The 55926-nt window shown below is 44.3% G+C and carries 51 protein-coding genes and 1 riboswitch (1 of these 52 cut by a window edge); of the genes, 30 read left to right on the forward strand and 21 right to left on the reverse strand.

The window, feature by feature from the left end:
- The 5 genes in view from CA600_RS07760 to CA600_RS07780 are tightly spaced (at most 18 nt apart) and all read left to right on the forward strand, a layout consistent with a single transcriptional unit that may run on beyond the window.
- Positions 1-491, forward strand: the 3' portion of a protein-coding gene (locus CA600_RS07760) for an ABC transporter ATP-binding protein (protein WP_094869664.1). The gene continues 418 nt to the left of window position 1, outside the view; only the last 491 of its 909 coding nucleotides appear in the window; the start codon falls outside the window, past its left edge; the stop codon is at positions 489-491.
- A 2-nt stretch (positions 492-493) separates the two neighbouring features.
- The gene (locus CA600_RS07765) at positions 494-1228 is read left to right on the forward strand and encodes an ABC transporter permease (protein ID WP_094869711.1); all 735 of its coding nucleotides are present in this window, start codon (positions 494-496) and stop codon (positions 1226-1228) included.
- A gap of 4 nt (positions 1229-1232) precedes the next feature.
- Complete coding sequence (locus tag CA600_RS07770) at positions 1233-2387, forward strand: sensor histidine kinase (RefSeq protein ID WP_143812121.1); 1155 nt, start codon at positions 1233-1235, stop codon at positions 2385-2387.
- A complete protein-coding gene (locus CA600_RS07775; protein WP_042184310.1) occupies positions 2384-2986 on the forward strand; it encodes a response regulator transcription factor in 603 nt (200 codons plus the stop codon). The genes CA600_RS07770 and CA600_RS07775 overlap by 4 nt, the downstream gene beginning before the upstream one ends.
- An 18-nt stretch (positions 2987-3004) precedes the next feature.
- Positions 3005-3706 carry a histidine phosphatase family protein gene (locus CA600_RS07780; protein ID WP_094869665.1) on the forward strand — a complete coding sequence of 234 codons (702 nt, stop codon included), beginning with the start codon at positions 3005-3007 and terminating at the stop codon, positions 3704-3706.
- 104 nt (positions 3707-3810) lie between these two features.
- Here the strand turns inward: CA600_RS07780 and infC are convergent, their stop codons facing one another.
- Positions 3811-4329 carry a translation initiation factor IF-3 gene (gene infC / locus CA600_RS07785; RefSeq protein WP_094869666.1) on the reverse strand — a complete coding sequence of 173 codons (519 nt, stop codon included), beginning with the start codon at positions 4327-4329 and terminating at the stop codon, positions 3811-3813.
- 171 nt (positions 4330-4500) lie between these two features.
- On the opposite strand from infC, the gene CA600_RS07790 reads away from it, so the two are divergent.
- Positions 4501-6057: a sigma-70 family RNA polymerase sigma factor gene (locus CA600_RS07790; protein ID WP_094869667.1), complete on the forward strand. Its 1557-nt coding sequence runs from the start codon at positions 4501-4503 to the stop codon at positions 6055-6057.
- A gap of 342 nt (positions 6058-6399) precedes the next feature.
- On the opposite strand, the gene CA600_RS07795 is transcribed toward CA600_RS07790, so the two are convergent.
- Positions 6400-7293, reverse strand: coding sequence for a helix-turn-helix transcriptional regulator (locus tag CA600_RS07795; RefSeq protein WP_094869668.1), 894 nt, complete (start codon positions 7291-7293; stop codon positions 6400-6402).
- A gap of 145 nt (positions 7294-7438) precedes the next feature.
- On the opposite strand from CA600_RS07795, the gene CA600_RS07800 reads away from it, so the two are divergent.
- From CA600_RS07800 to CA600_RS07810, 3 genes are all read left to right on the forward strand, one after another.
- Positions 7439-9691, forward strand: coding sequence for a glycoside hydrolase family 127 protein (locus CA600_RS07800; RefSeq protein WP_094869669.1), 2253 nt, complete (start codon positions 7439-7441; stop codon positions 9689-9691).
- Positions 9692-9999: 308 nt separating this feature from the next.
- Positions 10000-11715, forward strand: coding sequence for an ABC transporter ATP-binding protein (locus CA600_RS07805; protein ID WP_094869670.1), 1716 nt, complete (start codon positions 10000-10002; stop codon positions 11713-11715).
- A gap of 33 nt (positions 11716-11748) precedes the next feature.
- Complete coding sequence (locus CA600_RS07810; protein WP_094869671.1) at positions 11749-12231, forward strand: NUDIX hydrolase; 483 nt, start codon at positions 11749-11751, stop codon at positions 12229-12231.
- A gap of 42 nt (positions 12232-12273) precedes the next feature.
- Here the strand turns inward: CA600_RS07810 and CA600_RS07815 are convergent, their stop codons facing one another.
- Entirely contained in the window at positions 12274-12849 is a 576-nt protein-coding gene (locus tag CA600_RS07815) for a TetR/AcrR family transcriptional regulator (RefSeq protein ID WP_094869672.1), read from the reverse strand.
- Positions 12850-13036: 187 nt separating this feature from the next.
- Between CA600_RS07815 and CA600_RS07820 the strand changes: the two genes are divergently transcribed.
- Positions 13037-14269 (forward strand): MFS transporter, encoded by a 1233-nt coding sequence (locus tag CA600_RS07820; RefSeq protein WP_256989780.1) that lies wholly within the window; start codon positions 13037-13039, stop codon positions 14267-14269.
- Between the two features lie 80 nt (positions 14270-14349).
- Here the strand turns inward: CA600_RS07820 and CA600_RS07825 are convergent, their stop codons facing one another.
- On the reverse strand, positions 14350-15246 hold the full coding sequence (locus CA600_RS07825; protein ID WP_094869673.1) for a LysR family transcriptional regulator: 897 nt from the start codon (positions 15244-15246) through the stop codon (positions 14350-14352).
- 404 nt (positions 15247-15650) lie between these two features.
- On the opposite strand from CA600_RS07825, the gene CA600_RS07830 reads away from it, so the two are divergent.
- Both CA600_RS07830 and CA600_RS07835 read left to right on the forward strand, forming a co-directional pair.
- Complete coding sequence (locus CA600_RS07830) at positions 15651-16322, forward strand: O-methyltransferase (protein ID WP_094869674.1); 672 nt, start codon at positions 15651-15653, stop codon at positions 16320-16322.
- 69 nt (positions 16323-16391) lie between these two features.
- Positions 16392-16937, forward strand: coding sequence for a GNAT family N-acetyltransferase (locus tag CA600_RS07835; RefSeq protein ID WP_094869675.1), 546 nt, complete (start codon positions 16392-16394; stop codon positions 16935-16937).
- 59 nt (positions 16938-16996) lie between these two features.
- Here the strand turns inward: CA600_RS07835 and CA600_RS07840 are convergent, their stop codons facing one another.
- The 5 genes from CA600_RS07840 to CA600_RS07860 form a co-directional block, all read right to left on the reverse strand.
- The gene (locus CA600_RS07840; protein WP_094869676.1) at positions 16997-18943 is read right to left on the reverse strand and encodes an ABC transporter permease; all 1947 of its coding nucleotides are present in this window, start codon (positions 18941-18943) and stop codon (positions 16997-16999) included.
- The gene (locus CA600_RS07845; RefSeq protein WP_094869677.1) at positions 18933-19694 is read right to left on the reverse strand and encodes an ABC transporter ATP-binding protein; all 762 of its coding nucleotides are present in this window, start codon (positions 19692-19694) and stop codon (positions 18933-18935) included. The genes CA600_RS07840 and CA600_RS07845 overlap by 11 nt, the downstream gene beginning before the upstream one ends.
- 114 nt (positions 19695-19808) lie before the next feature.
- Positions 19809-20813 carry a sensor histidine kinase gene (locus tag CA600_RS07850; RefSeq protein WP_094869678.1) on the reverse strand — a complete coding sequence of 335 codons (1005 nt, stop codon included), beginning with the start codon at positions 20811-20813 and terminating at the stop codon, positions 19809-19811.
- The gene (locus tag CA600_RS07855) at positions 20810-21499 is read right to left on the reverse strand and encodes a response regulator transcription factor (protein WP_094869713.1); all 690 of its coding nucleotides are present in this window, start codon (positions 21497-21499) and stop codon (positions 20810-20812) included. The genes CA600_RS07850 and CA600_RS07855 overlap by 4 nt, the downstream gene beginning before the upstream one ends.
- A 26-nt stretch (positions 21500-21525) precedes the next feature.
- Positions 21526-22416 (reverse strand): TetR/AcrR family transcriptional regulator, encoded by an 891-nt coding sequence (locus CA600_RS07860; protein ID WP_256989781.1) that lies wholly within the window; start codon positions 22414-22416, stop codon positions 21526-21528.
- Positions 22417-22608: 192 nt separating this feature from the next.
- Between CA600_RS07860 and CA600_RS07865 the strand changes: the two genes are divergently transcribed.
- Complete coding sequence (locus tag CA600_RS07865; protein ID WP_094869679.1) at positions 22609-24132, forward strand: DHA2 family efflux MFS transporter permease subunit; 1524 nt, start codon at positions 22609-22611, stop codon at positions 24130-24132.
- 68 nt (positions 24133-24200) lie between these two features.
- On the opposite strand, the gene CA600_RS07870 is transcribed toward CA600_RS07865, so the two are convergent.
- Positions 24201-25244 carry a YncE family protein gene (locus tag CA600_RS07870; protein ID WP_094869680.1) on the reverse strand — a complete coding sequence of 348 codons (1044 nt, stop codon included), beginning with the start codon at positions 25242-25244 and terminating at the stop codon, positions 24201-24203.
- A 185-nt stretch (positions 25245-25429) separates the two neighbouring features.
- On the opposite strand from CA600_RS07870, the gene CA600_RS07875 reads away from it, so the two are divergent.
- From CA600_RS07875 to CA600_RS07905, 7 genes are all read left to right on the forward strand, one after another.
- Positions 25430-26311, forward strand: a complete 882-nt coding sequence (locus tag CA600_RS07875) for a nucleotidyltransferase domain-containing protein (RefSeq protein WP_179281565.1) — start codon at positions 25430-25432, stop codon at positions 26309-26311.
- A 77-nt stretch (positions 26312-26388) separates the two neighbouring features.
- Entirely contained in the window at positions 26389-27138 is a 750-nt protein-coding gene (locus CA600_RS07880; protein WP_094869682.1) for a WecB/TagA/CpsF family glycosyltransferase, read from the forward strand.
- Positions 27139-27377: 239 nt separating this feature from the next.
- The gene (locus CA600_RS07885; protein ID WP_094869683.1) at positions 27378-28052 is read left to right on the forward strand and encodes a helix-turn-helix transcriptional regulator; all 675 of its coding nucleotides are present in this window, start codon (positions 27378-27380) and stop codon (positions 28050-28052) included.
- Between the two features lie 36 nt (positions 28053-28088).
- The gene (locus CA600_RS07890; RefSeq protein WP_094869684.1) at positions 28089-29261 is read left to right on the forward strand and encodes a MalY/PatB family protein; all 1173 of its coding nucleotides are present in this window, start codon (positions 28089-28091) and stop codon (positions 29259-29261) included.
- An 84-nt stretch (positions 29262-29345) separates the two neighbouring features.
- Positions 29346-30833, forward strand: a complete 1488-nt coding sequence (gene nhaC, locus CA600_RS07895) for a Na+/H+ antiporter NhaC (RefSeq protein ID WP_094869685.1) — start codon at positions 29346-29348, stop codon at positions 30831-30833.
- A 14-nt stretch (positions 30834-30847) separates the two neighbouring features.
- The gene (locus CA600_RS07900; RefSeq protein WP_373455877.1) at positions 30848-31237 is read left to right on the forward strand and encodes a RidA family protein; all 390 of its coding nucleotides are present in this window, start codon (positions 30848-30850) and stop codon (positions 31235-31237) included.
- Between the two features lie 216 nt (positions 31238-31453).
- On the forward strand, positions 31454-33004 hold the full coding sequence (locus CA600_RS07905) for a flavocytochrome c (protein ID WP_094869686.1): 1551 nt from the start codon (positions 31454-31456) through the stop codon (positions 33002-33004).
- 113 nt (positions 33005-33117) lie between these two features.
- Here the strand turns inward: CA600_RS07905 and CA600_RS07910 are convergent, their stop codons facing one another.
- The 6 genes from CA600_RS07910 to CA600_RS07935 form a co-directional block, all read right to left on the reverse strand.
- The gene (locus CA600_RS07910) at positions 33118-33960 is read right to left on the reverse strand and encodes an ABC transporter ATP-binding protein (protein ID WP_094869687.1); all 843 of its coding nucleotides are present in this window, start codon (positions 33958-33960) and stop codon (positions 33118-33120) included.
- Between the two features lie 16 nt (positions 33961-33976).
- Positions 33977-34738 carry an ABC transporter permease gene (locus CA600_RS07915; RefSeq protein WP_076300092.1) on the reverse strand — a complete coding sequence of 254 codons (762 nt, stop codon included), beginning with the start codon at positions 34736-34738 and terminating at the stop codon, positions 33977-33979.
- Positions 34735-35028, reverse strand: a complete 294-nt coding sequence (locus CA600_RS07920) for a thiamine-binding protein (RefSeq protein WP_036682688.1) — start codon at positions 35026-35028, stop codon at positions 34735-34737. Before CA600_RS07920 ends, CA600_RS07915 begins: the two co-directional genes overlap by 4 nt.
- A 113-nt stretch (positions 35029-35141) precedes the next feature.
- Positions 35142-36191, reverse strand: coding sequence for an ABC transporter substrate-binding protein (locus CA600_RS07925; protein WP_179281566.1), 1050 nt, complete (start codon positions 36189-36191; stop codon positions 35142-35144).
- Positions 36192-36351: 160 nt separating this feature from the next.
- Positions 36352-36462: riboswitch (TPP riboswitch) on the reverse strand.
- Between the two features lie 154 nt (positions 36463-36616).
- Complete coding sequence (locus CA600_RS07930) at positions 36617-38071, reverse strand: hypothetical protein (RefSeq protein ID WP_094869688.1); 1455 nt, start codon at positions 38069-38071, stop codon at positions 36617-36619.
- An 80-nt stretch (positions 38072-38151) separates the two neighbouring features.
- Entirely contained in the window at positions 38152-39366 is a 1215-nt protein-coding gene (locus tag CA600_RS07935; RefSeq protein ID WP_094869689.1) for an MFS transporter, read from the reverse strand.
- A 161-nt stretch (positions 39367-39527) separates the two neighbouring features.
- Between CA600_RS07935 and CA600_RS07940 the strand changes: the two genes are divergently transcribed.
- The 7 genes from CA600_RS07940 (at position 39528) to CA600_RS07970 (ending at position 45099) form a co-directional block, all read left to right on the forward strand.
- Positions 39528-39947: a pyridoxamine 5'-phosphate oxidase family protein gene (locus tag CA600_RS07940; RefSeq protein WP_094869690.1), complete on the forward strand. Its 420-nt coding sequence runs from the start codon at positions 39528-39530 to the stop codon at positions 39945-39947.
- Between the two features lie 149 nt (positions 39948-40096).
- Entirely contained in the window at positions 40097-40771 is a 675-nt protein-coding gene (locus tag CA600_RS07945) for a response regulator transcription factor (protein WP_094869691.1), read from the forward strand.
- The gene (locus tag CA600_RS07950) at positions 40768-42192 is read left to right on the forward strand and encodes a HAMP domain-containing sensor histidine kinase (protein ID WP_094869692.1); all 1425 of its coding nucleotides are present in this window, start codon (positions 40768-40770) and stop codon (positions 42190-42192) included. The genes CA600_RS07945 and CA600_RS07950 overlap by 4 nt, the downstream gene beginning before the upstream one ends.
- Before the next feature lie 70 nt (positions 42193-42262).
- Positions 42263-43174, forward strand: coding sequence for an ABC transporter ATP-binding protein (locus CA600_RS07955; protein WP_094869693.1), 912 nt, complete (start codon positions 42263-42265; stop codon positions 43172-43174).
- Positions 43171-43887, forward strand: a complete 717-nt coding sequence (locus tag CA600_RS07960; protein ID WP_094869694.1) for an ABC transporter permease — start codon at positions 43171-43173, stop codon at positions 43885-43887. The genes CA600_RS07955 and CA600_RS07960 overlap by 4 nt, the downstream gene beginning before the upstream one ends.
- 2 nt (positions 43888-43889) lie before the next feature.
- Positions 43890-44624, forward strand: coding sequence for an ABC transporter permease (locus CA600_RS07965; RefSeq protein WP_094869695.1), 735 nt, complete (start codon positions 43890-43892; stop codon positions 44622-44624).
- 109 nt (positions 44625-44733) lie between these two features.
- Entirely contained in the window at positions 44734-45099 is a 366-nt protein-coding gene (locus tag CA600_RS07970) for an ArsR/SmtB family transcription factor (RefSeq protein ID WP_094869696.1), read from the forward strand.
- A gap of 108 nt (positions 45100-45207) precedes the next feature.
- Here the strand turns inward: CA600_RS07970 and CA600_RS07975 are convergent, their stop codons facing one another.
- Positions 45208-45969 carry a CPBP family intramembrane glutamic endopeptidase gene (locus CA600_RS07975; RefSeq protein ID WP_094869697.1) on the reverse strand — a complete coding sequence of 254 codons (762 nt, stop codon included), beginning with the start codon at positions 45967-45969 and terminating at the stop codon, positions 45208-45210.
- Between the two features lie 232 nt (positions 45970-46201).
- Here CA600_RS07975 and CA600_RS07980 point away from each other — a divergent pair, with 232 nt between their 5' ends.
- Positions 46202-48448, forward strand: coding sequence for a heavy metal translocating P-type ATPase (locus tag CA600_RS07980; protein ID WP_094869698.1), 2247 nt, complete (start codon positions 46202-46204; stop codon positions 48446-48448).
- A 70-nt stretch (positions 48449-48518) separates the two neighbouring features.
- On the opposite strand, the gene CA600_RS07985 is transcribed toward CA600_RS07980, so the two are convergent.
- The 3 genes from CA600_RS07985 to CA600_RS07995 form a co-directional block, all read right to left on the reverse strand.
- On the reverse strand, positions 48519-49481 hold the full coding sequence (locus CA600_RS07985) for an L-lactate dehydrogenase (protein ID WP_094869699.1): 963 nt from the start codon (positions 49479-49481) through the stop codon (positions 48519-48521).
- Positions 49482-49652: 171 nt separating this feature from the next.
- Positions 49653-50153: a CcdC family protein gene (locus tag CA600_RS07990; RefSeq protein ID WP_094869700.1), complete on the reverse strand. Its 501-nt coding sequence runs from the start codon at positions 50151-50153 to the stop codon at positions 49653-49655.
- A 233-nt stretch (positions 50154-50386) separates the two neighbouring features.
- Entirely contained in the window at positions 50387-50647 is a 261-nt protein-coding gene (locus CA600_RS07995; RefSeq protein WP_094869701.1) for a GlsB/YeaQ/YmgE family stress response membrane protein, read from the reverse strand.
- A 250-nt stretch (positions 50648-50897) separates the two neighbouring features.
- Here CA600_RS07995 and CA600_RS08000 point away from each other — a divergent pair, with 250 nt between their 5' ends.
- Entirely contained in the window at positions 50898-51947 is a 1050-nt protein-coding gene (locus CA600_RS08000; protein WP_094869702.1) for a lactonase family protein, read from the forward strand.
- Positions 51948-52075: 128 nt separating this feature from the next.
- Here CA600_RS08000 and CA600_RS08005 read toward each other — a convergent pair whose 3' ends face one another.
- Positions 52076-54343, reverse strand: a complete 2268-nt coding sequence (locus CA600_RS08005; protein WP_094869703.1) for a poly(ethylene terephthalate) hydrolase family protein — start codon at positions 54341-54343, stop codon at positions 52076-52078.
- 384 nt (positions 54344-54727) lie between these two features.
- Between CA600_RS08005 and CA600_RS08010 the strand changes: the two genes are divergently transcribed.
- Positions 54728-55855, forward strand: a complete 1128-nt coding sequence (locus CA600_RS08010) for a sulfate ABC transporter substrate-binding protein (RefSeq protein ID WP_094869717.1) — start codon at positions 54728-54730, stop codon at positions 55853-55855.
- Positions 55856-55926: the final 71 nt, after the last annotated feature.

The raw sequence follows: 55926 nt of genomic DNA on the forward strand, positions 1-55926 counted from the left end.
TCGCCCTGGCCCTGGCAGGTGACCCAGAGCTGATCTTTTTCGACGAGCCTACGGTTGGACTTGATATTACTTCCCGGCGGCGTTTCTGGGATACGGTTCGTGGACTTGCGGAGCAGGGTAAGACGATAATGTTCACGACACATTACTTACAGGAAGCTGAAGATATTGCGGATCGTATTCTGTTGTTTAGCAAAGGCCATTTAGTTGCAGACGGAAGTCCAGATGAGATTAAATCGCGGATTGTAAAGCGTTCGGTGTCCTTTTTGCCAATAGGTGATCGATCTAAATTACGCAGGAGCCTGCTGGAACTAACCGCTATTGAAGATTGTTATGAAAAGGAAGGTCGAATTCATGTGACGACAGACGATACGGATGAAGCGCTGCGAGCGATTTTTGTTAATGGGCTTCCCGTGAAGGATGTTCGGATCGATCAGGGACGTTTGGATGATGCTTTTGAACAATTGACCATGAACCAAGAGGAGGCTATCTAATGATGAGATTAATTACTGTACAGTGTAAAGCCGAGATGCTGCGGATCATCCGTAATCCTTATTACGTGTTCTGGTCCTTGCTCATGCCCATTATGTTCTACTTCATCTTCACCCGCGTGGTTAATACAGGTAACGATGACCCGACTTGGCGCGCTCACTACTTAATGTCGATGGCAACCTTTAGTGTAATGGGCTCAGCGATTATGACGCTTGGCATCCGTTTAGTACAAGAGCGAACACAAGGCTGGACCACCTTTATTCGGATTACCCCGCTACCGGGTTCTGTTTATTTCTTCGGAAAAATGTTCGGGCAAACGATGATGCATCTGTTTTCGGTCATTTGTATTTTTATCGCAGGATATTTAATCAACAGTGTCTCCTTATCTGCGGGTCAATGGGTGCTTAGTGGGCTATGGATTTTGATCGGTTCCCTTCCATTTTTGGCGATTGGTACGCTTGTGGGTGCTATGAAACGGGTGGATACAGCTAGTGGAGTCAGCAACGTGATTTATATGGCGCTTGCTGTAGCGGGGGGCATGTGGATGCCGATTGAGATTTTGCCGCAATTAATGCAGAAGATTGGTCATTGGTTACCTTCCTACAACTATGGAAATGGGGCATGGGAGATTGTGCGTGGCTCAGCTCCGCATTGGAGTAATGTCTTGATTTTGCTCGGGTATTTGGTAGTTTTTATGTTACTATCGGTTTATATCCGAAAAAAACAGGAAGCGGTGTGAATGAATGGCTGAGCGTGCGCAGTTCCGGTTATTTCCACAAAAACAAGGGTTTTTCCCTTATGTATGGGCTGTTTATCTGGTTTTGCCCATCCTGAATTTGCGTGGGGAGACTGGATTGAAGCTCATTCTAGGCGGGTTGATGATAGCGGTGTTTGCCATCAGCTATCGCCAGCTGTATTGGGTTCGGGGTGGAGTCTTTAATGTCTGGCTAATGATTCAAATGGTGATCATCGTGGTGCTTAGTTTGTTTTATACGCCCTTTAATCTTTATATGGGCTTTTTCACCGCAAATTTTATAGCTTACTATACGGAGAATAAAGGGTTCAAAATTGCATTTACTTCTTTTGTGGTCATGGTACTTTCTGTGCTGGTCTTAGTGGGTCGTGAGATGGAGTGGGGAAGCATGATATTTTTAGCTCCATTTATCATTATTATGTTGATTAGCCCATTCGGAGTGAGATCCATGAATCGGAATCAGAAGCTGGAGAAAGAGCTGGATCAAGCCAATGAGGTGATTAAAGAGCTGGTGAAGCGTGAGGAACGGATGCGAATCGCTCGTGATTTACATGATACGCTCGGGCATACGTTGTCCTTGATTACATTAAAAAGCCAACTCGTAGAGAAGCTGGTGACCAAAAATACGGAGCGAGCCCAAGAGGAGGCGCGGGAAATTCAGCGTACTTCGCGGGCTGCGCTCCGTCAGGTGCGTGAGCTAGTGTCGGAAATGCGTGCGATCTCAGTAGCAGAAGAACTGGCAGAAACCGGGGAAATGCTGCGCACGGCGGAGATTGCCCTGGAAGTGGAAGGGGATATCTCGCTAGAGGGAGTATCCGATCTGACGCAAAATATTCTCAGCCTTTGCATCAAAGAAGCGGTGACTAACATTGTGAAGCATAGTAGAGCAGATAAATGCTTTATCGGGGTGGAAAAGACCGCCGGAAAAGTTCGAGTTACCGTTAAAGATAACGGAATTGGCCTCCAGAACGGTGAGAGATGTAATGGTGAGCTTAGTGATGGAAATGGTATGAAGGGGATGGCGGAACGACTATCCCTGATTGATGGCTCTCTGTCGCTAAGCTCAGAAGAAGGTCAGGGAACTACGCTGATCGTTATGATCCCTCTAATCGTTAAGGAAGCAACAGGAGGTGAGAGTGCATGATAACCATCGTTATAGCGGAGGATCAACGTCTGCTTCGGGGAGCGATGGCATCCCTGCTGGATCTTGAGGATGATATCGAAGTCGTCGGAGAGGCCTGTGATGGAGCTGAGGCGTTAGCTTTAATCGACAGGCTTCAGCCGGACGTATGTCTCATGGATATTGAAATGCCGTTCAAGAGCGGGCTGGAGGTTGCAGAAATATTGCGGAGTAAAGGCTGTCCGACTCGAATTATCATCTTGACTACCTTTGCCCGTCCGGGCTATTTCGAGCGTGGAGTGAAGGCTGGTATACAAGGGTATTTGTTGAAGGACGAGCCTGTAGATAAGCTGGCCGAATCTATTCGACGTGTCATGGCTGGACATCGGGAGGTATCCCCCGAGTTAGTTTTTGGTAGCTTGCGGGAAGAAAATCCACTAACAGCACGGGAGCGAGAGATTTTAAAGCTGGCTGGTGAAGGGCAAACGGCGGCGGAAATCGCGTTTTCGCTACACCTTTCTTATGGAACTGTTCGCAATTATATTTCTGAAATACTCAATAAGCTGGAAGTGAAAAGTCGAATTGAGGCGGTACGACTGGCAGAGGAAAAAGGTTGGATTTGAGGGGAGCAGGGCATTATTATGCAAATATTTCTGATTCGTCATGGTGATCCGGACTATTCCATAGATGGTCTAACAGAATTCGGGCATCAGGAAGCAGCAGCACTAGGAAAACGCATGGCATCTATAGGTCTGGATGAATTATATGCTTCACCACTGGGTAGGGCACAGACAACAGCCAGTTATGTGGCCAAAGAGACGGGACTTGTCATTCATACAGAGCCTTGGACCCACGAACTGGATTGGACAGAGATTATGTTGGATGGACAATTGGCATCTATTTGGGATAGCCCCGGAGAACATATTAGCGAACTATCGAGTGGAAAAAGAGTATGGTCTGATGAAACAGATCATTGGTTGAAGCAAGAGGAATACAGATTGCGGTTTAGCGAATTACAAACGGCTTCAGATCAATTCTTGCTTCGACACCATTATAGAAGAGAAGATGGCCTTTATCGTATCCTTGAGCCGTCTACCAAGAAGATTGGAGTAGTATGCCACGGTGGCTTTGGTCTCGCATGGCTAGCTCATTTATTACAAATTCCGTTAGCCTTGACTTGGTCCGTATTCTGGCTTGCGCCAAGCTCGGTAACGACGATCTTGTTTGAAGAGCGCAGCAAGCACTTTGCGGTTCCTCGATGTATTGGACTAGGAGACGTTTCCCATCTTTATGCTGGCGGCATGAGCTATCGCCCACGGGGATTAATGGGCAATCATGTTTAAGGTGAATGATGAAGAGCGAGTAAGGATATTTCTTAATGAGTGAAAGCCATCCCTGAGAGGATGGCTTTTTTGCTGGATTTTATATGATCGGAATAGGTGACTTTTCAACGTGGATTTAGTTTCACCTGTGAACCTTTACCACCTGTCTGAATGCCAGTATCCTTCGTTCCGACTTCCTTCAGGTCAGTTACTAGTCGCTCCAAAACGGATTTGGAAGCAGCGGCTTCTTTGGCGCCGGATGCCTTCACAACTAATTGCACTGGCTTGCCGGAGCGAAGATGCTTGTCTGCCTGACGGAGCTTCGTATCGTAATCATGCTCCTCAATATGAGCAGTGAAGCGTAGTTCTTTGACCTTCTCTTTGCTGCCACCTTTTGCAGCTGGGCCACCACTAGCCTTGCGTGCTGAGGCTGCCTCCTTCTGCGCGGCCGCTTTTGCTTTGCCCTTTGCAGTTAGGCTACAGGGCGGCGGGCTGCTCATTAGCGAGGTACAAACTAGATCTGCACCTGCAGCGCGAGCCATTGCTAATGCCTCTTCTCTAGATACAATGCCCAGCTTCTCACCTCTAAGTCCAGTTAGGACTACTTCGGATGCTCTTATTTGTTCATTGATTAATACTGCCACTTCTATGAATCCTCCCCTGATAACTAAAGATAAAGCTATCATATATGGAACTAGCTTGAGGTTCAAATGTGAAGAGTAGGATTTGTGTGAAAAACATTGACCTAAATCCGTAACTTTTGGGAACTTCGTGGGCACTTGTATATAATACGGAAGAAGGGAGCGAGCGAAGGTATGCTTCAGTATATTGAAGAAGCGAGACGAGGAGACCGTCAAGCTTTTGAACAGATCGTTAGGCATTTTACACCAATGGCGAATGCAGTTGCGTATGAAAAGCTCCACGATTATCAATTAGCGGAGGATGCTGTGCAGGAAGCCTTCACAGAAGCCTTCCTGAATTTGAATAAATTACGGACAGTAGAGGCATTTCCGGGCTGGTTTAAAGCGATTGTTACAAGGCAATGTTATCGAATCTTGCGAAGAAAGCAGCATCCTGCATTACCCTACGATGAAGCTGTGCAATCGACAGAATCTTCATGTAGTGTGGCGGACATTATTGAGAAAAAAGAAGCGCGGCGTCTGCTTCACGAGTCTATAGCTGCATTGACATCCAATATGCGGATTGCCGTTCAATTATATTATTTTCAGGGATATTCCCTTCAAGAGATTGCTGACTTTCTGGGAACCTCAGTCCCGGTATTGAAGAAACGACTCTTTGATGCTCGCCGCAAGCTTAAAGGTGCGCTACCTGTTGCGGATGTCCTCTCCGTGTTCAATCATTTGTACGAAGGAGGAAAAGGTGTGCTTCATATTGTAAACGGAGATGTAGTGGGAGATAAGCTGCGTCAGGGAATTGTGCAAGGGGATGTATTAGTATGGAGAGAGGTCTACTCTCATGGGCCGGTCTTTTTAGAGCCTGCGGAACAGAATAACCGCTTAGTAAGAGCGCATTATTTAGAACAAACGATGGGGATTCCGCAGAAGGAATTTATACAGAGCAGTAAGGAACAGGAAAAGATCTTAGCTGATTTTCATAAATATGATGAAGTTGTATTATGGTTCGAGCATGATCTATTCGATCAGACGATGCTGTGCTATTTGCTCCATTGGTTCTCGAAGCAGAAGAAGGGATCCACGAAGCTGAGTTTATTGTGCATTGGAGAATATCCCGGCATTGAGCTGTTTCGAGGACTTGGACAACTGTCTGTAGAGCAAATGGAGACTTTATCAGGAACGTGGAAGTTAATCGGCGACAAGGAGCTAGAGTTAGGCCAATCACTCTGGGAAGCCTATGTATCACCTAATCCAGAAACGCTGCAACAACGTTTAACCACAGATACGTCCACTTTGCCATTTGCACATGACGCCTTCATAGCGCATTTATCTCGGTTCCCATCAACCAATAATGGACTTGGTATCGTAGAACAGATGACTCTGGAGATGATTCATGCTGGAATGAACTCCCCTTACGAGTTGTTCAAAAATGTGGGGGATAAGTTACATATCTTAGGTATGGGCGACTTGCAATATTGGCATATTCTAAGACAGATGGCACAACGCCCGTACCCATTGCTGCAAACCTATGGGTTCAATGATTTTCCTGGTTATAACGATCCAGTAATGCCATTCATAGACTGCGAGCTTGCATTAACCGAGCTAGGCAAAAGTGTATGGGCTGGAAATGAAGACTGGGTTCAGAAAAAAGGAATCGATGAATGGTATGGAGGGGTGCATCTGCAAGGATCGACTCCACGCTGGCGATGGAATTTTTCTTCGCAAACGATTCAATGATATAAAGATTGTAAGTTAGAGAAGGGGCTGTCTCAAAAGTAGTGAATGCTACTTAGAGGCAGCTTCTTTTCTTGAGAATAATTAGGGGGAAAATCCCTGAAAAATACTGATTTTTGCTTTAAATGAATGGAATTAGGGAATTTATCCCTAAAATCGGGGTAATATCTATACTTTTCAACAAATCGGTCGAATTTTAGGGAGATATTCCCTAATCACTAGACAAATGAACAGAATATCAGATTTTTTAGGGAGAAATTCCCTGATTATCTATCAGAGGCTCCGCGGACGGAGTGTTGTTTCAAACTCTTTTCAAAACGTTGAAGCCTGCCGCAGTTTTTTACTTTAGTCATTATTCATAAACGTCTTATGATAGGCGTTACGATATTGGGTTGGTGTCATATTTTCGTATTTGCGGAAGAGGCGCATGAAATATTTATCGTCGGTGAACCCCGTCTCTATCGCGATTTCCCTCACGCTGAGGGCGGTTCTGGTTAGCAGCTCCTTCGCTTTAGTCACACGTACGGAATGAATATACTCCAAAGGCCCCATCGAGGTGTGTTGTTTAAATAGACGAGCTAAATAATCCTTGTTGTAATTGAATTTCTCCGCGATGATGGCCACCGTAAGAGGCTCTCCTGCATGAATCCTTGTCCACTCGGCTATTTTGACAAAGGTGACATCTTGCTGCGGACGGATTAGCTTACTGGCGAACGGCTGAAGCGCATGCTCAGACAGCTCAATTAAGAGTGAGGTTAACAAATAATTAACACTGGAATAGGTCAAATATCCTGAGTTAGCTACATGGAGGATTTGATTTGCCAGAATATGAATCCTGTCACTGTGCTCGATTTTTATGAACTGCGGCAGATATAGATCATGTACAGACCATAAGCGCTGTGTACGCGACAAGATTTCTCCTGCTTCAGGCTTCATTTCCTCCTCACTCAGCAATACCCCCTCGTGGGTCAGCTCGAAATGAAACCAATAAAATTTAACCCCAGGCCATGATTCTCTATAGCCGACATGCGTGCAATTAGGCATGAGCAGTAGAGCTTCGTCAGGTCCTACTTCAAAGCGTTTATTTTCCTCACTTAAATACACCGTTTCATTCACGCCTATGATTAGCTCGTAATTGCCCATTGCACGTTCTACATGTTTCCATGGTGTTTCTGAGATGAATTCTCCTGCCGCCGTAAAATGAACAGGTACATCTGCATTTATTTTCAAATAGGTCATGCGGTCCTCCTAGCCATCAATAAGTCGGATTTGTCCACTGTTTGTATGGCTGATCTACCGACAAATCAACGTTCGGGTGTTATCTTATGGATACAAATATACACTTGTCATATCACCCTGACAAGATTGCGAGGGAGCGATTTCATTGAAGACGCAAGCTTTTGCTTTGCAGAATGTACGCATTGAGTCAGGTCCGCTTCTCCATGCGATGGAATTAAATACGGATTATTTACTCATGCTGGAGGCTGATCGTCTTCTGTCGCGTTTTCGTGAATATGCTGGCTTAGAGCCTAAGGCTGCTCACTATGAAGGCTGGGAATCTCAAGGCATTAGCGGCCATACACTAGGTCATTATCTATCTGGCTGTGCGTTAATGTATGCCTCAACAGGGAATGAAGAGCTGTTTAAACGCGTGAATTATGTAGTAGATGAACTAGAGCTGTGTCAGGCTGCGCATGGTAATGGCTTCATTTCCGGCATTCCTCGTGGCAAAGAGTTATTTGAGGAAGTGAAGGCAGGCGATATTCGCTCACAGGGCTTTGACCTTAACGGGGGTTGGGTGCCGCTATATACGATGCATAAGCTGTTTGCAGGTCTCCGCGACGCTTATCGCTTGGCCGGCAATCAGAAGGCGCTCGTTATTGAAACGAAGCTGGGGCTGTGGCTTGAAGATATTTTCGCAGGGCTCAGTAAAGATCAGATCCAAGAGGTGCTGCGTTGTGAGTTTGGCGGTATGAATGAAGCGCTGACGGATTTGGCAGAGGATTCCGGGGATGAACGTTTCCTTGCTTTAGCCGAAAGCTTTTACCATGGAGAAGTCCTTAATGATCTTGCCGAAGAAAAAGACACATTAGCAGGAAGACACGCCAATACTCAGATTCCGAAGATTATTGGTGCGGCAAGACAGTATGAGGTAACGGGACAGAAGCATTATGCAGGCCTCTCTCGCTTCTTCTGGGATCGGGTCGTTAATCATCATTCATACGTGATCGGCGGCAACAGCTATAATGAGCATTTTGGCGAACCGGATAAGCTGAACGATCGATTGGGAGAGGGTTCATGTGAGACGTGTAATACCTACAACATGCTGAAGCTGACCAAGCATATGTTCCAGTGGGATGCTTATGCGGTATATGCGGATTACAACGAACGTGCAATGTATAACCATATCCTAGCTTCTCAGGAGCCGGTAGATGGACGTGTGTGTTATTTTGTATCTCTCGAAATGGGTGGACATAAGTCGTTCAACTCCCAGTTTGAGAGCTTTACATGCTGTGTAGGCTCAGGAATGGAAAGTCATTCTATGTATGGATCAGCGCTATACTTCCATAGTGAGGATGAGCTGTATGTTAATCAGTACGTGCCTTCAACGGTGACTTGGAAAGAGCAGGGTGTCCGTCTGACGCAGGAGACCAAATTCCCAGAAGAGGGACAAGGTGTATTGCGGATCAGCGCAGTGCAGCCCAGGAAGTTCGCATTGAAGCTAAGATACCCGTACTGGGCTGAGCAAGGAATGAGCGTTAGCGTAAATGGTGAAGTCGTGCCTGTGAATGTAGGTAAATCCAGCTACCTAGCTTTGGATAGAGTATGGCAGGATGGAGACGTTGTCGCATATGATATTCCGATGTCGGTAAGAATCGAAGCGATGCCGGATAACCCGAATCGTATAACGTTCCTTTACGGCCCCCTTGTGCTGGCAGGCGATTTCGGGCCAATAGATGCGGAGCTGAATCGTGACCGCGCGCTTGCTTCCGTATTAATCGGTGATCGCGAGACGCTAACAGACAGCCTCATTCAGTCAAATGTGAGCAAAAATGTGTTCCGGATGAAAGGTTTAGGATATGCAGGAGACCATGAGCTTCGTCCATTCTACCCTATGCATGATCATCGTTATTCCGTGTATTGGGATTTGTTCACGTCAGAGGAGTGGAAGCTGGTGGAGGCTGAATATCGCGAGGCTGTTGAGAACAATCTAGTACTTGAACAGCTAACCGTAGATTCGGTGCAACCTGCTGAAATGCAGCCGGAACGAGACCATAATTTCAAAGGGGAGCATGTAGGCTTAGGCAAAATCTACAACCGCAAGTATCGCGATAGCTGGATCAATGGCTGGTTCTCTTTCACAATGGAAGTCTTGCCAGAGGAGCAAGTGGATCTGGTGGTAACGTACTTGAAGTCCAACGATACTTCGGTGGCCTTCGATATTACGGCAGATGGTGAACGGCTTGGACTAGGTGTCCTTGAGTCTGAAGAGATGAACAAGCTGGTGACGATTCGTTACGAGCTTCCGCAGTTGGTCACGGGTGGTGCATCAGCTACTACAATCAAGTTTGCTTCGCATGAAGGACATAAGGTGGGCCAAGTGGCCGGACTACGTATCGTTAAACGTAATTCTTGAATAATAAAGCTTCGAGAATTATAATAGGAGCAATTCTTTTAATTGAGGTGAAATGGATGTCGTTCCGTATCGTTCGAAGTAACTAGTTATCGGGCTGGGTGAAACGCGTACCAGCTATCAAGGGAGAAGTCTATCCTTTTGATCCATGAACTAGAGCTTTGAACGGTGCCATAGGCAGCTATTTCTATAAAGCCAGGCACTTAACCTATTTAACTTAGAGAACCGTGTATTTGTGAATGGTTTTTTACAGTGGGATGGTGGGGGTTGCCTGGCTTTTTTGCATTCAATTGAAAGAGGAGGAGAACGTGATGTTAAAAAAGAGTCTAGCCCACCTAAAGTGGTGGATTTGCGGTTATATTTTATTGGGTTTTACGATTCAGCTGCTGAGTAGTTTAGGGATTGTTGTGTTTCAAAAAATATTAGACAAGGCCACGATGATGGGCAGCTTTGGTGAAATATTGAATTTGATTATGATGTATGGGGTTTTGCTGGCTGGGGTGGTAATTCTAAATTATGTAGATGAATACCCTAGCGTGTATTTATCGAACAGTATAACGGAGCGATTAAAGATACTTGCACTATCTAAAATATCCAAAATCGACTATCAAGCCTATCAGGATATCGGCACAGGGCAGATGATTAAAGTGATCGAGAATGGAGCGGCGGCTGGGAACAGCATGATTTTCTCCTTTTTCCTTAAAACATTACATGAGTTATTGCCCACGCTGCTGTTCAGTCTCATCTTTATCAGCTTCTATGATTTAAGGATCATGGTAGTCATTGCAGCGGGCTACGTGGTCGTCTTTTTGATAACGAATCTGCTGTTGAAATTTCTGTATGCGATGAAGGCAACCATTCTACAGGAACAAGAAAAGATGTCCAGATTCTCTATCCGTGGATTTATGGAATTGGTCGTCTTCCGGACGAACAAAAGATATGAGAAAGAGATCGATAAATTAAGCCAGACCGCACGCACTATCATTCACAAAAATGCTCAGCTACAAATGATCCATGAAGCTTTTTTCGCGATATTTGAGTTGTTTGTCACGATTATTAAAGTTGTTGTCCTGATTTACGGTGTAAAAAGCATTGTCGCAGGTGAGACATCACTTGGTATTGTGGTCGCTTTGTTTATGTTTATTGATAAGATTTATTCGCCGATTGCTATCTTCAATGTCCTCTTTGTAGATTACAGACTGAATAGAGTGACCTACAAAAGATTCGAGGAATTTATTCATGCCCCAGAAGATAAGAATCTAGAACGAGGAGAAGTTATCACTGAGATCCAAGGTAATATTGAATTTAGGGATGTATCTTTTGATTATGGACAAGTGAAGATCTTGAATCATCTATCCTTTTCGATTGCGAGAGGAACGTCGGTTGCTATTGTCGGATTAAGTGGGGGCGGGAAATCAACCCTGATTAAGTTAATCGTAGGCTTATTAAAAAAGGACGAAGGTGAACTCTTATTGGATGGTAAAGATATCGATGAGATCCATCTGGATAGCTACTATGATCATATCTCTTACTTATCACAAGACACGCCGATTTTTGACGCTACGATTAGGGACAATATTATATTTGATGAGCATTCCTTATCCGATGAAGTGTTGTATGAAATTTTGGAGAAGGTTCATCTGCAGGAAAAGGTAAGCCAATTACCGGATCGTCTAGATACATTGGTAGGTGAAAAAGGCGTCAAATTATCAGGCGGGGAAAGACAGCGATTAGCTTTTGCCAGAATCATTGCTCAGAAAAGAAACATTCTAATTCTGGATGAGCCAGTGTCAGCACTTGATAATATTACGGAGCAAAGCCTTATGGAGACGATTTTGCAGGAATTTCAGGACAAAACCATCATTATTGTTGCACACCGGCTAAATTTTATAAAAGATGTTGATAAGATACTGGTAGTGGATCAAGGTTCGGTCGTGGGTGAAGGGAAGTTTGATGATTTGATAGCGCATTGTGAAGCTTTTAAAGCGTTGTGGAATAGAAAAATATCGTTTACAAATGCTGATTAAATTGTTAACCTCTTCTAAAAAGAGGTGCAGTCTATGGCATGGCCAACACATATTGTAGCAGCAGGTGGATTCGCAGAAAATGAACAAGGAGATATCCTTTTAGTAAAGACGCATGATGGTGGATGGGTATTCCCTGGTGGACAAGTAGAGGTCGGAGAGAACCTGGTGGATGCATTAATTCGAGAGATTAAAGAGGAAAGTGGAATAGATGTCACGGTATCTCAATTGATTGGTGTGTATTCGAATACAGGCATTCATAAATGGTATGACGGTGTAACAGATGTTCCTACTAAGGTCATGTTTGATTTTATCTGCAAGCCCGTGGGTGGGGAATTATGTACCTCGGAGGAAACCTCTGAAGTGATGTGGGTGGCAAAAGAGAAAGTGCTTGATTGGATTACACAACCGGCTATTCGTACCCGCTATCAAGCTTATTTGGATTACGATGGGAATACGAGGTATATGGATTATGTAACTGGGGACACGTTTGAAGTTAATTTGGATCGAACGGTGTAAAATAAAAGTGATAGGCCATCCTGCAAAGGATGGCTTTTTTGATTATGCTTTGATGCCCTCAAAGGCAGAGGTGATCAAATATTTCACAAAAGCTTCGTCTAGCTCATCCCCTGTGACTAGAAGCCGATAAAATATCGGTCCATAGAGCAGATCAATCGTGATCCCAATATCCAGCTCCGTTTTTAATTGGCCTCGGGTCACCCCGCGCTCCAACAACTGTCGCGCCTCTTGGCGGCGGGGAGCGAAGAACCTCGCACGATAGGCCTCAGCAAGGCCAGCATCGAATTGTCCCTCACCGATCAATTCGGTAATTACTTTTCCTTCTCGGCTGCGAAAAAAATTAGCCAGATTCGTGGCATGGATCATAATATCGTCCCTGACCGAACCGGTGTCCGGCACTGGCAATCTTGCGGATGCTGCAGTGAGGTAGCCGTCCATGACGACAGCTGCTTTGTTAGGCCACCATTTATAAATGGTCGCTTTACTTACCTTGGCCCGTTCCGCAATTTTCTCTACGGTCACCGCACCAAATCCAGTCTCCAGCAGTAGATCATACGATGCTGCCAGAATAGAAGCCTCCGCTTCGTTATTGCGCGGCCGTCCTCTTTTTTTATCCATAAGAGATCCCTCCCGACTAATCTATCCTTTATTTTACTTGCGATCAAAAAAAGATACTGTACGTTCATTATACAAAATATTTTAAGAAGTAGCCAATCACCTATTTACAAAACTGAACGTTCAGTATATATTTAAACCAATTAGTAAACGTTACGTACAGTATTTAATATCGAAGGGTGGAGATCTTATGAATCAAGGTAATCAAATGAATCCTGTTAGTTCAGTAAATCCGGCAAAGGAACATTCGGAAGGAAAAACGATCCCTGGATGGATTACATTGTTACTGGCGGCCTCCTGCGGACTTATTGTGGCTAATCTGTATTACGCCCAAACCCTGATCGGACAGATTGCCCAAGCTACGCAGCTTTCTTCTGGGGCAGCAGGTCTGATTGTAACTTTGACTCAGGTAGGATACGTTCTTGGACTTTTGTTCATAGTACCGCTTAGCGATATTATTGAAAATCGCCGCCTGACTGTGGCGTCACTGGCTGTGGTGGTGGTGTCACTGGTAGCAGCCACACTAGCTCCGAATGCTGCAATCTTTCTGGGAGCGTCTCTGTTCATTGGCCTCGGTTCCGTAGCTGCCCAGATTCTTGTGCCGTATGCGTCTTTTCTGGCTGCTGAAGAGCAGCGCGGCCGGGTGGTCGGTAATGTAATGAGTGGGCTGCTGCTCGGCATTATGTTCGCCCGGCCACTGGCTAGCTTTGTCTCTGGATTGTGGGGCTGGCATGCGATTTATGCCATATCGGCAGTAGTGATTGCCTTATTAACACTTCTATTGTCCCGTGTGCTGCCGCAGCGCCAGCCTGTGCCTACAATGAATTATGGTGGATTGATCCGTTCGCTAGGTACTTTACTGAAGAATACGCCAGTGCTGCGCCGCCGGGCAATATATCAGGCTAGCCTGTTTGGCGCTTTCAGCCTGTTTTGGACGACAGTCTCTTTGCATCTGTCCGATACGTATCATTTAAGTCAGCAAGGCATTGCCTTGTTTGCACTGGCTGGAGTAGCCGGGGCTATCGCTTCTCCCATCGCCGGGAGATTAGCCGACCGCGGCTGGACCCGGTCGCTGACCGGTCTTGCGTTTGTGCTGGCAGCTGTGGCTTTTCTTCTAGCTTACTTGTTTCAGGAGGATTCGAGAGTAACCCTTGGATTGCTGGTCGCAGCGGCCATCATGCTGGATATGGGGGTATCGGGTAATCTAGTGCTTGGACAAAGGGCGATTTATTCCCTTGGGAACGAGGCGAGAGGACGTTTGAACGGATTATTTATGGCGATATTTTTTGTAGGAGGAGCCGTTGGTTCTTCACTGGGGGGCTGGGCATATGCGTACGGCGGCTGGAGTCTGACCAGCTTGATCGGGCTGGCTCTGCCGATCTTAGCCTTCCTGTACTATTTAACGGAGAAGAAGCAAGCGTAAGAGGTTCAAATAAAGGCATTACAAGGACTGCTCTCCAGGCTGAATATATTCAGCCTAGAGAGCAGTCTTTTTTGGAATTCCTAAACGGTATAAGGATTTTGGCGAATCATTTGAATAAGGTTTGCCGCCGAGGCGGATAACGGTTCATTTTTTCGCGTACAAATCGCAATGCTATTCTTCAGATGTATGCCTTCAACATAAACTCGGCATAACTCTCCCCGTTCAACATCTTCGCGAACAACGAGTGAAGAGACGAAGTTGGCGCCATACCCGGCGATAACGGCTTGGATCGCTTCATGAAGTCCGTTAAATTGCAAAGAGATTGTGGGAGCTGGCGTATTATATGTACGGCATAACGATAATAATCGCTCTCTCGTCGAACTCCCTTCCTCACGCATGACAAAAGGCTCCTTCATCATTTCGGATAAAGAAATCTGCTTATTCGCATAGGGGTGATGGGGTGCGACCACAAACCATAACTCATCCTGAAATAACTCCTCTGTCCGGATCGTATCTGGATAGGCCTCGGAAATCCCTCCGTAAATCGCCATATCCACGTCTACATTTAACAGCTGCTTCAGGGCATCGCTTGAATTGGTGGTCGTAATCACCATTTCTACTTGCTCATATTGTTGCTTGAACTTTGCGATCCAGGTAGGGATAAGGAAATGAGCAGGCAAATACGTCGCGGCTAGGCGTATACTTCCATTCGTGCCGTTAACATAATCCTGAGTGAATTGTTCGATCTGCTGTTCGACAGCGAACAGTCTTTTTGCGAGTAGGGCAAGCTCCTCACCCGCATCCGTTAAAGCAATTCCTCTACCTTGAGGCTTGAACAGGGCGAAGGATAGTTCCTTTTCGAATTTCTTGATCTGAGCCGTAATCGCAGGCTGACTGATATTTAATACTTCAGAGGCGCGTGTCACGCTACCCGTTGATGCGATCACATGGAATAAGCGTAAGGCGTGTAGATTCATGGTTAAGCTCCTATCTGCTATCGTTTGATTCATATATTAAATATATAGTTTAGGTTTAAAGATATATTATATTTATGATTATAACTGATTTACAATACAGGTATAAAGTTGAAGTTGAAGTTGAAGTTGAGTTTGAACTTGAATCTTTAGTTAGGGAAAAGGAGTAACGAAGAGGAGGTTTGGAACTGTAGGAGCGTCAGTGATCGACTAAAAGCTTTCCGTAGGAAAGCTCACTTCGTAAGCATAAGCTCTCCGGATTTCAACCACTAGTATTGGTTATAAAGGAAATCTGGAGACAACAGCGGTCGGAAGTCCAAACCCGCCTCGTAGTTACGACTGATCCCTAAATGGGTAATAACAGGTTTATTTTAACTAGAAGTTATTTCAAAGGAGAAGTGATAAATATGAATCAAACGAATACATGGGATAAAGTCGATCAGTACATTACAGAGCGCCTAATTCCGCAGGACTCCGTGCTGGAGGAAGTATTGACCGCTAATCAATTGGCAGGGCTGCCGCCCTTTGATGTCTCACCAAGTCAGGGCAAATTCCTTAACCTATTGGTTCAAATGAAAGGGGCACGCCGGATTCTGGAGATTGGCACTTTGGGTGGGTACAGCACAATTTGGATGGCAAGGGCGCTCCCGTCTGACGGACATATCGTTACTTTGGAGCTAGATCCGTCGCATGCTCAGGTGGCTGGGGCTAATTTCTCGCTTGCTGGGGTGGACGATGTGATAGAACTGCGTATAGGAGATGCGTTGGGGCAATTGTCTCAGATGAAGCAAGAGGGCGTGGAACCCTTTGACTTTATATTCATTGATGCCGATAAACCCAACAACCCTAACTATTTACAATGGGCGCTTCAATTTTCCCGGCCCGGTACGGTGATTATAGGCGATAATGTGATCCGTGAAGGTGAGGTCATTAACAAGAATAGTAAAGATCCTCGTGTTGTAGGCGTTCGCGAATTTTATGATCTGTTGGCTAAAGAGCCTAGGATTTCGGCTACTGCCCTTCAAACGGTAGGGAGTAAAGGGTATGACGGATTCGTATTAGGGATTGTGAATAGCTAAGTTATGTATTGCAATATCCAACAATTGTAATATAATCTATGGAAAATCTAATAGTGAGAGGTACTTTCTATGCAACCTATATTTGAAACACAAAGGTTAACGCTAAGACCGTTTCAATCTACAGATGCAAGTAAAGTGCAAGACCTTGCTGGGGATATAGAAGTAGCTAGAACAACCCTGTCTATTCCCCATCCCTATCCGGATGGAGCGGCTGAATCTTGGATTAGTGCCTGTAGGAGGAGTGCGGCCGAAGGGGATGGGTTTCCATTTGCTTTAATTAGTAGAGAGAGTGATGCCTTACTAGGCTGTATGAGTCTAAATATAGACAAATCGCATAAAAGAGGGGAACTTGCCTATTGGGTAGGCAAACCTTTTTGGGGGAATGGTTATGCGACTGAAGCGGCTAAGAAGCTGATTGATTTCGGATTTGAAGACCTGTCATTAAATAAAATATGGGCAGCGGCAATGACTAGAAATCCAGCTTCCTCTAACGTTATGAAAAAAGCTGGAATGAGATTTGAAGGGGAATTCAAACGGCATATTTTAAAATGGGATAAATTCGAGGATATAGTCTTCTACGGGTTAACTAGAATTGAATATGAAGATAGGAGATAAGTGGTATGATAACAACAAGGGGTTCCTAAGCCATGCTGGCTTGTGGAACCCCTCCTTTTTTAAAGTGACTCTTTAATCACCTTTTTATAGTAGAAAACAGACAGCACTGCAAAGATCGAATACAAAGCCGTGTATAAGAGCATTACCAGAATCATCGGTGTCCAAAGCTCAGTGCCGAAGAAGAACCAGCCTGACTTGACGGCAAAGTAGCTGTGAAGCAGGCCTATAACTAATGGAATCCCGAAATTGAACAATTGTTTCATCTGAATCCCTCTAAGCATATCACCCTGCGTGAATCCAAGCTTTCTTAGGATCGTATAGTTAGGCTTTTCGTTCTCACTCTCATCCATTTGTTTGAAATAAAGAATACATCCGGAGGTAATTAGGAACGTTAGCCCCAGAAAAGCAACGATAAACATGATCAGTCCCATAGTTTCCTTTTGATTTTTTTTCGTCTCCAGTTGAGAGTCACGCCGGTTGTCTTTTTCAAATTTCATGTTCTGAAAAAGATCATTCGCCTGCTCAACGCTTGACCGATCTTTCATATCGATTCCGATATTAAGAGAGGACTTTCTTTGAAGGGCTGGATCTAGATCGTTTTGTAAGCGTTCGAAGATCGTTTCGTCTACAATAGCAACGGGTAAGCCGCCACCTGTGAAAGATAATAAAATAGGTGCATCCATATTTATTTTTTCATAAGCTTGTGGAATAACCTCATGCAATCCCTTCAATTCAATGGGGCCTTTGTCTTTCATAGCAATCATATTATCCAGTGCACTACTTGTCTTTGTAAAATAGGTCTCATCCGGCGATACATCGATACCTTCAAGTGCCTTTTCACTAATCACAGGAAGGGTCATGATATCAGAGATTATACTAGAGTCCTTTGTATTTTCACCCAGAATCTTCTTCACATTTACATCTACCTGAATGACCTCGGTCTTTTTTTCTGTAAACACTAAGTTCTTCGCAGTTAATACCTCTTTAAATCGTTCGGCTTCATGGATATCGGTAAGAATAAAATCTGACGGAACGTACAGCTTCGCATTTTTCTCAGTAGAGTAGAATGAGATGTAGCTCAAGGATAATAGACCTATTGCTAGTGCCGACACCGTTGTAATGACGGTCAGTAATACGGCGTTGGATTTCATTCGGAACATAATGGAGGAGAGAGACAATACCTCTTTAATGTTCAGATACCCATTTTTCTGTTTACGAATGAGATGAAAGATAAAGCTTACGGAGCCTTTATAGAAAAGATAAGTCCCAATGATAACCGAAGCCAGAATAGTAATCATGGCTATAGATAGCTCAGTCATTGATGTTAAATCTCCACTAAATAATCGAGATGAAATCGAATAGCCAAGTATAATGAATCCAATACCAGCGATCCCGATGATCATTTCGAAGAAGGACAGCTTTTTCACGGTACCTTCTGTGGTTGAGGTCACTCGGAATAAGGACAAAATGCTTTGTCTTTTAATAAAGCTATAGTTCATCAGCATGATTAAGAGATAGATTATAAAAAATACAATCAGCGTTTGGACTAAAGCCGGAGTAGAGAAACGAAGGGAAGCAATCGCATCGACCCCAATCGTTTTAAAGAGAATCATTAGAATTAACTTTGAAACAGAAAAACCTACGGCGATTCCTAGAATTAAAGAACCGAAATACAGGATAAAGTTCTCTGCCGAAAGAATCCGGAATATTTTACCTTTGGTCATTCCAATTAACTGGAACAAGCCAATTTCCTTGCCCCGGCGTTTGATGAAGATGGTATTAGCATATAACAGGAAAATGGATACAATCCCGACCAGTAAGACCGAGGCAGCCTTAATTGCTGCGCCCCCTTTGACCGAGCCTTCTACCGCATCCATCGAGGGATCATATTGCAACGTAACAAAGGCGAAATATAAGGCCACGCTAAAGACGAGAGCAAACACATACAGGTAGTAATTTCTGATGTTTTTTCGCAGATTTCGCAGCATCAATACATTAATGCTCATTCTGCACACCACCTAATACACCTTGTGTTTTTATGATGTCGTTGAAGAAGACTTGTCTGGATTGTTCCCCTTTATTTAATTGCGTATAGATCGTACCATCCTTTATAAAAATAACTCTACTGCAATAGCTAGCTGCCACTGGATCATGGGTAACCATAACGATCGTTGCTTTTCGTCTTTGATTTAGTTCACTTAGCTTGTTTAACAAATCAGAAGCAGATTTAGAATCCAAGGCCCCTGTAGGTTCGTCAGCAAAAATGATACTCGGCTCATGAATGAAGGCCCGAGCTGCGGAGGTACGTTGTTTTTGCCCCCCAGAGATTTCATTCGGGTACTTATTTTTTAATTCTAAAATCCCCAGTTCCTTTGCGACATTCTCGAATTTCTCATTGGCAATTTTCTTAGGGGTGTTAGTAATGGATAGAGGTAACAGGATGTTCTCCTTCACCGTCAGCGTATCTAAGAGATTGTATTCTTGAAAAATAAATCCTAAATGATTTTTCCGAAACTCAGCTAATTGCTTTTCTTTCATAGTCGAAATTTCATTACCTTCGATGGTAATTGATCCATTGCTGATCTTATCTATAGAGGAGAGAACGTTAAGCAGGGTGGTTTTTCCTGAACCGGAAGATCCCATAATGCCAACAAATTCTCCTTCTTCAATAGAAATATCCAGTCCGCTCAACACGGATTGTTTGTTTAATTTGTTTCCGTAGCTTTTATGAATTTTAGTGGCTTCTAGAATTGCCATATTGATTCACTCCCTTTTTATACTCGTTCTTTTTGTATAGCCTTATTATAAAAGGCTTTGCCGTTCTTATCCTTCGATTGCCCGAACAAAATAAAAAAGCATGTGACATTGTTGTCACACGCTTGAGAGCTTCACGAATTCATTTTTAAGCGGAAAGGTTAATGTGAACGTCGTCCCTGATCCGAGCCTCGACTCAACTCCGATGATGATCAACAAGGATTGTGCTGCTTTTTTGGCTAAATATAAGCCCATACCTGTGGCGGCATTGTCGCGATGCACGGTGGTGGAAGTAAATCCTCTATCAAATATTCGAGGCAAATCCTTTGGATCTATCCCGCGCCCACCATCCTTCACCTCAAGAACGATATGCTCAGCTTGCTGATAGCTACTCACTGTAATATCTGAAGCCTCACTATATTTCACGGCGTTGGTTAGTAGTTGTCGGATAATAAAAGCCAGCCATTTGGCATCACTAAGCACTTCAGCTACTTCCAAGTTCAGTTCAAAGCCGAGTCCCTTCTGAATACACCAGGATTGCAACGTCTTAATCTCCCCGAAAATAAGCGTTTCTAAATCGATATGTTCTATATACAAATCATTCTCAATAAAGGGAATCCGCCTTTGATGGAGCTGCTGGTCCAGTAAGAGATGTATTCGCAGCCATTCATAGGTCAGATTTTTCTTCATTCCGTCATCTTCCATACGTTCAATCATTAGGTGCATCGCGGTCAAAGGGGTCTTCACCTCATGAATCCACGACAAAAGCTCGTCTTTCTCCTGCTCTAGCGTCATTTGATTATGTGAAGCAGTCTGTTTCAACCATCTGGCTTGATTGGTGATGCTCTCTTCAATCATTTTCTCAAAGGGACTTTCGGGGGAGGCGATACTGGTTAAATCCAGATCATCCTCTCGCTCCGCCAAGCTTTTATAGAATCTGGTTTCCCTGGGATAGCGAAGGATTAAGAACATTACGAACAAAAACATCGACAAGGAGACCAGATAGAGGACCGAAGAGAATGGAATCGACGGGTCCATATAGGTGACAAAGAGTATAAACAGGTTGGTAAAGAGAACAAGGAGGATCCAGCTGCTTCTTTCCAAGAGATATTTCTTAATCATAGGGTTTCCTCTTCGATAGCCATATACCCTTGTCCCACTTTCGTTTCAATGAAATTACCTAATTCAAGCTCATCCAGCTTCTTGCGCAGCCGATTTACGTTGACGGTAAGGGTGTTGTCACTAATAAAACGTTTATCATCCCACAAGCTATTGATTAATTCCTCGCGGGTGACGATTTTATTCTTTTTTTCAATAAGCAGTTTTAATATATAAATCTCGTTTTTCGTAAGCTCAATCGATCCCATTTCATTCGTCAACAGATTTCTCTCATAATCCACGGTTGCTCCGCACCATGTTTTGAGTTCAATGTTCTCTGTGTTGTAATTGTAGACGCGCCGAAGAATCGCTTGTACTTTGGCAATGAGTACATCGAAATGGAAGGGCTTTTGAATATAGTCATCGGCTCCAAGCTGCATGGACATCACCATATCCGTAGGATGATCGCGTGACGATAAGAAGATAATCGGAAGGTTGGAGTGAGAGCGAATCATTCGACACCAATGAAAGCCATCAAATTTAGGTAATTGGATGTCGATGATGACTAAATCAGGTTTGACCTCTATAAATTCCTGCGTGACATTGCTGAAATCTTGAATGCCATACACATCGTAAGACCACTGGGTAAGTCGCTCTTTGATCTCATTAAACAGCGTTGAATCGTCTTCGATTAATAATAACTTGAACAAATGCTTCACCACACTTTTAGTTAGCTTTACAGCATTTTAGATAATACATCCTGATAATGCTTGAACTCTTTGGCTTCATTTAGATTAGGGCATGCTCTTAAGGATAGCAGAGCGCTTTCGATTAAGAACGCTCTCGGTTCCTTGTTATTCATGATTTCTTCTTGGATAAAGTACAACAGCTTTAGATAATTAGTGCGGTTCGTATCACCTGGCGCGAAGGATCTCTCTATTATTTTCTTCAGGCTGATTGTCGCAAAGGATAGATCATTATTGAAAAAATCACTGTATTCCGCTGCGGGCAATAACTTGTCCACATGTTCTGGTGAGATGAGTTGAATTCCCATGTCACTTACTTCTTCAACAACCTTTTGGATAAGAGTAGTGCAATAATCAATGATTTGTTTAGAGGTGATGACTTCATTCATAGCACTGTTGATTTGCAGCATATTCTGCAGAATCCCGTTAAAAATAATGGCTCCATCCAGTAAATAAGGTTTTTTATCCGCAGGAAAAATATGAAGAAAACGTTCATATACCCAAGTTAGCAGGTTGAACTTCGTTTTCTTGATAAATGTAATTAAGTCTGGATCATTGGAGACTAAAGCATCTTCAACGAGCTGTAATAATCTATTTTTTTTATTGATTTTCATGACCAGCTGAACCTGCTCGGCAAATATCTTAATGTCAGAGGGGTCTTGACCAATGAGCATTGAATTTCGCCCTTCTTCAAGCTGAATGTGAATAGATGTGAATACAGCCTTGAAAAGATCCCCTTTGGAAGGGAAATAGTTATAAAAAGACCCTTTGGAGATCCGGCTATGATTCAAAATATCCTGAATGGAAGTAGCGTGGTACCCTTTTTCAATAAATAATTCATGTGCTTTATGAATCACTTGCTCTTTTCGTTTATTAATCATCTGAGATGCCCCTTTAAGCTGGACTCTTTGTTCCAATATAGACTAGCTTATATTTCCTCTTATTACAATTTCAATTTTAAATGAATTTTGTCTTGCCAAGCAGTAAATAAGGGAGTAATATATTCTACACTGGTTTGTAACTAGAGTTCAAATTTGAACCAATAGTATGATTATAGAATGGAGGATTCCAAAATGAAAGCAAAAGAAAATAAAGCGTCCTACGGGATATTGGCAATCCTTATGATTGGTGCATTTGTTGCTTTACTGAGTAATACCTTACTCAATATAGCTTTACCATCGATTATGAAGGATTTTGATGTCAGTGCCTCAACAGTGCAATGGCTATCTACAGGTTATATGCTCGTGAACGGGATCATGATTCCCTCGACAGCATTTTTGATTCAAAAGTATACCGCGAGACGGTTGTTCCTAATCGCCATTGGATTATTTGCGATAGGAACCTTTATCGGAGGGTTCGCACCTAGTTTCCCTGTGTTATTGATCGCCAGAATGGTTCAGGCTTCCGGGGCTGCAATCATGATGCCATTATTAATGAATGTATTATTCACTACCTTCCCACCTGAGAAACGTGGTTCAGCTATGGGGATGTTCGGGTTGGTTATGATTTTTGCACCAGCGATCGGACCTACATTATCTGGATGGATTATTCAGCACTATGAATGGCCTGTTCTATTCTTTATGATTGCCCCAATCGCTGTATTGGTGTTCATTCTGGCCTTCTTTAAATTACATGATCCTAAAAAAGATGTGGCGATTAAGATCGATTTCCTATCTGTGCTTTTATCCGCAATTGGTTTCGGGGGTCTTCTATATGGCTTCAGTTCCGCTGGGAATAAAGGATGGGATGATCCAATGGTCTACTCCGCTCTTATTATCGGGGCGATTGGATTAGTAATATTCATTATGCGCCAATTGAAGATGAAGGAGCCTATGCTGAACTTCAGAGTGTACAAATATCCGATGTTTGCGTTATCCTCAGCGATTTCGATTACGCTAAATATGGCAATGTTCTCGGCGATGATGCTGATGCCGATCTACCTGCAAAATATTAGAGGGATTTCACCACTGGATTCAGGACTTCTAATGTTGCCTGGTGCGTTAATTATGGGTGTTATGTCACCAATCACAGGTAAATTGTTCGATAAATTCGGAGGTAAAGTATTAGCACTAGTCGGTCTAGCGATCGTAGTGATTAGTACGTATTTCTTTAGTGATTTGACTGAAACGACTAAATATTCGACATTGATGATTCTATATTCTGTAAGAATGTTCGGGATCTCTATGGTGATGATGCCAGTGATGACTAATGGTCTGAATTCTATCCCAGCCAAATACACGCCGCATGGTACAGCGATGAACAGTACGATTCAGCAAGTGTCAGGGGCGATTGGCGGAGCACTGCTCGTAACCATTATGTCTAACAGTACCACTTCACATGTGAAGGATATGGTCGCTGATGCTGTAAGTAAATTAACGACTAAACCTTCGGCAGACCAATTGCTTGGTATACAAAATCAAGTTATTGCGAAAGCTACTATTGAAGGAATTAACGATGCATTTTTAGTATCTGTAGGCGTAGCGATTATTGCATTTATTCTAGCCTTCTTTATTAAAAGAGGCATTCAGCCTAAGGAAACAGCAGAAGAGAAAGTGACTGCGAAGCCAGTAGCTGCCAAGCAGGTTACAACGCATTAATCTATATTCAAAAAGGCGCTCACCTTATAGGTGATGCGCCTTTTTTTGCAAATATAAGAAAGTGTAGATTATTTATAATGATGGGTTAATCTTGGACCATCCTGAATGACTGTGATGGAATTATCGTTCGCGACATATAACCTATTTGTTAGTGGATTCAGGACAATATTTACGCCTGTTACGGAGGGGAATACCGCAATTCTTTTAAACGTGCTGGCGTTATAAACAGACATTCTGTTCTTATTGAAATTACTGACAAATAAGTGATTTGTAATCGGGTTGATGAATGTGCTGGAGGAGGAGGATAACACTCTAGTTGTGATCACCTTATTGGTATTTCCATTAAGCACAAAAAGCTTCCCTTGTTTAACCTGTTGAGCGCTAGACACGTAAACACGGTTCGTAAGCGGATTAAGGATGACCTCACTTTGTAACCGTCCAAGCTGTATATTCTTGAGGAGCTTGTTGGTTCGGCCATTGATCACGGAAAGAAAGCGGCTTAAATTATTCGCTACATAAATACGGTTGGTAATCGGATTTAATGCTGGTATGGTAATGGGGTTCTTGCCAACCTTTATAGTTGCTATCACGGTTTGTGTACTGCCGTTGATGACAGATACGGAGTTGTTTATCGTATTCGTTACATAAATGCGATTGGTACGTTTATTGATGACGATAGCGGAAGGACGGCCGCCGATGTGGATAGTGGTTCGAATACAGTTCGATCTGCCATCGATCACAGTTACGATGCCAGAGGCACTCGACACATAAATCAGGTTCGTACGAACATTAACGTTAACACTATCAGGGTTTCTGCCTACTTGGAGGGTCTTGATTACACGGTTTGTCCGTCCGCTAATTACAGATACCGTCCCATCGCGGAAGTTGGTGACGTACACACGGTTTGTTCTTGGATTGATGGCTAGCTTGAGCGGAAATCTGCCTACTTGTATGGTTGCAATGATCCGATTGGTCAGGGTGCTTAATACACCAACAGTTCCGGCTGTAGTGTTAGGATTTACGAAGTATACCCGATTGGTGATGGGATTTACCTCAATATCTCCGACAGGTACGGATGTAGGAACTGTGGTTATGATGGTGGGTAACGCCATGATATAACCCCCTCTTCAAATGACTAGATGATTCATTATATTTGGGCAAGGGCAAAAGGGTACTACATATATCGTTGCAAGATGTAACTCCTGGGTGTAGAATAATTTTCCTATATACATTTGAAATAGTGTGTAAGCGCTATATTTTAAAGGGAAATGAGATGCACTGGAGGTTGGAGGATAAGATGATGAAATCAGTGTTGTCGGATATTTTACTAACACCTGATAAGTTACAACTTCATAGCGAATTACTAGAGGAGATTGGAAAATACATTACGCAAGAGATCCTAAATCATCCGTTATTGCAAGAAGTTCGTCAGAGGGTAAGCATTATCCTTGATGGATCGACCGCACTCGGGGTGGTAGATGGGCAGTCGGATGTAGATATAATCATTATTTGTGAGGATGAGTCTTACAACCGTATTAATCATCGGTTCGAGGAAGCAGGGCTGATTCCGGAGTACAGTAGTTTTTTTATGGATTTAAGGCTTCCGAGTGGGAAGACAGGGCATTATACACTCCATAAAATATCTGATATCAAAGAAGCTTTAATGAGCGGGGATATGAAATGGCTGTGGAATGCATCAGTATCCTATATTTGCTACGATCTGCTGGATCTGAAGTCACTTTTTCATTCCTATGTTCCACTCCAGCCTGAAGTGCTAATGAAATTTCGTAAGAATTCATATATACAGCTAAGAAGCTATGCCAGAAGTCTAGATCATCCTGTAGTTCGTGGCGACGCCTTTCCCATCTTGTTCTTAGCGGTTTCCCTTTATAAAGAGGCTTTACGCTGTGCAATCACTATTGAAGGTTATCCTTATCCTTATGACAAATGGCTTGTTCCCGTAGCGCAGCAAACGGTCGTAGGTCGAAAGATTTTGGAGTGTGCAGGCGATTTTTGGAGTTATCTTAGGGAGGATGAATCCTTTGCTCCCATGTACCAGGAGGACAATAATTTTGTCAAAATGGAAAAACAATTTCGAAAGATACTTTTGGAGGAATTCCGCCTGCGGGGGATCGATGAACCTTGGTTAATAGAGTGGTGGAAGTTTATGAAGGAGTGAACGGGGTAATGATGCGACTATCCTTATGGATTACGGTAAGGTATACTGGAATGAACTTTTCAGTAAGAGGTGATTAAATGGCTGGGACAGTCTCTATATTAGGCGTTCCTTTTTCAAAATTAACACTACACGAGACAAGACTTCATCTAACAAAACATATTCAAGCCGGAGAACCGAAGCTATTTCATTTGATTACGGCGAACCCGGAAATTACGATAACAAGTCAATCGGACGAGCTGCTTCGAACCATACTCCATGAGGCAGATCTGATTACTCCTGATGGGATTGGCATTGTGCTGGCGTCGAGAAGAAAAGGTGACCCTATAACTGAACGAGTTACGGGGTATGAACTACTTCTTGAGTTGCTCGTACAAGGGAATAAGCTGGGCTGGAGCTTTTATTTCTTAGGCACGGATGAGTATACCAGCTGTAAAGCGGTTGAAAAGATTACAGAGCTATATCCGAATGTGAAAATTGCCGGAAGACATAATGGTTTTATTACTAAAGAAGAGGAACCGGCTATTGTGGCAGAGATTCAGCACGCACAGCCAGATTTCCTGATTGTCGCGATGGGGGCTCCATACTCTGACAAGTGGGTTTATAAGCATAAACAGGCGCTTTCTCAGGTTAAGGTTGTTTTTGGTGTCGGGGGAAGCTTGGATGTTATAGCGGGAAAAGTGACTCCAGCCCCTGCAATATGGAAGAAACTCAATTTGGAGTGGCTGCATCGGCTGTTATTTGCCCCTGTAGCCAAAGGACAAAAGTCGCGCTGGCGCAGACAAGCAGTTCTTCCTAAATTCGTGTATCGAGCAATGATAAGGAGATGAGGTATAGCAGTAAATAGATAGTCTTTCACGATTTCTGCAATTTGCAGAAGTAGTGAAGGACTTTTTTTTGTGGTCGCTTACAGGAAATATACCCTAAGTATTTAAGAGAAAATATTGGCTGGAACAATTCCAATATATTACTGATTGCTTTTTTAAGAATGTTGTAATAAAATATTATCAAGATAATAAATTATTATCAAAATAAATTAGACGCAAAACGAAAGGAGTGAAATGCTCACATGATAGAAGATCGCAGCTGTCTAGAGTCCTATTTTCCAATCGCTTCTTTTATTGCTTCAATTATAGGTTCAAAATGTGAGGTTGTTATTCATGATATAAGCAATCCAGAGCGTTCAATTATTTTTATTGAGAACGGATACATTAGTGGGCGTAAAGTAGGCGATAGTTCAACCGATCTCGTGCTTAAGCTGTTGAAAGATGAGTCCTACCGTGAGCAACCGTTTATTGCTAACTATAAAGCGCGTGGTTCGCAAGGTCAGGTATTTCGCTCCGCTACTTATTATATTAAAAACAGCAGCGAATTGGTCGGTATGATGTGTATTAACATTGATGTCACACATATGGAGGTTGCAGCTGAGTGGATACAAAACATTTTGCAAGGAGGATCAACACTTCCACCAGTACCGTTAATACCACAACAAGAGGTTGTAGAGAAGCAGACGGAAGAGTATTTACAAGGAAACGTAGATGATCTGCTCCAGCACATGATTGATTCGGTGCTCGGTAAAATTAATGTCCCGGCTGAGCGATTGTCCTCGCAGGAGAAGATTGAACTTGTGAAAGTACTTAACGAGCAGGGTGTGTTTCTACTTAAAGGTGGAGTTTCTCAAGTCGCTAAGTCCTTGATGATATCTGAGCCAACCGTTTATCGTTATTTGCAAAAAATTAAGTGAGAATAAACAATACTCTCAAGAGAGGAAGTGGGCTAGATGACAATAGATTTTGATAAGGTTGTTAGCCGATATGGGACCAATTGCGCGAAATGGGATGGTATGGCGCAAGTTTTGGGCAGAGAAATGATAGCGCTTTCCGTTGCGGATATGGATCTTCAAGCCCCTCCACAGGTGATAGAGCGAGTAACGGAGATGGCGAAGCATGGCATATATGGATATACCGATCCTTTTCCACCTTATTATGAGGCAGTTCAGGGATGGATTAAAAAAGCTTACGATTGGGAGGTTCCGCAAGAATGGATCGTGTTTTGCCCTCGTATTGTGCAAGCGGTTTCTCTGATCATTCAGAACTTCACTCAACCCGGTGATCAAGTGTTAATCCATACGCCAGCCTATCAGCCGGTTGCTAAATCGGTAGAACTAAATAACCGCGTATTAGTGGAAAGTCCACTTCGTGAAGTGAACGGGCGTTATGAGATCGATTTTGCTGATATGGAGTTGCGGATGCAAGCAGGGGTTAAAATTGTACTGCTCATCTCACCGCATAATCCGGTTGGACGGGTATGGACACGAGCTGAACTAGAACGAATCGTTAGCTTGTGTACAAAGTATGATGCTTATATTGTATCGGATGATATTCATGCCGATTTTATCCATGAAGGTCATGAGCATACGATAATCGGGAAGATATCGACCGAGGCTGAGCAGCGATCCTTTATCTGTACTTCCCCAGGGAAGACCTTCAATCTTGCAAGCCTTGAAATTGCTAACATCGTGATTCCGAATGACCAGTTGCGGGAGAAATTCAGACGTTGTTTACAGCAAGCGGGCTGTCATAACCCCACCTTTTTTGCAGTACCTGCATTAGAAGTGGCTTATACGGAATGCGATGAATGGCTGGAAGAATTACGAGGGTATATCACAGCCAATATCGCTTGGGTGAAAGCATATATAGCTGAATCTATGCCTGAACTTCGCGTGATCGAGTCAGAAGGAACCTATCTGTTATGGGTGGATTGTAGGGCAATCAGTACCAACGAAGCAGAGCTAAAGCAGTGGATCGAGTCGGATGCGAAGGTTAGCGTGAGCTTTGGGACAGGTTTTGGGACATCAGGTGAAGGCTTCATTCGCTTAAATATTGCGACGCCACGGCCCTTGTTGCAGGAAGCTTTTGAACGGCTGAATCGAGCTTATCCATTAAAAAAGTAAAAATAGTAAAAAACAATTGATTAATGACCTTGAAAGACCTCATTAGTAGCTTTTCTCAGATCCATATCAAGGGGGAGAATAACCATGTCCAAATCAGAAACACCAAGAGTCAAGAAACAGCCGACGATGTTCTTAGCACTATTACCGATTATTACAATGATTGTGTTACTTAGTTTAGGGTATGTGTTGTTTGAATTACCACCTGAACCACTTATCATTACCTCTGCGGTTGTTGCTGGTATTATCGCGATTATTCTTGGTTATAGCTATAACGACATACTAGAATCTATCGCTGGCAAGATCGCGAAAACGATGCCTGCCATTCTTATTCTGATCATGGTTGGTTTTATGATTGGGGCATGGATGGTTGGTGGAACGATCCCAATGATGATTTATTATGGATTGAAAATCATTAATCCACAATTTCTGCTTATCACCGCATTTATTGCGACAGCTGCCGTTTCACTTTGTACGGGCACGTCTTGGGGGTCAGCGGGAACGATCGGGGTCGCCTTTATGGGTGTTGGCGCGGGTATGGATGCGAACCTAGCAGCAGTAGCTGGTGCTGTTGTTGCAGGTGCTTATTTTGGCGATAAATTGTCACCGCTTTCAGACACAACGAATATTGCTGCGTTAGCAACAGGTGTTAATCTTTATGAGCATATTGGACATTTACTATATACCACACTTCCTTCGTTTATCGTTGCAAGCGTTGTCTTTATTATCACAGGCCTAAACACAGATGCTGCCGGTGCTATTGTTCCAGAAAAGGTTGGAACGATCATGGGAACATTAGATACCATTTACGACTTTAATCTGCTGCTATTAGTACCTGTATTAATCATCTTGTATGGTTCTATTACGAAGAAGCCGACCATACCAGTCATGCTGATCTCTTCCATGTTCGCTATGGCCAACGCACTTGTATTTCAGGGATTTACGTTGAATGATGTCGTATCTTCTGTTGTTAATGGATTTAATATTTCTATGGTTCACGTAGCTGGATTTGATTCTGCTAACATTATTGAAGATGTACCCCGTCTCCTAAATCGTGGCGGGATGAACTCCATGATGGGTACACTTCTCATTTGCTTCTGTGCAATCACGTTTGCTGGAACCATATCTCTGACGAAATCCTTGGAATTGATTGTTAATAAGCTTTTGAAGTTCGTCCATTCCACAGGTTCAATGATCGTAGCAACCATTGTTACAGGTCTTACGATGATCGGGGTTACAAGTAATGGTCAGGTATCCATCTTAATGCCAGGTGAAATGCTGCGTGAAGCATATATCCGTCGGGGCTTGCATCCGAAGAATTTGGGACGTACGATCGAGGATTCAGCGGCGATTACCGAGCCTATTCTGCCTTGGACAGCTGCAGGTGCTTATATGGCGGGAACGCTGGGTGTTGCAACGTTAGACTATTTACCTTGGGCTGTTCTCTGTTGGACAGGAATAATCTTTGCGACGATATGGGGCTTCACGGGATTTGGTATCGCGAAGTTAACGCCAGAGCAACAGGCAGAAATGCTAAAGGAATATGACGGTAAAACTAATGAACAAGTTGGATAAAGGAGTCTTTTAAAATGAAAAATATGCATAAAGAAACTGTAATAACAACGGATGCACCAGGTGCAATTGGACCTTATTCTCAAGCTGTAAAGCTTGGGAACGTCCTATATACTTCAGGACAACTCGGACTAGACCCGGTTAGTGGGACTTTTCCTGCTACGGTTGAGGAACAGACGGAACAGTCGTTGCTGAATGTCAAAGCCATACTGGAAGCGGCGCGTACAAGCATGGACCAGGTAATAAAGACGACCGTTTTCCTAAAGGATATGAATGATTTTCTTAAGGTAAATGAGATTTATGGAAGGTTTTTTGCTCAGCCATATCCTGCTCGCAGCGCAGTTGAAGTAGCACGTCTGCCTAAGGATGGGCTCGTAGAAATTGAAGTTATTGCTTATATACCATAAGTGACTAGAAAATAAGGCAGATGGCCGCCCTGAAAAGGGTGGCTTTTTTTGAGTAGTAAGTTGCGGATATAGAAAGCAAGAATTTTTATGAAAATTTAAATGAAAATATTCATGAAAATGTAACAGTAAGTATAACTAATTACTAAAAAACCTTCACAAAACAGCATCCTTGCGTTATCATAAATGTGAAAACATTCACAAAGGGGCGTTATAAAGATGAAGAAGACAACAAGTACTGCTCTCATTCTCATTCTCTCTGTCATGCTCGTAATCGCAGGCTGCGGTAACAGTAATAGCAACAGCGCAGGTAATAGTAATGGCAATGAGAACAAAAGTAAGGTAAATGAGACGGCCAAAAATGATAAAGCTGAAGCCGTATCAGGTGCATCAGAAGCTAGTTACACACCACTGGATCAATTAAAAGATAATTATGATATCGTTATTGTCGGTGCTGGTGGTGCGGGAATGTCTGCTGCACTGGAAGCTAAGGCTAAGGGCTTGAATCCGGTTATTTTAGAAAAAATGCCGGTTGCAGGTGGGAATACAAGTAAATCCTCCTCAGGGATGAACGCTTCCCAAACGAAATTTCAAAAAGAGCAAAGCATTGAAGATAGCAATGATAAGTTTTATGAAGAGACGCTAAAAGGCGGTCATGACACGAATGATAAAGAGATGCTTCGTTTCTTCGTTGACAATTCCGCAAGTGCGATCGATTGGTTGGATTCGATCGGAATCAAGCTGAACAATATTACAATCACAGGCGGCATGAGCGAAAAACGCACCCACCGTCCAGAAGATGGATCTGCGGTAGGCCAATACCTTGTCAAAGGATTGGTTAGAAACGTACAAGAAAAAGAAATTCCACTGTTTGTGAACGCGGATGTTAAAGAAATTACTCAAAAAGACGGTAAGGCTAACGGCGTCAAAGTACTCTTTAATCAAGCTGATGAAAAAACCATTACAGCGAAGGCAGTTGTTGTAACAACAGGTGGTTTTGGATCCAACATGGATATGATATCAAAAGTTAGACCTGATCTGGAAGGATACGTTACGACTAACCAAATCGGTAGTACAGGCGACGGCATCAAGATGATCGAGGCACTTGGCGGAACTACTGTCGATATGGATCAAATTCAAGTTCACCCAACAGTTCAACAAGATAAATCTTATCTGATCGGGGAAGCCGTTCGCGGTGAAGGATCTATCCTCGTGAACAGCGAAGGCACACGGTTTGTAAATGAATTGACTACACGTGATAAAGTTACCGAAGCGATCAATGCACTTCCTGAAAAAGCGGCAACGCTTGTCTTTGATTCCGGCGTCAAATCACGCGTGAAAGCAATTGAACAATATGACAAAATGGGCTTCGTAATCCAAGCGGATACCATCGAAGCATTGGCGAAAGAAATCGGTGTTCCAGCCGATAAGCTAAAAGCGACACTTGATACTTGGAACAGCGCAGTAAAGAACAAGAACGATGCTGAATTCGGCAGAACAACAGGGATGGACAACGATTTGTCCGTTGGTCCTTACTACGCTATTAAGATCGCCCCAGGGATTCACTACACCATGGGCGGCGTGAAGATCAATACGAATACAGAGGTATTAAATAAAGACGGCGCTGCTATTCCTGGCCTGTATGCGGCTGGTGAAGTTACAGGTGGATTGCATGGTCAAAACCGGATCGGCGGTAACTCTGTAGCAGAAATCATTATTTTCGGCCGTCAAGCAGGGATTAAATCTGCTGAGTTTGTACAAGCACAATAAGATTTAACTGCTAATCTGGATCAAACAAAGAACCGCTTGGGCTAATTGAAGCCCGGGCGGTTTTTTGTTTGATCTCACGTTAAAAGTGAGTGGAGTGACCTCTATTCAAAAAGCTACTTCCCGCTCTTAGCCTGTTCTTCGCGCATCCACTGTGACAGCTGGCGTTTGAGCTTAAGGAATTCCGGGGAATCCGTAATCTCATCGCGGCGTGGCCGTGGAAATGGCACGTCAACAGTATGTAGGATGGAGCCGGGGCGGCCCGAGAATACATAAATACGATTCGAGAGCAGCAACGCTTCTTCGATGTTGTGGGTGATGAACAGCACAGAGCGGCGATTCTCCTCCCACAGTTCGAGCAGCCAACGCTGCATTTCACTGCGAGTTAGGGCATCCAATGCGCTGAAAGGCTCATCGAGCAGCATCAACTCCTGCGGAGCTAGCAATGCTCTGAGAAAAGCCGCACGCTGCTGCATCCCCCCAGACAGCATATGCGGGTAAGCCTGTTCAAACCCGCTCAAGCCAACCTTTTCGAGCCACTGGCGCGCTTCTTCACGAGCTCCATCCTGCAGAGCACCTTTGATTTCCCCGGCGAGCAGCACATTATCCTCAATCGTACGCCAAGGGAAAAGCGCGGGCTGCTGCGGCATATAACTGATTTCACCACGTTGACCTGTAACGACCTTGCCGTTCATGAGGATCGTTCCTGCATCAGGCTTCACTAGTCCGCCGATCATATGGAATAAGGTGCTTTTTCCGCAGCCGGAAGGACCGACGATCGAAACGAACTCTTGCTGCTCTACCTTAAGAGAGACGTTGTTCAGCACGTTCGTCTCGCGGCGGCGATGGGTGAAGGACTTGGAGATGCCGCTTACTTCTAGAGCAGGTGGTGCAGTATGAGCTTCAGGAGAGCTTATGATTTCAGTTGTTCTTTGCCCTATTTGCGTCGCTTGAGACATACAGGCATCTTCCTTTCTATGAGTTACGGCGCGGTTTCCAGCGAACTAACCATTTTTCGAGCAAGGCGATAATCGCAAAAAGTACAAGACTAAGGAGCACAATAATAACAATAGCGACAAACATCCGATCCGTACGGTAAGCCGATTTTTGCAGGAGCATATAGTAGCCAATCCCTTTATCCGCGCCAATCCATTCAGCGACCACGGCTCCCATAACCGCATAGGTAGCTGATATTTTCACACCGGAAAATAGTGCCGGTATAGAAGACGGAAGCTCCAGCTTGGTGAAGATTTGCCACTTGCTTGCGCCCGCCATTTTCATATAATTCATCATGACCTGATCACTTTGAGACAAGCCGCCCATTGCAGCGACAGCTACCGGGAAGAAGCATACCAGTGTAATCAGTACGATTTTGGGCAAAAGACCAAAGCCAAACCAGATGATAAGCAGTGGTCCGAGTGCGATAGAGGGAACATTTTGACTCAGAATAATTAGTGGATAAAAAGCGCGTCTAGCCCAAGGCAAAAGATGCAAAAGTAGAGCGACGATCAGGCCTACACCTGTACCAATAGGAAAACCGATTAATGTGAGTCGGAGCGTAGCCATCGTATGAGCCCAGAGACCAGAAGCATTACTGGTGGATTCGCGGGCAATATCAGCAGGACTCGGCAGAATCCAGGATTCGATATGGAATAGAGAAACAGATAACTGCCATACGGTTAAAAAGAAGACGACCGCCACAAGGGGCGGCCATATTAGCTTCCAGGTCGATCTCACGGCCGATATTTCTCCGTCAATTTATCCATGCTGATTCCGTTAGGGTTATGAGCAATTTTGATCTGTGAGATCACGCTTGGACTACCAGCTTCGATCAGCGCCTCCTGCATTTGACGAACAACCTCAAGCAGCTCGCTAAGTTCACCTTCCATCGTGGTTTCCAGCGGGTTCACCTGATGTTTAACGCCGGATTTTTGAATAACTTCAATTGCTTTATCGACGTATGGGATGGAATCCTCATTGTTTGGAGTCTTAGGAATTACTTGAATGCTGAGCAATGTGTTAGCCACAATAATCAATCCTCTCAATTTGTATAGGTAAGTTCAAAAAGCCAACTATGATAACGAAGTGATACAGGGAGCGGATTCGACATCGAATCTTGAACGAACTTGGGAAGTCCGGTCTACTCCGCCGGTAAAAAATCATTCGTGAATGCACTAGCTGCATCCAGCGGTTTGTCCAGCAGCTTCAAATCATACATCCAGTCGCCGTAATTCTGCCAGACCTCGGTTTTTTGCTCTCCCCAGCGGGGGGCGTCGTCTTTATATTTCGGGCTAAGCCATTTTTGGCTGGCTAGGACAAGCTCGGCATCAAGGTCAGGCACAGCTTTGGATAATGTAGCGGCAGCCTCTTCTGGATGATCAATCGCATATTGATAACCCTTCGATGTGGCTTTCAGGAAAGCCTTCACCAAATCTGGATTCTCAGAAATCTGCTTCTCGCTCGTGGTCAGCACAGGGGTGTAATAATCGAGCTGAGGCGCATAATCCTTCAAGTACAGCATATCCAGAGGCTCTCCACGCAGTTCGGCTTCAATACCGGTCCAAGCGTAGAAGATCCAAGCGAAATCAATGTCACGTTTGACTGCGGTAAAATAGTCAGCTTCACCAATACTAATTAGCTTCACCTTTTTCACATCGCCACCAACAGGGTCCATGATCGCCTTCATGGCTGCTTCCTCGGCGGGAGAGCCCCAGCCTCCGTAAGTTTTACCCTCAAAATCTTTTGGCGATTTAATATTGCGATCCACTGGAGCGGCGAATCCCGACGTATTATGTTGAATAATGGCTGCAATCGAGACAAGGGGAACGCCTTGTAGACGAGCTAGAGTCAATCCTTCCTGAGCGCTGATCCCAAAAGCAGCTTCCCCAGAAGTAACCATGGTATCGGAGCCTGCTGCGCCAGGTTGAACGATTTCTACATCCAGACCTTCTTCCGCGTAATAACCAAGATCCTTGGCTACGTAAAGACCGGTATGATTCGTATTCGGTGTCCAGTCCAGTGCAACCTTAACTTTGGTAAGCTCTTTTGGAGCATTTGATCCGGTCGCTGCATTCGATTTCGCAGCAGTCCCTTTGTTTCCGGCTGTATTCCCGTTGTTGCTGCCGCATCCGGCAATCGCAAGAATGAGCATACAGATGAGGCTAAGCATGAGTGCTTTTTTGACATGCATGTCTTCTTCTCTCCTTTAAGGTTGCCAGATCCCGTCATCCAACATGAACCATAAAGTGTAGTATGTACATTTCTTCTACATCTTTTGTGATCTACACAAAAAAAGCGCCCCGAGTGATCGGGACGCTGGCTTGGCGCAAGGTTAGTGAAGGTCACAGGGACCAAAACCAATTGGCAATTCCTACGCTGGCATTATCCAGATCAGGTATAAGGGTCAGTATCTTGTGGGATACAATCTCAGCCGGCCAATTCCAGCACCCCTGGTTCTATGAAGTTAACGGGTATTTCCACTTGAAATATAAGAAAGTTTAGGTTTTGCACCTATGCTTTATAGCTTATATTTCTTGCATACGCTGTATTATAGACGGCTGTTCTCGGAATGTCTAGTAGCATGATCCTAAATTTTTCAAATCTCTTAGTCCGTTTTCATTCATCCAGATCTTTATGTTTCTTGCGATGACGCCGCTTAAGCTCAGTAACCAGAGCACCTAGTGTAAGGACAACACTGATCATTATCCCGCTCATTATCACGAAGAGAGCAAGAAACTCAAAGGGGGAATAGCTAACCATTTTACTCCACTGAATCTTTCCATCCAGATCGTCAATGACTTGATTCATGCCATAAATCCCACTTACCACCGTAAATACAGTGAGGATCATCAGCAGATTATCCCGGCGCTTCGACTGGAATTTATCTTGATACTGAAACAGGTCAGTCAAGGTTTCTTTTACTTCCTCGAATAGAGCGTCGTTCCCGTATACTTTACGCAGCTGAAGAAAAATCTCCCGTCCTTGCGACTGTGAGATTAGCTCTAAGAAATAAAACTTTGCCGAGAATTTATTAATCGAGTAGATTAAATTATCGATCTCATCATAATCGTGGTTTATGCGTAGTCGGGAATGCATATTTGCCAGCTTTAGCAGAACGATTTTGTGGAAAATATTGAGTAGAAATCCGTAATAGTATTGCCCGTACATCTGGTCGGCCAGGCTAATGGCGATCTTTGGTTCAGCTCGGGTAAGGCAGCAAAAGGTCTGCTCATTCATCATATAATACGTGTCTGGGCCCCATCGATTATAGGAATGCTCATGACAATAATTCGCAATATACGCTGGATCGCTGGCACTGGCATAGGGCTTGCCGTTCAGATCAATTCCATCAAGCTGAGAGGCGCGATAGCGGATATTTACACTAATCTCATCAGAATCTCCTTCATTCTGAAAGCCATAAAAGGCTTGCACCTGCATTCTTTCATCTACGAAAAAGGGAAGGGTTTCGAAATAAGCCCCATTGATATCCGAGTGATCCAGAAAAGGCTCCAGTCCATCCACCAGATTTCGGAAGACAAAATCCTCTACCATCTCATAGGTCTGTTCTCCGCAATGGATATAGGTGTAATCATCCTGTGCGAAGGTATTCTCAAGCGTCCGGAAGCGGTCCGCGAATTCCAGTGCAATACTAAAGGGAATCGAATCCCCCTCAAGCTGGACACGCATGGTCACAAATCCAAGCTGAAAAGGACATATGAATATATCCGTCGAGAGAATTTTAAAAAATATAGACTGCTGAGGAATCTCTAGGATACAGTCCAGATCATTGACTCTGGAAAAGCGGCGGAAAGAGTCCACATCCTTCTTGCGTGGAAAAAGAATGTGTGCAGCAAACGGTAAATAGGTACGCTCCAGCCGTTCATGGGAAACACAGTAGCCTTCTCCGTAATAGGCATTTTCTAGCTCTTTATTATCCAGAAAAAAACGTGTGAAGCCATCATCCTGCAATTGTTGGATGAGCTTCTTAGAATCACCCTTTTTTATTGAAAAGGGAAAAATAAACTGCATAAGCGCAGTATGTAATAAAGGTTCAGTTGAAAGCTTATCCATTCATCGTCCATCCTTGTGCTCAGAATATGCTTATAGATGACATTACCCTAAAAAGATTAGGTTGATACCATGCTAACATTCTAAATACTGGAACTCTTTCTTTGTACTGCTTGCCTGGATTGGAATCTCCATGCGGCAATGCTCAGCAAAAACAGGAAGGCGGCAAAGCTGGCAAGTACCCCAGCAGTTTGTGCTACTTTTAAATGGTCCATAGACCAGCCCATAAATAGGGGCAGCAGAGCTCCACCGACACCTCCAGCAGCGATCATTATGCTGGGTGTTGATTCTTCGGCTCCTGGCAGCATCTTGCTGGAGAAGACTAAAGCTATGGAGAAAATACCGGACATAAATAGCCCAAGTAGCATAATTACGATGAATGCAGCTAATCGATTTTCTGTGAACGGAAAAAGAGCCAACAGTAACAAGGTCAGTAAACAGCTACATAAAATGTATACACGGTAAGAAATTTTCTCTGCAATCACTCCAGCAAACAATCTTCCCGTAGACATAGCTAGCCAAAAGAAAGTGACTGTCAGCGCCGCCGCAGATTCTGTCATTCCTAGCTTGGCGATAAAGATGGCGGGCATAAAGTTGACCAGACTCATCTCCGTACCTACATAGAGAAAGAAGAAAAGAATGAAGATACCCAGCAGAATCCATTGTTTCCCTTTATACGGAAGCTGTGTGCTGGACTGCGAGGAATGCGGGGATGCTGAGACTTTGCGAGGTGCTCGCTCGTCTAGTATACGTTGCAGATTCCCGAAATGGCCTCTTCCCCAGAGAATGAGGGAAAGTAATGAGAAGCAAGCGACAATTAGAAATGTCAATCTCCATGCTCCGGTAGCAATGAGCGGACTGGCGATAAGAGGCATTAGGAGTGCCCCTACCCCAAAAAGGACTTCAAGTCGGCTCATCGCGATCGCGGTTCCTTCTGTCACAGCTCCGATAATGATGGTGCCGATGACGGCTTCGATCATACCGAAACCAAAGCCAGCCGCAACAGCAATGACATACATCCATCCCCAAGGTGGCAGAAAAGCATATGCAATTTCAGCAGTCAGGAGAAGAGCGGTGGCGATAATGATGCCTCCTCGTTTGCCAAAACGGCGATTGAGTAGGGGAGAGACAAGCACACCAGCCAGAAAACCAGCGAATTGACTAAAGATTAATTGCCCGCCGGCACTGTAATTTTGGTCATAATGCTGTAACAGAACGGGAAGAATAGATCCCAGTACGACATGAGCAAGTCCAATGACAAAGTAGGAAAGACAGCCGATCCAAATCAGTTTTTTCACGAAGTAAGCCCCTTATATTGAATGTAGTTTATGGAGTAAGGTCGGATTCAATGTGAACCTGAAGGGTACATTATAATAAGCACCATTGTTATGATAAATCCAAACGGTGAGCTTGGATATATAAACTTTTGTTTACATGCTTGAAGGGAGAGATTTACGTAATGGATAACAAACAACTGGAGCAACTCATTATTAAAGCATTGGGTGCCAACAAGTTCGGTTCCTTTGGTACGATCGAAGAAGGAAATAAGCCGAAAGTACGTTATATGGCTATTTTCCATGAGGGTTTGAAGATTTATTTAGCTACGAATCGCAAAACTCATAAGGTGGAGGAATTATCGAATAATCCGAACGCCTTTTTGCTGCTTGGATATGAGTCAGGCGGAAGCAAAGATGTGCTGGAGATTGAAGCCACCGCTGCCGTTTCTAAGGATGAAGGGCTGCGCACAAAGGTATGGAACAAAGAGCTGGAGCCATGGTTTACAGGACCCGATGATCCTAATTATGTGATTCTTGAACTTACTCCAACGCGTATTGAGTATGTTGGCAGTAATAAAGAGCACGGCGTGTGGACTCCCTAAACCAATTTAAAATCGTTTCCGAGAGCCTTCCTATCCCCCACGGGTTTAGGAGGGCTTTTTTTAAAAGATAAGTCCCTGAGTGTCCTGTTAAAACATGTTATAATGACTTCAACTTTTTACGTAATTTCTCAGGGGAGGACTTAAAATACATGACCGTTACTCTGTTATATATTGAAGATGATCATGAAATCGGCAGCGTCGTGTCTGCGGATTTAAGTGAGCGTGGTTATAGTGTGCGTTGGCTGCGGAGCGGGGAGGGAGCGACGGAGGAAGCTTCGCCTTGTCAATTGGCCATTCTGGATGTAATGCTTCCGGGCCTGGATGGCTTTACTGTCGGACAACGATTGAAGCGGGCGTACCCTAAGCTTCCGATCTTGATGCTCTCCGCACGAACTTCCATTGATGATAAACTGCAGGGGCTTGAATTCGCGGATGATTATTTGACGAAGCCTTTTCATCCGGATGAATTAGCAGCCAGAATTGAAGTGCTGCTCAGGCGGAAAGGGGCATCTGTTCAGGATTCGCTCACGCTTAAGCACCTAATCGTATATGAAGGAGATAACCGAGTAATAAATGCTCAGACTCAGGAAGAAGTCATGCTTACGGGTAAGCAATTTCAGATTTTTTCTTATTTGCTGCGTCATCTCGGCCAGATTATGACGAAGGAGCAGATTTATGAAGCCGTCTGGGGAGAAGCCTATCTCGAAGGGGATAAAACTTTGATGGTACATATACGATATTTGCGCGAAAAGTTAGAACTTGATCCGGGCAATCCGGAAATTATAGAAACTGTCCGGGGGATTGGATATCGGGTAAGAGCATGAGGGGGTTAGGGCGCATTCGTAAGCAGCGCAACTCCTCTTTGCTGTCGGGATATTTGCTTATTATCGTTTCTGCACTGCTTTTTATCCCTGTGGTTCTGCCGTTATCTTTTGTTCTCTACAATATGGTTAATGAAGTGACTAAAGGGGCTCCGCCTGTAGATACCTCTTTGTATTCGAGTGTTGCAGCGCTGGAGACCATGTGGCATAAAGAGGCGCTTCAATTGGAAGATGCTTCTTCGGAAGGCATAAATAAGCGGTTAGATGAACTGAGCCGGAAATACACTGAGGCTACTATGTTTTGGGTAGATGGGCAGGGAATGACCCGATTGATTCTCACACCTGATAAAGGCAATCCGGATCATGGCAGCGGAGTTCCGGAGCAGTGGACTGCGGCTGAGGCTATTTATTTTATGAAAGAAAGTACAAAGCGTGATCCTTTAGCCATCGTCGCCTTCATGGGAGACCGAGTGGATGCGGGTAAAGGGTTTATGGTAATGCAAATTCCAAACAAGCTGCTCAACAAAGGCGCTTATGGGGGAGTCGGGGCTTGGGCTTTGTATTACTTTGTGCTCTTTGTACTTTTTGGAGGGTTCGCACTGGTTTCTTTGCTGTTCTTTAGAAAAATACGCAAACGGCTACTACAGCTGCAAACCGCGATGACAATTACGGGACCGGATAGAATGCCTAAGTCTATTATGACGGGCAAGCTGGATGAGATAGGCAGACTGGAGGAAGCTTTTAATACGATGGTGGCGAAGCTTGACGAAAGCCGAAAGAGGGAAATCGAAGAGGAAGAGCTGCGTAAGCGTCTAGTATCCAACTTATCTCATGATTTACGTACACCGCTAACCGTTATCCGCAGCCACATCCATGTAATGACTAAGGAGAGCTTAACCCCAAAAGGACAACAGTCCCTAGAGCTAATGGATAAGCGTATAGCAGATCTTAGCGTCTTGATTGAGAATCTTTTATCCTACAATCTTCTCAACAGCGGACGGATCACTTTGAAGCGGGAGCGTAAAGATGTCTTGCGCTTGTTGCGGGAAAGTGCTGCTGCTTGGTACCCCGTATGGGAAAAAGAGACCTTCGAGATCGATATTGACCTGGAGGCTGAACCGCTGTTCTGGATGGTGGATGAGGTCTGGTTCCGCCGTATTCTTGATAATCTATTTCAGAATATTGTACGTCATGCCAGCAGTGGTCTTTATGTAGGGATTTCTACGGAGTCCCGTAATGGGAAACGTGTTATTTTGATTACGGATCACGGCAGAGGTATCCAGAGTCCATCCGATTACAAAGGGGCAGGATTAGGGCTGTCCATCGTGGATCTGTTAATGAAGCATATGGAGTTAGAGTGGGATATGGAGAGTACAGGAGATGGTACCTCTATTGTAATCTTCAATCCACGGGATGAAATTTAAACAAAACTTAAACTTCGTGCCGCCTTGTTCTTAACCTTGGGACGTTATGCTAATTACCGAGGTGAGGAACATGAAAGAAACAGTGATTGAAACGAAGGATTTATTAAAAAAATACCGTGGCCGGGCTGCGGTAGAAAATTTAAATTTGAATATCCGCAAGGGAGAAATCTATGGTTTTCTAGGCCCAAACGGGGCTGGAAAAACAACGACGATTCGTATGCTGCTTGGACTGATCACTCCGACATCAGGAGGGATTGAGGTGTTCGGCCAGGATCTTCGCAAGCATAAGCTGCAAATTTTGCGGAAGGTAGGGTCGCTTGTCGAATCTCCATCCTATTACGGGCACTTAAGCGCTGTGGATAATCTTGAAGCCATCCGCCGTATTCTTGGTGCTCCGAAGTCACGGATTGCTGAGGTGCTTGATATTGTTTCCTTAACAGGGGAAGAGAAACGTCCAGTGAAAGGGTTCTCTCTCGGGATGAAGCAGAGACTAGGTATTGCTGCTGCCTTGCTCGGGGAACCGGAGCTGCTTATTCTGGATGAGCCGACGAACGGACTTGACCCGTCAGGGATTCAGGAGATTCGCGGACTGATTAAACGATTGCCGCAGGAGCAAGGGATTACTGTCGTAGTATCCAGTCACTTGCTTAGTGAAATTGAGCAAATGGCGGATACCGTAGGGATCATTCGTCAAGGGCAAATGGTATACCAAGATAGTATAACGAATCTGCAGCGGCAAGCCGGGGGAGAAATGCGGTTAGCAGTCTCGGACCCGGAGGCCGCGCTGCGCCTTGCTGAAGAACGGGGATACACAGGGATACTTCAAGACCAAAAGCTAGTCTTCTCCCGGATGATCGATGCAAGAGTTGCCTTGCTAGTCAAAGCCTTGGTAGAGAACGGGCATGCTATTTATCGTGTAGAGGAGCGGAGACAATCACTTGAGGACTTCTTCCTGCGGGTTGTAGGAGGAGAGGAATCATGATGTGGCGTGCACTGTCGGCGGATTGGCTCAAAATCCGTGGCAAGGGACTCTGGTTTCTAGTGTTTCTTGGACCGCTTGGACTTGTAGCCATGCAAGGCCTAAACTTCGGCCTTCGTTATGACTATCTTCGTGAGCAGTATGGCGCGGATCTATGGGGTGGGCTTCTGAACAATGTGGCTGCCTTTGTGCCCATTGCTCTTTTTCTCGGAGGGACCTTAGTATGCTCGTTGATTGCAAATGTAGAACATCAGATGAGCTCGTGGAAGCAGCTCTTGGCGCTACCTATCTCACGTACTTCAGTATTTATGGCTAAGCTGGTATTATGTTTGGCGCTAGTGGCGGTTTCTTGTTTGCTGCTCTCGGTGGGTACAGTTGGTTTAGGGCTTGTTTTAGGCTTCAAGGTCGAACTGATACCATATTTGGATGTATTACGAATTGGCTTTATGTCCTTTATTGCAGCGTTGCCGGTTATCGCTTTGCAACTGTGGCTTTCTCTGGCTAACCGTAATCAGACATTGCCAGTTGCTCTTGGAATAACCTTATCTCTGGTGTCTATCTTCTCCATGTTACTTTCGGAGTGGGTCCCTTTAACATGGCCATATATGGCTTGGGAATCTTCGCATCGTCTCTTATTTAGCGGTGCAGGGTTGCTGCTGGGGCTGCTGATTCTTTTGCCGGGTGCACTGCACTTCGCACGAAAGGATGTGGATTAACGATGAATACATTTTGGAGAGTGTTGTCGGCAGAACGATTAAAAATGTCTAAATCATATGTCTGGATTTTAGTTATAGGCAGCCCGATTTTAGCATTACTTCCCGGGGCATTGGCAGATAATCAAGGGGAGAAGATGAGTTGGGAACTGCTGTTAAATGTGATGTCCATGATGCATGCCTTGCTGTTTCTACCTGTGCTCTCGGGTATTTTTGCAGCGCTGATCTGTCGTTATGAGCATCATGACGGGGGCTGGAAGATGCTGCTGTCTCTGCCTGTGACTCGGTTATCAGTGTACCTCTCAAAATATGTGATGATTATCGGATTGCTGGCTGCGGTTCAACTAACGTTTCTGGTGATGGTACTAGGGATGGGCTTATTCCGAGATGTTCCAGGATCAATTCCCTGGTCGCTGCTACTAAGCTCGGTATTTGGCGGCTTTATTGCCTGTCTGCCACTCGCTGCACTGCAGCTGGCAATCTCTCAAGGCTGGAGCAGTTTTGGCGCACCGCTGGCGCTTAATGTGAGTCTGACCATTCCTAATATGCTGATCGCCAATTCTTCAACCTATGGCCCCTATTATCCTTGGGTACAGCCGATGTTGGCTATGATGCCGTATGGTGATGACACGTTTGGTGCTTTTAATTTACCGTTCGAAACGCTGATGATAGTAGTGGGCGGTAGTTTTATTGTGTTTTTTGCGGCAGGACTACTCTCCTTTTATCGTAAAGCGGTCTGATTTACAGCGATTCTTATAAACGCCTTCTCGATGGACATCCAGAGCTGGTTTTCATATAATTGAGGAACACAATCAGCAAAGCTGACTAGCTGGTGGAGGAGGCGATAGCATGGAGCCAACGGCATTAGAAGATTGCGATAACACATGCAAGGGTTCGGAGCTTGAACCGGAATCCATTGCATTGATTTTGCCTGACCGAGAAATAACGGATAAAATGGCAGAGATGTTCAAAGCGTTGGGTGATCCCACACGAGTGAGGCTCATTTACGCTTTGTCCCAGCAAGAATTATGTGTACACGATTTGTCCGTGATCCTTGATATGGGACAATCTGCGATCTCCCATCAGCTCCGTTATTTACGGAATTTACGAATTGTGAAGCGTCGTAAAGAAGGAAAGACGGTATTCTATTCGCTCAACGATGCGCATGTAGAGCAGATTTTTCTGCAGACCCATGAGCATGTCCGTCACGAATAGCTGGGTATTAAGTATTTTTTTACATCAAAAAAGGGAATCTCAAAAGCCATGTAATGGCTGACGGGATTCCCTTTTCTTATAGATATCGTGAAGCAAGGGTTTAGTTTGTTAACTAGATTGATTTAGGTTGCTCGATACGGTTGGTTTTCTAAAGGATAGAGCCAGCCAGAGACAATGCACAGCGAGTACGAGAAGAATGAATAGATCGATCCCCATATATTCGCTTGTATTATCGTTACCAACAAACTGAATCAGATTATGTACAAAATGAAACAATATCAGCGGTAGAATATTATTATTTTTCAGCATCAACAAAGAAAGCACAAAACCGATCAGAACAGAATATACGAGCTGTAGGAGGATTTGCGTCATGTCTGTACCGGATAAAGCATTAAGTAAGTGGGTAATAGAGAAGAGTATGCTTGAAGTAACCACAGCCGTTTTAGCGCCCTTAGTGAGTAAAGTCTTGAAAATCAATCCGCGGTAAATACTTTCTTCTACAAAGGCTACAAGCAGGGTGAAGAAGATAAAGAACAACACCTCAGACGTACTGATCTCACGAAAACCTTTAAAGGATATGGTGATCAGGACGACAGCTAGCGGTGCATAATAGATCCACCTCCCAGAGGAAATGGTATTCAGAGGACGGAAGCCAAGATCACTCCATTTGTTCTTAACCGTGAAGTAGATGATCAGTACAAGTGCGATTGGAATAAAGGAGATCAGTACAGGGGCGGTATACGAAAGCTCTTTGATTGTAGCGTAAGTTCCGGCGGCAGATACCGCTAAAAGTAACAGCACCTCAATAATAACAACGGTCCAAACAGGGTGTTTCTGTGAAAAAGAAGACGTCTTGGCTAGCTTTGACATGGTCTATATTCATCCTTCCTTCTGTGTAATTTAGTTGCCAATCCATCTCGGATGCAATCATACATGATTTACCATATTTTCACGAAAAGGTCAATTTATTTAATTTTTATGGGAGCGGAGAAAAATGGTGTATATCCCGTATTGACCTTCAAAAATAAAGGGAATATAATAGCAATAAGAAAACATATGAACAAGTGCTCATATATGGTTTTTATTTGAGGAGATGTGCCGTATGGATACGATGCAAGGAAAAGTAAAACGTCAGTGGGAATTAGAAGGCTTAGATTGCGCCAATTGCGCAAGGAAAATTGAAGATAAAGTGAGTAAAATCAAGGGCGTATCGTCTTGTTCCGTTAATTTTGTTACGAAGACAATGACGATGGAAACCGCCGCAGGTTATGAGGAATCGGCGATTGTAGAAGCAAAGAAAACGGTGAAGGCACTTGAGCCCCATGTAAATGTAAGAGAGAAGGCTCAGGGCAGTCGCAAGCTGCAGAATAACAGTAGTCACAAGCATGGGGAGGATCACAAACATGGCCATGAACATGATCATCAGACTGCAGACGGACATAAGCATGATGATGCGGATGGTCACAGCCATGGCCACAGCCACGAGCATGGAGTAGGTGATACCCGTAAGATTCTACTGCGGTTAGGTGGCGGTGGGATACTTGCGCTTGCCGGAATATTCTTACCGGTAGAGGGTGTAGTAGAACTGCTGATTTTCTTAGCAGCCTATCTCATCGTGGGCAGTGAAGTTGTCTGGCAGGCGGTTAAAAACATTATCCGGGGTCAGGTGTTTGATGAGAATTTCTTGATGGCTCTTGCAACCATCGGTGCTTTTGCGATTGGTGAGTATCCAGAGGGCGTAGCGGTTATGCTCTTTTACCAAATCGGCGAGCTGTTCCAAGGTCTAGCAGTAAACCGCTCACGCCGATCTATCACAGCACTTATGGATATCCGTCCTGAATTTGCTTATCTTAAGCTTGGAAATGATCTGAAAAAAGTCTCTCCCGAGGAAGTAGCGATCGGAGATTTGATTGTTGTGAAACCGGGTGAGAAGGTACCTCTGGACGGAACGATCCTTGAGGGTAACGCTATGATGGATACATCAGCACTTACCGGGGAATCTGTGCCGCGTTCGGCTGGACCAGGAAGTACGGTATTAAGTGGGTTTATTAACCGGAACGGTGTTATTACGATGCAAGTCACTCAGACCTTTGGAGAATCAGCGGTATCCAAAATTCTGGAGCTAGTGCAGAATGCTTCGAGCAACAAGGCCAAAACGGAGAACTTTATTACTAAATTTGCACGGGCTTACACCCCTGTAGTAGTGATCACAGCAGTACTGCTAGCTGTCATTCCTCCACTAGTGATTAGCGGGGCGACCTTTTCAGATTGGATTTACCGGGCGCTTGTCTTTCTAGTGATCTCCTGCCCATGTGCGCTTGTGGTCTCGATTCCACTTGGTTTCTTCGGAGGGATTGGTGCAGCTTCACGCAGTGGGATTCTGATTAAAGGAAGCAACTATCTTGAAGCATTGAATGATGTGAAAGTAGTTGTCTTTGATAAGACCGGAACATTGACTAAGGGGCAATTTAAGGTTACAGGAATTTATCCGTCAGGTGGCAAATCTAAGGATGAATTGCTGCAGACAGCTGCTTATGCGGAGAGCCATTCGAACCATCCGATTGCCGAATCGATTAGGGCGGCTTATGGAGAACAGATTTCTAAGGAAGCGATCTCGAATTACAATGAAATTTCCGGTCATGGGATCGAGGTTTCGATTGAAGGCAAGACTGTACTTGCAGGTAACGCGCGTCTGATGGAGCGAGAGGGCATAGCTTATGAGGTGCCAGAGCAGAGTGGTACAGTTGTTCACATCGCGGTGGATCATCAGTATGGGGGTTACCTGGTGATTGCTGATGAAGTGAAGGAGGACTCGCAGCAGGCTATTCAGAGCCTCAAGAAGCTTGGCATCCGTAAAACGGTGATGTTAACTGGCGATGCTTCTTCTGTAGCTGAAGATGTTGGGAAGCGGTTAGGTGTAGATGAGGTACACGCGGAGCTTTTGCCGCAGCATAAGGTAGAGGCCATCGAGAAGCTGGATCGTGAAAAGTCACATCGCGAGAAAATTATTTTTGTCGGTGATGGAATTAACGATACCCCAGTACTAGCTAGAGCAGATGTTGGGATCGCAATGGGCGGACTGGGCTCCGATGCTGCGATTGAAGCGGCAGATATTGTAATTATGACGGATGAGCCTTCGAAGATTCCTGTTGCTATCGGAATTGCCAAGCGTACACGGATGATCGTATGGCAAAATATTATTTTCGCTTTAGGTGTTAAAGCTATATTTCTTATTCTCGGCGCATTTGGGATTGCCACGATGTGGGAGGCTGTCTTCTCTGATGTTGGGGTAACCGTGCTGGCTGTACTGAACAGTATCCGAGCATTAAAGGTTAAAGATCAAGGATAAAAAAATCGCTCTTTAGGGTATTGGTGTTATCTACCGATCCCTAAAGAGCGATTTTTCCGTTTGCAGGAGATTAAATGCTGTCTTCCAAATGTAGGCTCTCAATGCCTGAGCGAACAATGCTGCAGGAGGCGTTGAATTTCTCCGCTTCTTCGGTGTTTAGGTTAAGCTCCAGTAGTTCTTGAATTCCAGTGTTGCCAATAATGGCAGGTACGCCGATACATATACCACTTTGCCCGTACTCTCCATCCAGAATTGCGGATACGGCAATGATCTTATGCTCATCATTCAGAATGGAACGAGTAATGTAAGCCAGTGCGCTGCCAATACCGAAATGTGTGGAGCCTTTTTTGGTGAATATCTCCCAGCCCGCATCTTTGGTCTTGCGGGAGATGTCCTCCAGATCCAGATGGTGGAAGCGTTCACGATGCTGATCCATAATTTGCAGGATGGGCTTGCCGCCAATCGTCACATGTGACCAAGCTACAAACTGGGATTCACCATGTTCTCCAAGTGCGTAGCCGTTAACGCTGCGTGGATCTATGGAGAACACATCAGACAGTAGTGTCTTAAGGCGCGAGGAGTCAATGGAGGTTCCTGTACCAATAATTCTATGGCGAGGAAGCCCTGATATTTTCCATACCATATAGGTGACAATATCGACCGGATTAGCGGCGACTACGAATATTCCATCGAATCCCCCAGCCATAATGTTGGTAATAATTTCTCTAGTAATAACTGCAGAGGCTTCCAGGACGTCAAGTCTTGTCTGACCAGCCTTTGGATTAGCGCCAGCGGTTAAGATAACTACATCCATTCCTGCGCAGTCGCTATGGGTTCCGGCATACACCTTGGTGCGTGTGCTTGTGAAATCCATGCAGTGTGAGAGATCAAGTGCTTGTGCCATAGCGCGGTCATAGGTGCGGTCGATCATCATGATCTCGTCGCAAATGGCCTGATTAACCATGGAGTAGGCGCAGCTGGAACCGACCATTCCGGCACCGACGATGGCAACTTTTCTTGATTTGCTTTTCAATTGCCTTGACCTCGCTTTCTATTGTTAGTATGCATATATTTTAACGTATCCCTCCAGAAGTTACCTAACATCGGACATAAAAAAATGTTGTTTACTTTAAGGTATTCATCCGCGTAAGAAGCCATCTCAATCGTATGAATTGAGATGGCTTCTTAGAATATCAATATATACTTATGACTGTAGGGACTGTGCCTCCGAGGAGGTGATAGCTTTATAGCGTTTGTACATAAAGAATCTCCAATGAAGAATCATTCCGAAGGCCAAGATGAAGAATAATCCACCGGACTGAGGGATACTAACATAACTATTAATAAATTCATGGAGTAAGGTGCGAACTAAAAGGAGGCCGAGCAGAATGAAAGCAAAGCTCTTTGAACGCTGAGCATAAATTTGTCCATCCCGTTGTTCGAAGTTTGTGCTGCGTATTAGAGGATACGCAAAGATGAACCAGCCAATTAGAAAGGCGAGCGCTGCCCACCACCAAGGGAACCTAACTTCAGGTACAACGAACATGGCAAAGCCAGTCGACATCCCGAGAGGTGGAATCCATATTTTTCGAATGGTAACCGGACGTGCGCTAGCTTTTAGCCGAATAAAAATAACCATTAGCGCCATGAGCAAGGTCCCTATAGTGGAGCCGATATGTAGGAGTGAGGGGTTGATGCTACCCATGATTCACGACCTCTCTATGATTTGAGTCACTTGTATCTTCATTATAACAGAAAAACGATGGCAGAACATTGAAGTGTAGCCGCTGTATGGAGGTAGTAGCTCCATAAAAAGCACTGCATACTACTTTAAGTAGAAAGGGGCCGAAAACACCAAATAGCAGGTCAAGGTAGTTAACCTTGACCTGCTATTTTTAATAATATAAGTAGTCCAATAGTTATTGGTTCAGCCTAAGCTTATGAACGGCTACGTCCACTTGTCGAGCGAAGAATAAGGCTGACGATAAAGATCAGGACAATCGCACCGATCAAAGAAGGGAAGAAGTAGAAATCACTTACTTTAGGTCCCCAGCTTCCCAGAAGCACGCCGCCGAGCCATGAACCGATAATACCAGCGATAATGTTACCAATAACCCCGCCTGGAATATCTCTGCCCATAACCAGACCCGCTAACCAACCAATAATCCCACCAACAATTAACATCCATAAGAAACTCATGTTACTTCAACTCCTTCGTTTTGTTGTTTTCGATGTCTACTATTAACCTTGCCAATCATGTTTAAACCACTTGTAAAAACTTACATGTTCCGGGATAGTTAGGAAATGGCCTTAAAATACGCGTTCGATAATGTATTACAACTATAAACATGCTATAGTGAAAAAATATTATGAAATACTGCGTAAGCTGCTATTAGTAAAGGGTAATTAAGAAGTAAATACACTATATACAAACAAAGGAGTCGCTACTATGGAACGGCCTAATGAAGTATTGTTTTATGTGGGAACGTATAACCCTGAAGGTGAGGAAGCTATTCTACTATGCTCACTTAGTCCTTCATCAGGGGAAATGAAGATTCTAGAGGGTACTAAGGGTATTGAGAATCCATCGTTTTTAGCAGTAAACAGCACAGGCAGCGTGCTCTATGCGGTTAGTGAGAAGGATGAGGGCGAGGTCTATGCTTTTGCTGTTAATCCTGTTACTAAAGCGCTGAGTCCACTTGGAAGTCGTCCTACGGAAGGTGGCGCTCCTTGTTATGTCTCGATTAGTCCTAAGCAAGATTACATATTCGTCTCTAATTATTCCGGTGGCAATGCCAACGTATTTCCTGTAAATGAGGATGGTTCGCTTCAGGTCATGTCTGACCAAGTGAAGCATGTGGGTTCAGGAATTCGTGAAGACCGTCAGGAAGCTCCGCATCCACACTCTGTTATTCCGGATGGAAGCGGTAAGCATATCTTGGTTTGCGACTTGGGATTGGATCAAATTCTGATTTATCGCCTTGAAGAAGGTAAGCTGTCTAAGCATCGGGAGATTGATCTCCCACCAGGTTCAGGCCCCCGCCATCTGGCAGTACATCCATCAGGACAATGGATTTACCTGGCGAATGAACTAAACTGTACAGTTACGGTGTTTGCTAATGATGAGCAGAATGGAAACCTCAGCATTTTACAGCATGTCAGCACGCTTCCAGAGCAATATAATGCGGGTAGTGACGATACAGCTTCCGATATTCATGTATCGCCATGTGGTAAATTCTTGTATGTCTCAAACCGGGGACAAGACAGTATTGCCTTGTTCCATATTGAGGGTTCAACTGGTCATCTTGAAGCGGTAGATTGGCAGGTTACAGGCGGACGTACTCCGCGTAATTTCGCCATTATTGGTGGCAAGCTGCTCGCTGCGAATCAAAATAGTGATATTATTACTTCGTTCTCCATCGATAGTGACAGTGGCAGATTAATTCCTACAGGGAATGAGTTGAAGATTAAGACACCGGTTTGTATTCAAGCCTTGTAGGCTGGCAATAGGTTATTGTATGTTTCAATATTAGGGGCTATTCCCCGAAATTCATCAAAATAAAAGGCCTTCCAATCAGCTGTACATGTGCTGAGGGGAAGGCCTTAAAGGTATAATAGCAAGTTACCTTAAAATATATTTCGAATTCCTAGATCGTAAAATCCGATGTCATCTAGCATGATTTTATCTCCCTCGGCTTCAAGGTAGAAGGTGATTTCCGTCAGGTTCTCAGGCTCTAGCTCAGGTTCCTCCTCTTGAAACTGTTCGAACGGCATCTCATAGGTTTGAAATACAGCTTCGGACAGATCACCGTACTTCCCATCATTAATCCGTTCTTCAAGCCATGGGAATAACGTGAACTGAGTTTGCGGCAGTGGCAAAATATCCATTACCACACTTAACGGCAAGCGTGCTGAGGTATCATTTTTGTCGGTTAACTCAACCTCTACATTGGGAGGTAGCGGAATACTTAGTTCATCTTTGATATCACCATTGAGGTTTGCTAAGGAAAATGTAAGGCCATCTGCGTCTGAAAGGGCCATTTCAGTAACAACACTATCTTTAAGCTTAATGTTGTAATAAGCTTCCTCGTCTTTTTTGGCTGTACGTTCAAGAACGACACCATATGTGGCTTTGCTCTTCGATTCACGATCCTTCGCGAGCTCTTCCGACCAGGATAATCCGGATGCTTCTGCTGTTCCGAGATTAACGGTATTCTTGTTGCGATCCTCGTCAAATGTGGCTACTGGCCGATATCCCCCATCCTGGAATCGATTGTAGTAAGTGGTCTCCGGCAGCCATTTCAGTCCGCTGCGGTAATCCCGGAATAAGCTCTGGTATTCGTCTTTTCCATGCAAAGTGGTCTCCAGAAAAGCCGACACATACACTTTAGCGATTTGCCGCTGCTTGTCTGCATCCATAATTTGCGCTCGATTTAAAAAGAGGCCAGCAGGTAATGTCTGATCATACGCGCCCCAATCGCTGTTGAATTGACTGTGATTGGCGTCCGCAATATACAGCGAGCTTTTGAAAGCAGAGGACCCTTGGGAATAGGAAGTACGTATATACTGCCGGTCACCATAGAAATCATGTACATCCCCATCACGAGCCCCTTGGAGCGTCAAATAGTTGACATCCTTGAGACGGGCTTGCTGATCGTCTATCGTTTTGTCCGTAGGGGCAAGGGCGATTACAGAGGCTATATTAAAACGATCTGCTGCCTTCATCACGGGATCATTTTTGAACCAGCGATCGGCATCTGCTGCCATAGCAACAGCTTGTCCTCCACGGCTATGGCCGAGCAGGGCGGTTTTTGTGAAATCTATCTTTTGATAAAAAGGATTGTCTGGTTCATCCGAGAAAGCTGCTAGCTGCTCCAGGTGTTTTAGAATGATCCAGGTCCGTACTTTGAAATCATTGTCCGGAATACCGGACCAAGCAGAATAGTTCAGAAAATTCTCATCCAGGGAAATGGCGATAAACCCCCGGCTGGCCAAGAGTTCACCGAGATAAGCATAGCCTCCGTCAGAGTAATCCTCCATCATATGATTTCCGTGCACCATCAGAACTACCGGATAGGGACCTTCGCCCTCAGGCATCCATACTCGGCCGTTCAGTGGAAGTGCATTATAATTGAAACCCCAGAATAAAGTGCGGAGTTTTGACCAATCCTTAATATAAGCAGAAGCATCTACTGTAGAAGAGATCACATTGGTATCCTTGCCGTATTCGGTCCGATGCAAATCCTTACCGCTGGCATAAGTGAAGGTCTGATAGGTTTGATTGCCAGGTTGTGACGGACTTGCGGCTGTTAATGGAATTACATCGGAATCACTGATATCAATGGGTTCTAAAGTAGGTAGTTCCTGCACTCCGTTTGCCAGAGCAAGTTGGGAAAAAGTCACCGTAATAGTAAGCAGAAGTCCCATAGTTATTCTTTTACTGCGCAGCAGACCGATGGCTAATCCGCCCAAGGCACCTAATACTGATAGTAGAACAGCAATGACAGCCGCAGCTTCAATCTCAAAATCTGCGTAATATAAGATTAGTAGAATCGCTCCAACATCGCTCAATACACAGCCTGCGAATAGACGCGGGATGCGCAGTCCGGTCAACGCGATCAGGCCAGCAATGATATTGCTGGCAATGGCCAGCAGAATAGTACTCGTCCCTGCAGCAAGTGCAATATCTGTTGGCACCCCTAATCCAGTGGGGATACCTAATACGGCAGTGGTGAAGGCCAAAAAGCAAACGATCCAAAGACCAGCGATTGCTGTCCTCCAGACCGTTGTATCATAACGGTAAGTTCCCCTAATCCTTCGACTAATTTCTTGAGTCATTCTCCTATGAAGCCGTGGTCTTATCGGCGCAGGGGCGTACTCTAAATCCATACCCATGATATTCTCACTCCCGACATTAAGCGGTAATTTCTCTAGACCATAAGCTGTAGCAATAATATTACTTTATAGCATCAATAACAAGTGGATCTTACAGGAACCCACACCATTGCCTGTATAGCGAGGGGAATTGAAAGATTCCTTTGTCATTGGTTGGAAAAAAAGGTTTGACACGGTTAAAGGGTTTCAGTATTATATCCATATAAACCAACTAAGTAGATAGGAATAATTGAAGAAAGTTCTTACCGTACAGACGGAGGAACGCCTGCATTAGGCTCGCAGACACGTGTCATAGGACCGGTTTGACTTGCCATACGTGGGCTTTCCTCCGTTCTTTTTTTACGAAAGAAATAAAGGCAAGAAAAACATGGGGGAGTGGGAATGATGAAGAGAGCTATGAATAAAGGGCTTCTTGTAGGATTTACCTTGTTGTTGACGGCAGGACTTACTGCTGCTTGCGGCGGCAATAACAATAGCGGAAATAGTGCTAGTTCGGCAACGGACACACCAGCAAAAACCAACACAGCGGAGGCCACGAATGCTGCTGAAGCTACAAAAGCGCCATCCAAAGATCCAGTAGAACTACTGAACGTATCTTATGACCCTACTCGCGAATTGTACGAGAATTATAATAAAGCTTTTGCTGCCTATTGGGAGAAAGAAACAGGACAGAAGGTCACCATTAAACAATCCCACGGTGGATCGGGGAAACAAAGCCGTGCTGTGCTTGATGGTCTGGAAGCGGATGTTGTGACATTAGCACTTGGTTATGATATTGACGCATTGCAAGAAAAGGGCCTTATTAATGAAGGTTGGCAAAGTAAATTTGATCATAACAGTTCACCGTACACCTCGACGATCGTATTCTTAGTACGCAAAGGAAATCCAAAAGGAATCAAAGATTGGCCAGATCTGCTTAAGGAAGGCGTAGAAGTGATTACACCGAATCCGAAAACATCAGGTGGCGCACGTTGGAACTACTTGGCGGCGTGGGGTTACGCGCTAGACCACAACAATAACGACGAAGCTAAGGCTGAGGAATTTGTAAAAGAATTGTTCAAACATGTTCCGGTGCTGGATACGGGTGCGCGCGGTTCTACGACTACTTTTGTAGAGCGTGGAATTGGCGATGTGCTGATTGCATGGGAGAATGAAGCTTATCTTTCTGTAGAAGAGCTTGGTCCAGATAAATTCGATATCGTGAATCCATCTGAGAGCATCCTGGCCGAACCGCCGGTAGCAATAGTAGATAAGGTTGTGGATAAAAGAAATACGCGTGAAGTGTCCGAGGCTTACTTGAAGTATCTCTATACGGAGGAAGGACAAAAAATCGCAGCTGAGAACTACTACCGCCCGACGCTAGAAAGCGTGAAAGTACAATATAAAGATAAGTTCCCGGAAATAAAGCTCTTCACATTGGCTGATAAATTCGGAACCTGGAAAGAAACGCAAGAGAAGCATTTTAACGATGGCGGGATCTTTGACAAGATTTATGTGCCGGGTGCTAAATAACAGATTAATAAAACGGAAATTATATTTTTCTTTAAGTGCGTGTTCAAAAAGTACGGTTTTCAGCACCGAGA

Source organism: Paenibacillus sp. VTT E-133280 (assembly GCF_002264385.1).
GTDB classification, from domain to species: Bacteria; Bacillota; Bacilli; order Paenibacillales; family Paenibacillaceae; genus Paenibacillus_AQ; species Paenibacillus_AQ nitricinens.

Excerpts from the sequence above, each read along its gene's own strand:
- CA600_RS07765 (WP_094869711.1), top strand. The coding sequence starts at position 494 with ATGAGATTAATTACTGTACAGTGTAAAGCCGAGATGCTGCGGATCATC.
- CA600_RS07770 (WP_143812121.1), top strand. The coding sequence starts at position 1,233 with ATGGCTGAGCGTGCGCAGTTCCGGTTATTTCCACAAAAACAAGGGTTT.
- CA600_RS07775 (WP_042184310.1), top strand. The coding sequence starts at position 2,384 with ATGATAACCATCGTTATAGCGGAGGATCAACGTCTGCTTCGGGGAGCG.
- CA600_RS07780 (WP_094869665.1), top strand. The coding sequence starts at position 3,005 with ATGCAAATATTTCTGATTCGTCATGGTGATCCGGACTATTCCATAGAT.
- CA600_RS07790 (WP_094869667.1), top strand. The coding sequence starts at position 4,501 with ATGCTTCAGTATATTGAAGAAGCGAGACGAGGAGACCGTCAAGCTTTT.
- CA600_RS07795 (WP_094869668.1), bottom strand. The coding sequence starts at position 7,293 with ATGACCTATTTGAAAATAAATGCAGATGTACCTGTTCATTTTACGGCG.
- CA600_RS07805 (WP_094869670.1), top strand. The coding sequence starts at position 10,000 with ATGTTAAAAAAGAGTCTAGCCCACCTAAAGTGGTGGATTTGCGGTTAT.
- CA600_RS07810 (WP_094869671.1), top strand. The coding sequence starts at position 11,749 with ATGGCATGGCCAACACATATTGTAGCAGCAGGTGGATTCGCAGAAAAT.
- CA600_RS07815 (WP_094869672.1), bottom strand. The coding sequence starts at position 12,849 with ATGGATAAAAAAAGAGGACGGCCGCGCAATAACGAAGCGGAGGCTTCT.
- CA600_RS07820 (WP_256989780.1), top strand. The coding sequence starts at position 13,037 with ATGAATCAAGGTAATCAAATGAATCCTGTTAGTTCAGTAAATCCGGCA.
- CA600_RS07825 (WP_094869673.1), bottom strand. The coding sequence starts at position 15,246 with ATGAATCTACACGCCTTACGCTTATTCCATGTGATCGCATCAACGGGT.
- CA600_RS07830 (WP_094869674.1), top strand. The coding sequence starts at position 15,651 with ATGAATCAAACGAATACATGGGATAAAGTCGATCAGTACATTACAGAG.
- CA600_RS07835 (WP_094869675.1), top strand. The coding sequence starts at position 16,392 with ATGCAACCTATATTTGAAACACAAAGGTTAACGCTAAGACCGTTTCAA.
- CA600_RS07840 (WP_094869676.1), bottom strand. The coding sequence starts at position 18,943 with ATGAGCATTAATGTATTGATGCTGCGAAATCTGCGAAAAAACATCAGA.
- CA600_RS07845 (WP_094869677.1), bottom strand. The coding sequence starts at position 19,694 with ATGGCAATTCTAGAAGCCACTAAAATTCATAAAAGCTACGGAAACAAA.
- CA600_RS07850 (WP_094869678.1), bottom strand. The coding sequence starts at position 20,813 with ATGATTAAGAAATATCTCTTGGAAAGAAGCAGCTGGATCCTCCTTGTT.
- CA600_RS07860 (WP_256989781.1), bottom strand. The coding sequence starts at position 22,416 with ATGATTAATAAACGAAAAGAGCAAGTGATTCATAAAGCACATGAATTA.
- CA600_RS07865 (WP_094869679.1), top strand. The coding sequence starts at position 22,609 with ATGAAAGCAAAAGAAAATAAAGCGTCCTACGGGATATTGGCAATCCTT.
- CA600_RS07870 (WP_094869680.1), bottom strand. The coding sequence starts at position 25,244 with ATGGCGTTACCCACCATCATAACCACAGTTCCTACATCCGTACCTGTC.
- CA600_RS07875 (WP_179281565.1), top strand. The coding sequence starts at position 25,430 with ATGATGAAATCAGTGTTGTCGGATATTTTACTAACACCTGATAAGTTA.
- CA600_RS07880 (WP_094869682.1), top strand. The coding sequence starts at position 26,389 with ATGGCTGGGACAGTCTCTATATTAGGCGTTCCTTTTTCAAAATTAACA.
- CA600_RS07885 (WP_094869683.1), top strand. The coding sequence starts at position 27,378 with ATGATAGAAGATCGCAGCTGTCTAGAGTCCTATTTTCCAATCGCTTCT.
- CA600_RS07890 (WP_094869684.1), top strand. The coding sequence starts at position 28,089 with ATGACAATAGATTTTGATAAGGTTGTTAGCCGATATGGGACCAATTGC.
- nhaC (WP_094869685.1), top strand. The coding sequence starts at position 29,346 with ATGTCCAAATCAGAAACACCAAGAGTCAAGAAACAGCCGACGATGTTC.
- CA600_RS07900 (WP_373455877.1), top strand. The coding sequence starts at position 30,848 with ATGAAAAATATGCATAAAGAAACTGTAATAACAACGGATGCACCAGGT.
- CA600_RS07905 (WP_094869686.1), top strand. The coding sequence starts at position 31,454 with ATGAAGAAGACAACAAGTACTGCTCTCATTCTCATTCTCTCTGTCATG.
- CA600_RS07910 (WP_094869687.1), bottom strand. The coding sequence starts at position 33,960 with ATGTCTCAAGCGACGCAAATAGGGCAAAGAACAACTGAAATCATAAGC.
- CA600_RS07925 (WP_179281566.1), bottom strand. The coding sequence starts at position 36,191 with ATGCATGTCAAAAAAGCACTCATGCTTAGCCTCATCTGTATGCTCATT.
- CA600_RS07930 (WP_094869688.1), bottom strand. The coding sequence starts at position 38,071 with ATGGATAAGCTTTCAACTGAACCTTTATTACATACTGCGCTTATGCAG.
- CA600_RS07940 (WP_094869690.1), top strand. The coding sequence starts at position 39,528 with ATGGATAACAAACAACTGGAGCAACTCATTATTAAAGCATTGGGTGCC.
- CA600_RS07945 (WP_094869691.1), top strand. The coding sequence starts at position 40,097 with ATGACCGTTACTCTGTTATATATTGAAGATGATCATGAAATCGGCAGC.
- CA600_RS07950 (WP_094869692.1), top strand. The coding sequence starts at position 40,768 with ATGAGGGGGTTAGGGCGCATTCGTAAGCAGCGCAACTCCTCTTTGCTG.
- CA600_RS07955 (WP_094869693.1), top strand. The coding sequence starts at position 42,263 with ATGAAAGAAACAGTGATTGAAACGAAGGATTTATTAAAAAAATACCGT.
- CA600_RS07960 (WP_094869694.1), top strand. The coding sequence starts at position 43,171 with ATGATGTGGCGTGCACTGTCGGCGGATTGGCTCAAAATCCGTGGCAAG.
- CA600_RS07965 (WP_094869695.1), top strand. The coding sequence starts at position 43,890 with ATGAATACATTTTGGAGAGTGTTGTCGGCAGAACGATTAAAAATGTCT.
- CA600_RS07970 (WP_094869696.1), top strand. The coding sequence starts at position 44,734 with ATGGAGCCAACGGCATTAGAAGATTGCGATAACACATGCAAGGGTTCG.
- CA600_RS07975 (WP_094869697.1), bottom strand. The coding sequence starts at position 45,969 with ATGTCAAAGCTAGCCAAGACGTCTTCTTTTTCACAGAAACACCCTGTT.
- CA600_RS07980 (WP_094869698.1), top strand. The coding sequence starts at position 46,202 with ATGGATACGATGCAAGGAAAAGTAAAACGTCAGTGGGAATTAGAAGGC.
- CA600_RS07990 (WP_094869700.1), bottom strand. The coding sequence starts at position 50,153 with ATGGGTAGCATCAACCCCTCACTCCTACATATCGGCTCCACTATAGGG.
- CA600_RS07995 (WP_094869701.1), bottom strand. The coding sequence starts at position 50,647 with ATGAGTTTCTTATGGATGTTAATTGTTGGTGGGATTATTGGTTGGTTA.
- CA600_RS08000 (WP_094869702.1), top strand. The coding sequence starts at position 50,898 with ATGGAACGGCCTAATGAAGTATTGTTTTATGTGGGAACGTATAACCCT.
- CA600_RS08005 (WP_094869703.1), bottom strand. The coding sequence starts at position 54,343 with ATGGGTATGGATTTAGAGTACGCCCCTGCGCCGATAAGACCACGGCTT.
- CA600_RS08010 (WP_094869717.1), top strand. The coding sequence starts at position 54,728 with ATGAAGAGAGCTATGAATAAAGGGCTTCTTGTAGGATTTACCTTGTTG.